At 42.4% G+C, this 56,976-nt stretch carries 59 protein-coding genes, 3 tRNA genes and 1 other annotated feature (1 of these 63 cut by a window edge); of the genes, 38 read left to right on the plus strand and 24 right to left on the minus strand.

Annotation, left to right across the window (positions count from 1 at the left end; all coding sequences use genetic code 11):
- The first annotated feature begins 70 nt into the window (after positions 1-70).
- The 7 genes from CKV74_RS05450 to galM all read left to right on the plus strand — a co-directional run bounded on the left by CKV74_RS05450 (position 71) and on the right by galM (position 7,959).
- Positions 71-1,078 (plus strand): substrate-binding domain-containing protein, encoded by a 1,008-nt coding sequence (locus CKV74_RS05450; RefSeq protein WP_007242910.1) that lies wholly within the window; start codon positions 71-73, stop codon positions 1,076-1,078.
- Between the two features lie 155 nt (positions 1,079-1,233).
- Positions 1,234-2,226: a galactose/glucose ABC transporter substrate-binding protein MglB gene (gene mglB / locus CKV74_RS05455; protein WP_007242884.1), complete on the plus strand. Its 993-nt coding sequence runs from the start codon at positions 1,234-1,236 to the stop codon at positions 2,224-2,226.
- A 60-nt stretch (positions 2,227-2,286) separates the two neighbouring features.
- Positions 2,287-3,813 (plus strand): galactose/methyl galactoside ABC transporter ATP-binding protein MglA, encoded by a 1,527-nt coding sequence (mglA, locus tag CKV74_RS05460; RefSeq protein WP_007243076.1) that lies wholly within the window; start codon positions 2,287-2,289, stop codon positions 3,811-3,813.
- 10 nt (positions 3,814-3,823) lie between these two features.
- Positions 3,824-4,834 carry a galactose/methyl galactoside ABC transporter permease MglC gene (mglC, locus tag CKV74_RS05465; protein ID WP_007243014.1) on the plus strand — a complete coding sequence of 337 codons (1,011 nt, stop codon included), beginning with the start codon at positions 3,824-3,826 and terminating at the stop codon, positions 4,832-4,834.
- Between the two features lie 153 nt (positions 4,835-4,987).
- Positions 4,988-5,746 carry a glycosyltransferase family 25 protein gene (locus tag CKV74_RS05470; protein WP_007243074.1) on the plus strand — a complete coding sequence of 253 codons (759 nt, stop codon included), beginning with the start codon at positions 4,988-4,990 and terminating at the stop codon, positions 5,744-5,746.
- A 19-nt stretch (positions 5,747-5,765) separates the two neighbouring features.
- The gene (galK, locus tag CKV74_RS05475) at positions 5,766-6,932 is read left to right on the plus strand and encodes a galactokinase (RefSeq protein ID WP_095176843.1); all 1,167 of its coding nucleotides are present in this window, start codon (positions 5,766-5,768) and stop codon (positions 6,930-6,932) included.
- Position 6,933: 1 nt separating this feature from the next.
- The gene (galM, locus tag CKV74_RS05480) at positions 6,934-7,959 is read left to right on the plus strand and encodes a galactose-1-epimerase (protein WP_007242823.1); all 1,026 of its coding nucleotides are present in this window, start codon (positions 6,934-6,936) and stop codon (positions 7,957-7,959) included.
- A gap of 91 nt (positions 7,960-8,050) precedes the next feature.
- Here the strand turns inward: galM and CKV74_RS05485 are convergent, their stop codons facing one another.
- Complete coding sequence (locus CKV74_RS05485; protein WP_095176844.1) at positions 8,051-9,415, minus strand: patatin-like phospholipase family protein; 1,365 nt, start codon at positions 9,413-9,415, stop codon at positions 8,051-8,053.
- 139 nt (positions 9,416-9,554) lie between these two features.
- Between CKV74_RS05485 and CKV74_RS05490 the strand changes: the two genes are divergently transcribed.
- From CKV74_RS05490 to murA, 10 genes are all read left to right on the plus strand, one after another.
- Positions 9,555-11,801, plus strand: a complete 2,247-nt coding sequence (locus CKV74_RS05490) for a TonB-dependent hemoglobin/transferrin/lactoferrin family receptor (protein ID WP_007242998.1) — start codon at positions 9,555-9,557, stop codon at positions 11,799-11,801.
- Positions 11,802-12,011: 210 nt separating this feature from the next.
- A complete protein-coding gene (corC, locus tag CKV74_RS05495; protein ID WP_007242935.1) occupies positions 12,012-12,908 on the plus strand; it encodes a CNNM family magnesium/cobalt transport protein CorC in 897 nt (298 codons plus the stop codon).
- Positions 12,909-12,993: 85 nt separating this feature from the next.
- A complete protein-coding gene (gene lnt, locus CKV74_RS05500) occupies positions 12,994-14,529 on the plus strand; it encodes an apolipoprotein N-acyltransferase (protein WP_095176845.1) in 1,536 nt (511 codons plus the stop codon).
- A gap of 65 nt (positions 14,530-14,594) precedes the next feature.
- Positions 14,595-15,389 (plus strand): phospholipid ABC transporter ATP-binding protein MlaF, encoded by a 795-nt coding sequence (gene mlaF / locus CKV74_RS05505; RefSeq protein ID WP_007243048.1) that lies wholly within the window; start codon positions 14,595-14,597, stop codon positions 15,387-15,389.
- Positions 15,386-16,171: a lipid asymmetry maintenance ABC transporter permease subunit MlaE gene (mlaE, locus tag CKV74_RS05510; RefSeq protein ID WP_095176846.1), complete on the plus strand. Its 786-nt coding sequence runs from the start codon at positions 15,386-15,388 to the stop codon at positions 16,169-16,171. The genes mlaF and mlaE overlap by 4 nt, the downstream gene beginning before the upstream one ends.
- 10 nt (positions 16,172-16,181) lie before the next feature.
- Positions 16,182-16,691: an outer membrane lipid asymmetry maintenance protein MlaD gene (mlaD, locus tag CKV74_RS05515; RefSeq protein WP_007242903.1), complete on the plus strand. Its 510-nt coding sequence runs from the start codon at positions 16,182-16,184 to the stop codon at positions 16,689-16,691.
- 31 nt (positions 16,692-16,722) lie between these two features.
- The gene (gene mlaC, locus CKV74_RS05520; RefSeq protein ID WP_007242969.1) at positions 16,723-17,367 is read left to right on the plus strand and encodes a phospholipid-binding protein MlaC; all 645 of its coding nucleotides are present in this window, start codon (positions 16,723-16,725) and stop codon (positions 17,365-17,367) included.
- Entirely contained in the window at positions 17,367-17,690 is a 324-nt protein-coding gene (locus CKV74_RS05525; protein WP_007243053.1) for an STAS domain-containing protein, read from the plus strand. The genes mlaC and CKV74_RS05525 overlap by 1 nt, the downstream gene beginning before the upstream one ends.
- Before the next feature lie 13 nt (positions 17,691-17,703).
- Positions 17,704-17,964, plus strand: a complete 261-nt coding sequence (locus CKV74_RS05530; protein WP_095176847.1) for a BolA family protein — start codon at positions 17,704-17,706, stop codon at positions 17,962-17,964.
- Between the two features lie 17 nt (positions 17,965-17,981).
- Positions 17,982-19,256, plus strand: a complete 1,275-nt coding sequence (gene murA / locus CKV74_RS05535; RefSeq protein WP_007242927.1) for a UDP-N-acetylglucosamine 1-carboxyvinyltransferase — start codon at positions 17,982-17,984, stop codon at positions 19,254-19,256.
- 134 nt (positions 19,257-19,390) lie between these two features.
- On the opposite strand, the gene hisIE is transcribed toward murA, so the two are convergent.
- The 16 genes from hisIE to ffh all read right to left on the minus strand — a co-directional run bounded on the left by hisIE (position 19,391) and on the right by ffh (position 35,730).
- A complete protein-coding gene (hisIE, locus tag CKV74_RS05540; protein WP_007242953.1) occupies positions 19,391-20,038 on the minus strand; it encodes a bifunctional phosphoribosyl-AMP cyclohydrolase/phosphoribosyl-ATP diphosphatase HisIE in 648 nt (215 codons plus the stop codon).
- An 8-nt stretch (positions 20,039-20,046) separates the two neighbouring features.
- Positions 20,047-20,820, minus strand: coding sequence for an imidazole glycerol phosphate synthase subunit HisF (hisF, locus tag CKV74_RS05545; RefSeq protein WP_007243059.1), 774 nt, complete (start codon positions 20,818-20,820; stop codon positions 20,047-20,049).
- Positions 20,802-21,551: a 1-(5-phosphoribosyl)-5-[(5-phosphoribosylamino)methylideneamino]imidazole-4-carboxamide isomerase gene (gene hisA, locus CKV74_RS05550; RefSeq protein ID WP_095176848.1), complete on the minus strand. Its 750-nt coding sequence runs from the start codon at positions 21,549-21,551 to the stop codon at positions 20,802-20,804. The genes hisF and hisA overlap by 19 nt, the downstream gene beginning before the upstream one ends.
- Before the next feature lie 148 nt (positions 21,552-21,699).
- Entirely contained in the window at positions 21,700-22,314 is a 615-nt protein-coding gene (hisH, locus tag CKV74_RS05555; protein ID WP_007242818.1) for an imidazole glycerol phosphate synthase subunit HisH, read from the minus strand.
- The gene (locus tag CKV74_RS10605; protein WP_231897290.1) at positions 22,315-23,430 is read right to left on the minus strand and encodes a hypothetical protein; all 1,116 of its coding nucleotides are present in this window, start codon (positions 23,428-23,430) and stop codon (positions 22,315-22,317) included.
- An 89-nt stretch (positions 23,431-23,519) separates the two neighbouring features.
- Positions 23,520-24,608 carry a bifunctional histidinol-phosphatase/imidazoleglycerol-phosphate dehydratase HisB gene (gene hisB / locus CKV74_RS05565; RefSeq protein WP_007242868.1) on the minus strand — a complete coding sequence of 363 codons (1,089 nt, stop codon included), beginning with the start codon at positions 24,606-24,608 and terminating at the stop codon, positions 23,520-23,522.
- Between the two features lie 60 nt (positions 24,609-24,668).
- Positions 24,669-25,727 carry a histidinol-phosphate transaminase gene (hisC, locus tag CKV74_RS05570; RefSeq protein WP_007243083.1) on the minus strand — a complete coding sequence of 353 codons (1,059 nt, stop codon included), beginning with the start codon at positions 25,725-25,727 and terminating at the stop codon, positions 24,669-24,671.
- Between the two features lie 11 nt (positions 25,728-25,738).
- Complete coding sequence (locus CKV74_RS05575) at positions 25,739-26,914, minus strand: hypothetical protein (protein ID WP_007242817.1); 1,176 nt, start codon at positions 26,912-26,914, stop codon at positions 25,739-25,741.
- Between the two features lie 10 nt (positions 26,915-26,924).
- Positions 26,925-28,238, minus strand: coding sequence for a histidinol dehydrogenase (hisD, locus tag CKV74_RS05580; RefSeq protein ID WP_007242936.1), 1,314 nt, complete (start codon positions 28,236-28,238; stop codon positions 26,925-26,927).
- A 54-nt stretch (positions 28,239-28,292) separates the two neighbouring features.
- Entirely contained in the window at positions 28,293-29,192 is a 900-nt protein-coding gene (gene hisG, locus CKV74_RS05585) for an ATP phosphoribosyltransferase (RefSeq protein ID WP_095176849.1), read from the minus strand.
- Between the two features lie 34 nt (positions 29,193-29,226).
- Positions 29,227-29,350, minus strand: a sequence feature (His leader region).
- A 120-nt stretch (positions 29,351-29,470) separates the two neighbouring features.
- Entirely contained in the window at positions 29,471-30,682 is a 1,212-nt protein-coding gene (locus CKV74_RS05590; RefSeq protein WP_039847888.1) for a BaiN/RdsA family NAD(P)/FAD-dependent oxidoreductase, read from the minus strand.
- 48 nt (positions 30,683-30,730) lie between these two features.
- Complete coding sequence (locus CKV74_RS05595; protein WP_007243085.1) at positions 30,731-31,402, minus strand: DUF799 domain-containing protein; 672 nt, start codon at positions 31,400-31,402, stop codon at positions 30,731-30,733.
- Positions 31,399-31,800, minus strand: coding sequence for a DUF4810 domain-containing protein (locus tag CKV74_RS05600; RefSeq protein WP_007243006.1), 402 nt, complete (start codon positions 31,798-31,800; stop codon positions 31,399-31,401). The genes CKV74_RS05595 and CKV74_RS05600 overlap by 4 nt, the downstream gene beginning before the upstream one ends.
- A 23-nt stretch (positions 31,801-31,823) precedes the next feature.
- Positions 31,824-32,495, minus strand: coding sequence for a CsgG/HfaB family protein (locus tag CKV74_RS05605; protein ID WP_007242932.1), 672 nt, complete (start codon positions 32,493-32,495; stop codon positions 31,824-31,826).
- A gap of 173 nt (positions 32,496-32,668) precedes the next feature.
- Entirely contained in the window at positions 32,669-34,093 is a 1,425-nt protein-coding gene (gene miaB, locus CKV74_RS05610) for a tRNA (N6-isopentenyl adenosine(37)-C2)-methylthiotransferase MiaB (protein ID WP_095176850.1), read from the minus strand.
- 248 nt (positions 34,094-34,341) lie between these two features.
- Positions 34,342-35,730, minus strand: a complete 1,389-nt coding sequence (gene ffh / locus CKV74_RS05615; RefSeq protein ID WP_007242941.1) for a signal recognition particle protein — start codon at positions 35,728-35,730, stop codon at positions 34,342-34,344.
- A gap of 138 nt (positions 35,731-35,868) precedes the next feature.
- Between ffh and CKV74_RS05620 the strand changes: the two genes are divergently transcribed.
- Both CKV74_RS05620 and CKV74_RS05625 read left to right on the plus strand, forming a co-directional pair.
- Positions 35,869-36,651: a cytochrome C assembly family protein gene (locus tag CKV74_RS05620; protein ID WP_095177137.1), complete on the plus strand. Its 783-nt coding sequence runs from the start codon at positions 35,869-35,871 to the stop codon at positions 36,649-36,651.
- A 100-nt stretch (positions 36,652-36,751) separates the two neighbouring features.
- The gene (locus CKV74_RS05625) at positions 36,752-38,017 is read left to right on the plus strand and encodes an HlyC/CorC family transporter (protein ID WP_039847872.1); all 1,266 of its coding nucleotides are present in this window, start codon (positions 36,752-36,754) and stop codon (positions 38,015-38,017) included.
- A 149-nt stretch (positions 38,018-38,166) separates the two neighbouring features.
- On the opposite strand, the gene CKV74_RS05630 is transcribed toward CKV74_RS05625, so the two are convergent.
- Positions 38,167-39,480, minus strand: coding sequence for a nucleobase:cation symporter-2 family protein (locus tag CKV74_RS05630; RefSeq protein WP_007242956.1), 1,314 nt, complete (start codon positions 39,478-39,480; stop codon positions 38,167-38,169).
- A 231-nt stretch (positions 39,481-39,711) separates the two neighbouring features.
- Positions 39,712-40,365, minus strand: coding sequence for a superoxide dismutase [Mn] (gene sodA, locus CKV74_RS05635; protein ID WP_007242985.1), 654 nt, complete (start codon positions 40,363-40,365; stop codon positions 39,712-39,714).
- Positions 40,366-40,649: 284 nt separating this feature from the next.
- Here sodA and ccmA point away from each other — a divergent pair, with 284 nt between their 5' ends.
- From ccmA to CKV74_RS05695, 12 genes are read left to right on the plus strand one after another with little or no spacing between them, the layout of a single operon-like run.
- On the plus strand, positions 40,650-41,294 hold the full coding sequence (gene ccmA, locus CKV74_RS05640) for a cytochrome c biogenesis heme-transporting ATPase CcmA (RefSeq protein ID WP_007242829.1): 645 nt from the start codon (positions 40,650-40,652) through the stop codon (positions 41,292-41,294).
- Positions 41,291-41,956, plus strand: coding sequence for a heme exporter protein CcmB (gene ccmB, locus CKV74_RS05645; RefSeq protein ID WP_095176851.1), 666 nt, complete (start codon positions 41,291-41,293; stop codon positions 41,954-41,956). The genes ccmA and ccmB overlap by 4 nt, the downstream gene beginning before the upstream one ends.
- A gap of 30 nt (positions 41,957-41,986) precedes the next feature.
- A complete protein-coding gene (locus CKV74_RS05650; RefSeq protein ID WP_007242944.1) occupies positions 41,987-42,727 on the plus strand; it encodes a heme ABC transporter permease in 741 nt (246 codons plus the stop codon).
- Positions 42,728-42,753: 26 nt separating this feature from the next.
- Positions 42,754-42,957 carry a heme exporter protein CcmD gene (gene ccmD / locus CKV74_RS05655; protein WP_007242995.1) on the plus strand — a complete coding sequence of 68 codons (204 nt, stop codon included), beginning with the start codon at positions 42,754-42,756 and terminating at the stop codon, positions 42,955-42,957.
- Complete coding sequence (gene ccmE, locus CKV74_RS05660; RefSeq protein WP_007242914.1) at positions 42,954-43,490, plus strand: cytochrome c maturation protein CcmE; 537 nt, start codon at positions 42,954-42,956, stop codon at positions 43,488-43,490. Before ccmD ends, ccmE begins: the two co-directional genes overlap by 4 nt.
- A complete protein-coding gene (locus tag CKV74_RS05665) occupies positions 43,487-45,436 on the plus strand; it encodes a heme lyase CcmF/NrfE family subunit (protein ID WP_095176852.1) in 1,950 nt (649 codons plus the stop codon). Before ccmE ends, CKV74_RS05665 begins: the two co-directional genes overlap by 4 nt.
- A 16-nt stretch (positions 45,437-45,452) precedes the next feature.
- Positions 45,453-45,998, plus strand: coding sequence for a DsbE family thiol:disulfide interchange protein (locus CKV74_RS05670; RefSeq protein ID WP_095176853.1), 546 nt, complete (start codon positions 45,453-45,455; stop codon positions 45,996-45,998).
- The gene (locus CKV74_RS05675) at positions 45,998-46,462 is read left to right on the plus strand and encodes a cytochrome c-type biogenesis protein (protein WP_007243023.1); all 465 of its coding nucleotides are present in this window, start codon (positions 45,998-46,000) and stop codon (positions 46,460-46,462) included. Before CKV74_RS05670 ends, CKV74_RS05675 begins: the two co-directional genes overlap by 1 nt.
- On the plus strand, positions 46,462-47,385 hold the full coding sequence (gene ccmI, locus CKV74_RS05680; protein WP_095176854.1) for a c-type cytochrome biogenesis protein CcmI: 924 nt from the start codon (positions 46,462-46,464) through the stop codon (positions 47,383-47,385). Before CKV74_RS05675 ends, ccmI begins: the two co-directional genes overlap by 1 nt.
- On the plus strand, positions 47,385-47,780 hold the full coding sequence (gene gloA2 / locus CKV74_RS05685) for an SMU1112c/YaeR family gloxylase I-like metalloprotein (RefSeq protein WP_007242839.1): 396 nt from the start codon (positions 47,385-47,387) through the stop codon (positions 47,778-47,780). The genes ccmI and gloA2 overlap by 1 nt, the downstream gene beginning before the upstream one ends.
- 16 nt (positions 47,781-47,796) lie before the next feature.
- Complete coding sequence (locus CKV74_RS05690) at positions 47,797-48,330, plus strand: DUF8095 domain-containing protein (RefSeq protein ID WP_095176855.1); 534 nt, start codon at positions 47,797-47,799, stop codon at positions 48,328-48,330.
- Between the two features lie 2 nt (positions 48,331-48,332).
- Complete coding sequence (locus CKV74_RS05695; RefSeq protein WP_007242840.1) at positions 48,333-48,629, plus strand: membrane lipoprotein lipid attachment site-containing protein; 297 nt, start codon at positions 48,333-48,335, stop codon at positions 48,627-48,629.
- Positions 48,630-48,757: 128 nt separating this feature from the next.
- Here CKV74_RS05695 and rlmM read toward each other — a convergent pair whose 3' ends face one another.
- Both rlmM and CKV74_RS05705 read right to left on the minus strand, forming a co-directional pair.
- Positions 48,758-49,846, minus strand: a complete 1,089-nt coding sequence (rlmM, locus tag CKV74_RS05700; RefSeq protein WP_007242972.1) for a 23S rRNA (cytidine(2498)-2'-O)-methyltransferase RlmM — start codon at positions 49,844-49,846, stop codon at positions 48,758-48,760.
- Positions 49,839-50,732 (minus strand): transcriptional regulator GcvA, encoded by an 894-nt coding sequence (locus CKV74_RS05705; protein ID WP_007242940.1) that lies wholly within the window; start codon positions 50,730-50,732, stop codon positions 49,839-49,841. The genes rlmM and CKV74_RS05705 overlap by 8 nt, the downstream gene beginning before the upstream one ends.
- Before the next feature lie 442 nt (positions 50,733-51,174).
- On the opposite strand from CKV74_RS05705, the gene CKV74_RS05710 reads away from it, so the two are divergent.
- Together CKV74_RS05710 and fbp are read left to right on the plus strand one after the other, a co-directional pair.
- Complete coding sequence (locus CKV74_RS05710; protein ID WP_007242848.1) at positions 51,175-52,191, plus strand: branched-chain amino acid aminotransferase; 1,017 nt, start codon at positions 51,175-51,177, stop codon at positions 52,189-52,191.
- 172 nt (positions 52,192-52,363) lie between these two features.
- A complete protein-coding gene (gene fbp, locus CKV74_RS05715; RefSeq protein ID WP_007243010.1) occupies positions 52,364-53,365 on the plus strand; it encodes a class 1 fructose-bisphosphatase in 1,002 nt (333 codons plus the stop codon).
- Positions 53,366-53,493: 128 nt separating this feature from the next.
- On the opposite strand, the gene CKV74_RS05720 is transcribed toward fbp, so the two are convergent.
- The 3 genes from CKV74_RS05720 to CKV74_RS05730 form a co-directional block, all read right to left on the minus strand.
- Positions 53,494-53,580: transfer RNA gene (locus CKV74_RS05720), tRNA-Leu, on the minus strand.
- 20 nt (positions 53,581-53,600) lie between these two features.
- Positions 53,601-53,674 (minus strand) — tRNA-Cys (locus CKV74_RS05725).
- A 3-nt stretch (positions 53,675-53,677) separates the two neighbouring features.
- Positions 53,678-53,753, minus strand: a tRNA-Gly gene (locus CKV74_RS05730).
- 387 nt (positions 53,754-54,140) lie between these two features.
- On the opposite strand from CKV74_RS05730, the gene CKV74_RS05735 reads away from it, so the two are divergent.
- The 5 genes from CKV74_RS05735 to CKV74_RS05750 all read left to right on the plus strand — a co-directional run.
- A complete protein-coding gene (locus CKV74_RS05735) occupies positions 54,141-55,250 on the plus strand; it encodes a methionine biosynthesis PLP-dependent protein (RefSeq protein ID WP_095176856.1) in 1,110 nt (369 codons plus the stop codon).
- Positions 55,251-55,271: 21 nt separating this feature from the next.
- Positions 55,272-56,267 (plus strand): 2-hydroxyacid dehydrogenase, encoded by a 996-nt coding sequence (locus CKV74_RS05740; protein ID WP_007242934.1) that lies wholly within the window; start codon positions 55,272-55,274, stop codon positions 56,265-56,267.
- A gap of 104 nt (positions 56,268-56,371) precedes the next feature.
- Positions 56,372-56,695, plus strand: coding sequence for a thioredoxin (gene trxA / locus CKV74_RS05745; protein WP_007242960.1), 324 nt, complete (start codon positions 56,372-56,374; stop codon positions 56,693-56,695).
- 27 nt (positions 56,696-56,722) lie between these two features.
- Entirely contained in the window at positions 56,723-56,845 is a 123-nt protein-coding gene (locus CKV74_RS10630) for a hypothetical protein (RefSeq protein WP_269457012.1), read from the plus strand.
- Positions 56,846-56,891: 46 nt separating this feature from the next.
- Positions 56,892-56,976, plus strand: partial view of a PM0253 family protein gene (locus CKV74_RS05750; protein WP_007243047.1) — the beginning only. It continues 254 nt past the right edge of the window; only the first 85 of its 339 coding nucleotides appear in the window; the start codon lies at positions 56,892-56,894; its stop codon lies beyond the right edge, outside the window.

Here is a 56,976-nt window from a genome sequence, read left to right on the forward strand (position 1 = left end):
TTAACGTAACCGCTTTCAATTTTGCTAGGTTTTACTATGATGAAATAAGTTCAATTACACAGGATTAGTTATGGCAACAATACGAGATGTGGCGCAACTAGCCAATGTTTCCGTGGCAACGGTTTCCCGGGTACTCAATAATTATCATTCGGTCAGTGACAAAACCCGTCTGACAGTACAGGCGGCTATGGCTCAGCTGAATTATCAGCCGAATGCTAATGCTCAAGCGCTGGCGGTACAAAATACCGATACTATCGGGGTGGTGGTAACCGATGTAACCGATGCCTTTTTTGCGATTTTGGTTAAAGCGGTAGACAAGGTGGCTGAAGAGCATCAAAAGACTATTTTGATCGGTATTGGGTATCACCAAGCAGAGAAGGAGCGTGAAGCGATTGATACCTTACTACGTAAACGCTGTAGTTGCCTGGTAGTGCATGCCAAAGCGCTTTCTGATGAGGAATTATCCGAGTATTTACGGAGTCAACCGGGAATGGTGATCATCAATCGGGTGATTCGCGGATTTGAATCGCGTTGTGTCAGTTTGGACAATCGTCAGGGAACCTATTTGGCTACAGAAATGTTGATTCGTCTTGGGCATCGGAAGATTGCTTATATCGGTTCAAATCACGAGATTTTGGATGAAAGTGAACGTTGTCAAGGTTATTTAGATGCCCTGAAAGCAAATCATTTACCGGTGACTGAACAGGCGATTGTGCATCATTCTCCGGATTTTGAGGGCGGTGAACAGGCCATGATTGATTTATTAAGTTATAACAAGGCATTAACTGCAGTTGTCGCTTATAACGATTCTATGGCAGCTGGTGCTATTTCAGTCTTAAATGAAAATAATATCAATGTGCCGAAACAATTTTCCATTGTCGGTTTTGACGATATGCCGATAGCCCGTTATTTGATTCCTAAACTCACAACAATTCGCTATCCTATTGATTTAATGGCAAGTTATGCTGCGAGATTAGCATTAAGTTTGGTTAATGAAGAGATTAAAACACCTTCTGTGGTGCAATTTAATCCAACCTTGGTTAGACGTTTTTCCGTTGGAAATGCACCAGAATTGTGATAGTGATCACATTTTATAATATTTTAATGTAATCGCTTTCATTTCTGTGAGTTTGATCACAGAACAACCAAATATTAACCGCTATGATGCGCGCCAGTTGCAGAGTTAGGCAACCTCCTCTATTTATCAACCAAGTTCCTCATTAGGAGTGCTTTATGAAAAAAATCGCATTAAGTGCAGTTGCATTAGCTATCGGCCTTGCCGCCTCCACTTCATCCTTTGCCGCCGACACGAAAATCGGGGTGACGATTTATAAATACGATGACAATTTTATGTCATTAATGCGTAAAGAAATTGCGAAAGAAGCCCAGCAGTTAAAAGGCATTGAGTTATTAATGAATGACTCACAAAACGCTCAGTCTATTCAAAATGACCAAGTTGATGGCTTGCTTTCTAAAGGGGTGAAAGCCTTAGCAATTAACTTGGTTGACCCATCCGCTGCTCCAACAGTGATTAATAAAGCAAAACAAGATGATATTCCGATTGTTTTCTTTAACAAAGATCCTGGTGCTAAGGCTATTGCCAGTTACGATAAATCTTACTATGTCGGTACCGATCCGAAAGAGTCAGGCATTATCCAAGGGGATTTAATCGCTAAACAGTGGAAAGCAAATTCAGCGTTGGATTTAAATAAAGACGGCAAAATTCAATATGTCTTATTAAAAGGCGAACCAGGTCACCCAGATGCAGAAGCTCGTACCAAATATGTGATTGAGCAGTTAAATAACAAAGGTATCCAAACCGAACAATTGTTTATCGACACCGGTATGTGGGATGCCGCAATGGCGAAAGATAAAGTAGATGCTTGGTTGTCTAGTGCTAAAGCCGGCGAAATTGAAGTGATTATCTCCAATAACGATGGTATGGCGATGGGCGCGTTAGAAGCCACAAAAGCACATGGTAAAAAATTACCAATCTTTGGTGTGGATGCATTGCCTGAAGTATTACAACTGATCAAAAAAGGCGAGATTGCTGGTACGGTATTAAATGATGGTGTAAACCAAGGTAAAGCGGTAGTACAGCTAGCAAATAATTTGGCGCAAGGCAAAGCCGCCACCGATGGTACACAATGGACATTACAAGAGCGCGTTGTGCGTATTCCTTATGTCGGTGTGGATAAAGAAAACTTAAGCGAATTTTTAAAATAATAAATATCGTATTGTTGTTAAGGGGAAGGACTCCTTCCCCTTTTTTAATGAGGTTAGCTTATGACCGCACAAACCACAGACAGCCCGCGTAATAACGATGTGCTGCTCACCATGACCAATGTCAGCAAATCCTTTCCTGGCGTAAAAGCACTAGACCATGCCAATCTTACCGTTCGTTCTCATTCCGTACATGCACTTATGGGCGAAAATGGTGCTGGAAAGTCCACATTATTGAAATGTTTATTTGGTATTTATGCTAAGGATGAAGGCGAAATTTTATTTTTAGGCCAACCAGTCAATTTCAAAACGTCCAAAGAAGCTTTAGAAAACGGGATTTCCATGGTGCACCAGGAGCTTAACTTGGTTCGTCAACGTAGTGTAATGGACAATTTATGGCTGGGGCGTTATCCCTTAAAAGGGATTTTTGTCGATCACGGTAAAATGTATCGCGATACCAAGGCTATTTTTGATGAGTTGGATATTCAAATCGATCCACGAGAAAAAGTCTCGAAATTATCGGTTTCTGAAATGCAAATGATCGAAATTGCAAAGGCCTTTTCCTATAACGCGAAAATCGTGATTATGGATGAACCAACTTCTTCCTTATCAGAAAAAGAAGTGGAACATCTGTTTAAAATTATTCAGAAATTAAAAGATCGCGGTTGTGGAATTATTTATATCTCGCACAAGATGGATGAGATTTTTAAGATTTGTGATGAGATTACAATTTTGCGCGATGGTAAATGGATCAATACCGTACCGGTGAAGGATTCAACCATGGAGCAAATTGTTTCTATGATGGTTGGCCGCGAACTGACCCAGCGTTTCCCCGAAAAAAGCAATGTGCCGAAGGAAGTGATTTTAGAGGTGGAACATTTAACTTCCCTCAATCAACCTTCTATGCAGGATGTTAGCTTTAGCTTACGGAAAGGAGAAATTTTAGGTATTGCTGGTTTGGTTGGTGCGAAGCGTACCGATGTGGTTGAAGGGATCTTCGGTGTGCGTGAGTTAAAAGAAGGAACTATCAAATTACATGGCAAGCCGGTAAAAAATCGTTCTGCCTTGGAGGCGATTAATCATGGTTTTGCCTTAGTGACCGAAGAACGCCGCTCCACAGGGATTTATTCTAATCTCAGTATTGAATTCAACTCATTGATTTCCAATATGAAGTCCTACCTTACCCCTTGGAAGTTGCTTAGCAATAAAAAAATGCGTAGCGATACCCAATGGGTGATCGATGCTATGAATGTGAAAACGCCATCCCATAAAACCAGTATTGGTTCACTTTCCGGCGGTAACCAACAAAAAGTGATTATCGGACGTTGGTTATTGACCCAACCGGAAATCTTGATGTTGGATGAGCCGACCCGTGGGATTGATATCGGTGCTAAATTTGAAATCTATCAACTGATTCAGGAATTGGCTAAAAAAGATAAGGGCATCATTATGATCTCTTCGGAAATGCCGGAATTATTAGGTGTTACCGACCGTATCCTCGTGATGAGTAACGGTAAAGTGGCGGGTATCGTTAATACCGCCGAAACCAGCCAAGAAGAAATTTTACAGCTTGCCGCTAAATATTTATAAGGAACGCATTATGTCCGCCTTAAAACAAAATACGTCTCTCGACTTTTTGAAACAAAATGCTATTTATTTTGTACTACTATTATTATTGATCGTGATTATTGTGCAGGATCCATCCTTCTTAACCCTGCGTAACTTCAGTAACATTTTGACTCAATCTTCAGTGCGTTTGATTATTGCGCTCGGGATTGCCGGTCTTATCGTAACCCAAGGGACCGACCTTTCTGCCGGTCGCCAGGTTGGTTTAGCCGCGGTAATTTCCGCCACCTTGTTACAAGGGATGGAAAATATGAATCGGGTATTCCCAAATTTGGGCGAAGTACCGATTCCGTTGGTAATATTGACCGTTTGTGTGATTGGTGCGTTGGTCGGCTTATTTAACGGTTTTGTCATCGCCTATCTTAACGTTACGCCATTTATCGCTACCATGGGAACGATGATTATCGTGTATGGGGCCAACTCTTTATATTATGATGCGGTAGGTGGTTCACCAATTGCCGGCTTCAGCGAAAGTTTCTCTACCTTTGCTCAAGGATTCTTCCGTTTTGGCGATTTCCGCTTATCCTATATCACTATTTACGCGATTATTGCGACTATTTTCATGTGGATATTGTGGAATAAAACCCGTTTTGGTAAAAACGTGTTTGCTATCGGCGGTAACCCAGAAGCGGCCAAAGTATCCGGTGTGAACGTGGCACGTAACCTGATGATGATTTATATGATTTCCGGTATTTTCTACGCCTTCGGTGGGATGCTGGAAGCAGGCCGGATCGGTAGTGCAACTAACAACCTCGGTTTTATGTATGAAATGGATGCTATTGCCGCCTGTGTGGTGGGCGGTGTTTCCTTCGCCGGTGGTGTTGGTACGATTATCGGTGTCGTTACCGGGGTGTTGATTTTTACCGTTATCAACTATGGTTTGACCTATATCGGTGTGAACCCATATTGGCAATATATCATCAAAGGTAGCATCATCATCGTTGCAGTGGCGATTGACTCCTTGAAATACGCCAAGAAAAAATAATGAGATGCCCCGTTTGGGGCATCTTTATTGGCAAACGCCCCCTCGAAAATAAAAGTTTTGCCTAAAAGATGCGCTAACCCATTGATTTTATTAGGGTTGCCATAAAAAGTAATAAACCCTTATCAATCAATTAGTTGGATATTAAGCAATACTATGACTCAACATAATTTTGTAATCAGCCTCACTTCGGCGCTTGAACGTCGCCAGCATATTCGTCAGGAATTTGGCCGACACGGTGTGGATTTTGAATTTTTTGATGCGATAACGCCGTCCAATTTGGCTGAAACCGCAGCGCGATTAGAAATCGATATTTCGCAAAGTCCATTAACCCCTGGCGAATTAGCCTGTGCACTGAGTCATTTGGCTCTGTTGCAGTTAGCCAAGGAGCGGGATTTGGATTATATCTGTATTTTTGAGGATGACATTTATCTTGGGGGTAACGCGGCCGCATTCCTATCCGCCGACTATTTGAATGCGGATGTAATGGTGGTGAAATTAGAGAAGAATTTTGAACGCATTGTGACCCAACGCCAGCCAAGTAAAACTTATTTCGGTCGCCAGTTTTATCGTTTAACTCAAGTTAATTCTGGTGCGGCCGGTTACTTAGTGACCCGGCGAGGCATTGATTATTTACTGAAACGGATTCGAGCCATTGGCGACATTGAAATCGATAATTTGCTGTTTAATTTCTTTTTACGAGACAAGAATTATGTGGTTTGGCAAATCCAACCGGCACTCTGTATTCAGGAGGCGATTTTTAAACCGCAACAAACCCATTTTGTCAGTACGATTGGCGAACGAGAACGCAAACGGCCGAAAGCGCCATTGTTGATTCGACTTTATAAGGAATTAAAACGTCCGTTTATTCGCCTAAGAAAGAAACTTTTTGGTCGGATTTCCACTTTCCAATGATTATTAGCGAGGGTTGAGTATGACTCCAGTTCAACGAGCACAACAGATTTTTCAACAACAATATCAAAAAAATGCCGAATTGACGGTGTACGCCCCAGGGCGCGTCAATATCATTGGTGAACATACCGATTATAATGATGGTTTTGTGATGCCCTGTGCGATTAATTATGGTACAGCAGTTGCCGGCGTGAAACGCGATGATCATTGTTGGCGAGTATATGCAGCGGATTTGCAATTGAAAGATGAGTTTTCACTTGACCAACCATTGGCACGTAGCGAGCAAAAATGGGCCAATTATGTGCGTGGAGTGATCGCTTTTATTCAGGAGCGCTATCCGCAATTCACTCAAGGCGCAGATTTAGTGATTGCAGGAGATGTACCACATTCCTCAGGATTAAGCTCTTCCGCTTCATTAGAGGTTGCCGTTGGGAAATTCTGTCAGCAATTGGGGGCGTTAGCGCTTTCCCATACGGATATTGCTTTAATCGGGCAAAAAGCGGAAAACCAATTTGTTGGCGCCAATTGTGGCAATATGGATCAGTTGATTTCCGCATTGGGTGAGAAGGATCATTTATTAATGATTGATTGTCGCAGTTTGGCGACGGAGGCTACACCGGTACCGCAGGATGTTGCTGTGATTATTGTGAATTCTAATGTTCCGCATGATTTGGTGACCGGTGAATACAATGCCCGTCGTCGTCAGTGTGAGCAGGCAGCAGAGTTTTTTGGTGTAAAAGCATTACGCGATGTTTCTGTAGCTCAATTTCAACAACGGGAAAGTGAATTGCAGGCACTTGATCCTTTGGTGGCTAAACGGGCGAAACATGTGGTTATGGAAAATCAACGGGTATTGGATGCCGTTATTGCATTAAAAAATAACGATTTGGTGAAATTAGGGGAATTAATGGGGCAATCCCATGATTCCATGCGTGATGATTTTGCTATTACCGTACCGCAAATCGATTATTTGGTAGAGTTGGCCCAGGTCGCTATTGGTAAAAATGGCGGTGTACGCATGACAGGTGGTGGCTTTGGCGGCTGTATTGTGGCTTTGGCACCACGAGATAAGGTGGATGCAGTACGCAAAATTATTGCCGACAACTATCAAAAAGTAACCGGTCTAAAAGAGGATTTTTACGTATGTACCGCCTCACAGGGCGTACACGTGGTTAATCCAGAGGCGTAATATGTTGTGGCAAACGGAATTTAACGCCCCCGACAATGAGCCGTATAACATTGTAGAATTAAGCAATACCAATGGCATGCGGGTGCAATTCATGGATTGGGGGGCTACTTGGCTTTCTTGTAAAGTGCCGGTAAGTGGCGGGCTACGCGAAGTCTTGTTGGGTTGCAAAGTAGCAGATTATCCCCATCAGACAGCTTACTTAGGCGCAAGTGTAGGGCGTTATGCAAATCGTATTGCCAATGCACAATTTGTTATGGGGCAACGAATGCTCCAACTTGTAGCGAACCAAGGCAAACATCAACTACATGGTGGAAAAGAGGGGTTTGATAAACGTCGCTGGAAAGTGGATTATTATGGCCGTAATTTTGTGCGTTTTTCACTAGCATCCCCGGATGGTGACCAAGGTTTTGAAGGCAATGTGAGCGCTGAGGTAGTTTATACACTTACCGATGAAAATAGTGTAAAAATTGAATATGGGGCAGAAAGCGATAAAGATACGGCGCTTAATTTAACCAATCACGCCTATTTCAATTTAGAAAATGCAGTACAAGGTTGTGATGTACGCAAGCATATTTTGCGCCTTAATGCAGACTTCTATTTGCCGGTCGATGCCGAGGGAATTCCTAATTCTTCGCTGAAATCAGTTGTCGACACGAGCTTTGATTTTCGTGCGGAAAAATTAATAGCTGAAGATTTCCAGCTGGGCGATCAAGTTATCACTAAAGGTTATGATCATTCTTTTATGGTTAATCAAGCAGGGCACGGCCCTTGTGTATTACTGACTTCGCCAAATAAGGATTTGTGTCTGGAGGTTTATACTTCTCAAGCTGCATTGCAGGTTTACACCGGAAACTATCTTGCCGGTACGCCAAACCGAGAGGAAAATCTCTATCAAGATTATCATGGCATAGCCTTGGAAACTCAATGTCTTCCTGATGCCCCAAATCATCCCGAATGGCAACATTATGGGGGGATGCAAAAAGCCGGAGAGCGTTATTATCAGTGGACAGAATTTCGATTTAAATAATTTAGTCAAAGAAAAAAGAGCGAGACTCACACTCACATAAAATGTTTTAAACATTATAGAAATTGGGTCAGCGCTCTTTAGATGAATCGGACTATTGTAACGCTTTCAAGGCTGCGTGGTATTCTTTCGATTGTTCCAATAAGATTCTAGCTGCTTCACGCAGTTTATCAACATCGGATTCCGGCAAATAGAAAGACGTGCCAATGTTGAGTACATCATTTTTTAGTTGTCCTTCCGGTAGGTTTTTCAAGCTCAAATTCACAAAATAGATTTTAATTTTTGTGCCTTTTTTACGTTTGGCATAGGCGTTCCATTGATCGGCAAATTTTTGTGAACGTAGCACGGTTGATTCCGTCGCTTTATCAATTGGTACATTGATCACCGTGTTCACGACATCTTTAATTCCCGGTATATCAGCAGACTTATCAATATCGCTGGTTCGTTCATTTTGAGCATTGACATTTACCACGATAATATTGCGTAAATTGTAGTTTTTCAGATCGGCATACAGTTTGCGCATACTAAGTAAATTCGACATGTCCAGCAAACTTGCTAATCCCGAATTATCAGTTAGTCCACCGTCAACTAAATGTAAATAAGGTCTTTCAGTACTCTTTTGATAATGTTCCATGCGTTTTTGCATCGCTACAAAATTGTTCAGCAACAAATGATTTTTTTGTTGCGCTTGCATCAATACTTCTTTCTTGTTTTCTGCATGGCAAGTCCCCCCATGATTATTTTGAGTGATTGGTGAGAAAATCAACGGCACAGCACTGGACGCAGCTACTGCTCGGGCGATTTCAATATCATTTAAATCTATACAAAGCCAATCAAAAAAATCTTGTGTGAAGGATACTTTTTGTCCAACCGTCATATCGGTGGCATTAATTACGGCAAATGGTCCTTTACGTTGCTCAAGAGAAGCAAATGTTCTTCCGCCATACAAAGCAAGATTCAGCTGTTCTTGCAATAAATCACTACGACCGAATTGTGGTGATGTGAGACGTGGAATATTGCCAACGGAAAATACCTCGTTAATCACTTTTTTTTGGAAATTCTTTTTCAAAAAGGACTCATTAAATTTCGGAATAGTGTCAGATCCTTCCAAGGCAAAATATGCCGCTAATACAGAACCTCCTGACACGCCATACACAATATCAATGTTTTGCAATAAGGTGTCACCTTTTTCTGTTGGGCGTACTGCCGCATTTTGGAACTGTTCTAGCACGCCATATCCCAGAGAGGCAGCTCGAGAGCCGCCACCGGAAAAGGTCATAATTACAAGGTTTTCTTTTTGTAAAGCCTGTTGCATAGCTTTTTCCAAGCGATAACCTTTTTGCGGGTCAATTTGCTCGATATTCTTTGTTGGCTGATAAGTAATGGAATGACAAGCGGTAAGTAAGGCCATACTGCTAGCAAGTAGGGTACTTCTGAAAGAAAAATAAGTTTGTTTCATAACTATTCCATTCGCAATGATTTAACAACTTTCATTATATCTTGCCAGAGAAATAAAAGGATAAACACATCATATCTATCGCAATTTTGAGTGCAATTAAATATAATAAAAATCATTATTAATTACATTTGGTTTATTTATGAAGAAAACAAATCAACAAACAACACTCGCAGCCCTAGTTGCCCTTTTTTGCTCATCTCCAATGATCTTTGCACAAGATAAAATGTCGGTTTCAGGGACACCAACAACAGAAAAATTAGATGAAATTGTGGTGACTGATACCAATATTAGTGATGCATTAGTTAATACATCGGTAAATCGTCAGCAAATTTTCTTAAAACAATCTCATGATGTGAAAGATATTTTTGTGGGCAAAATGGATGTTAATGTTAGTCAATTACAAGGAGCTCGTTCCGGAGGGGAGGGGGTTAATATTCGTGGTTTGCAAGCGAATCGGGTAACTACAACTATTGATGATATTCCTTTGCCGGAAGCTCAGGAGGCGAAGCATTTTATTTCTTATGGCTCGGAGTTTGGGCGTACGGATTATATGGATGTAAGTGCCTTACGTAGTGCGGATGTTAGTTATGCCGGTTCGGCTAATAGCCTTTCTGGAAGTGTCAATTTTACAACACTAGAACCGCAAGATTTATTAAAAGGCCATAATTTGGGTGGGGTTGTTGGAACTGGCTATAACAGTGTAGATCATTCTGTTTATGGCTCTATTGGTGGTGCAGCAAAAGCTGGAGCGTACCAAGGTATGGTGATGTTAACCCAACGCAAGGGGCATGAGACGCAAAATCAAGGCAAAAATAGTGGAGTGGGAGCAACGCGTACAGAGCCTAATCCGGCAGATACTAAAAACACCTATGTATTAACTAAGCATTATTACCAACTGGATGATAAAAATAAGTTAGGTTTTGTTTTTGAACATCAGCATAAGAAGATTAGTACAGATTTACTTTCCCTCAATAATACGAATATTGATATGCGCACAGGAATGCAGATAGCGGGTTATACGCAGGATAAAGTAAATCGAGATCGTTTTTCGTTAAGCCATGAATACAACAGCGAAAAAGGCTGGTTGCAATATGCAAAAACACAAATTTTTTACCAAGATGCCCAAACTGAGAACTATCGTTATCGATTAGGTACTCGAAGCTATCGTCAAGAAAACAGTGAATTTAGCGATAAAAGTTATGGCCTGGTGAGCAATTTAATTTCCGGAATTGATGGGGATATTCCACAAGTATTACGCTACGGTTTATCTTATGTGCATAATACTTCTCACTCAGATATTCATCTGGTTAGACCCGCGTACAATCAAGCAACCAACATGTATCCAATGGCGAAAATGAAACAGGATAAATTTACCGGCTATTTGGAGGATGAAATTGTTTTTGGTAATGTGGCGGTGACCCCACAAATTGGATTTGTACATTATCGGATAAAGCCTACCTCCAACGATAATCGGGTAGCTGCACTGAAAGCACATAAACAATCAGAGACTGAATTTACTCCGAAAATTAGTTTGGAATATCGGTTATCCGATGGTTTTGTTCCTTATGCTCAATATTCTCGTGGCGTTAGAACTCCATCACCACAGCAGTTAAGTTCATATTTTTTTGAAAGTGTCAGCTATTACATTCCAGGACGTGGTATGCAAACTGCGAATGTTGCTGTGGTTGGTAATCCAAATCTAAAATCCGAGACTGCGGATAATTTTGAAATTGGTATAAAAGGTAAAACCTCAGAGATAAATTATTTAGTCACAGCTTATTATAACCGCTATCACAACTTTATTGATTGGGTTGTAAAACCAACAAATGGCTACACCAGTTTTATTCAATACGATAATCTTGATAAAGCTAAGGTATATGGAGTGACTGCTGATGCGAAATGGAATTTTTACAATGATTTTTACACTACGGCCGGTTTTTCATATTCTCGTGGTAAAGCGGAAAATAACGGTGTAAAAACGCCAATTAATAGTATTCAACCAATGAAAACAAAGTTAGGTGTTGGATATGAGGGGGAAACGTTTGGCGCGAATATTCAATGGACGTATAGCCGGGGTAAATCAGATAAAGATATAGAACAATCTTCTGCCTATCTTTATAACCCGACGGGCGGTTATTCTTTATTTGATTTAGGGGGTTATTGGAAGCCAACAGCAAGCCTCACATTTACGGCGAATGTGAATAATATCTTTGATAAAAAATATTGGAATTGGAATGATATTTCTTATCTTGCCTTACTAAGTAAAGCAACACAGGATCAAGGTCGTGCGCCGTCAAGTATTCCAATGGCAATTACTTCAGCCAACGCGGATCGTTATAGTGCTCCAGGACGTCATTTTAATATTGGGGTTCGCTACGAGTTTTAAGTAGGAATCCAGTAAATTAAACCGAACCTTGGATATAAAATCTAACGTGCAGTTATTTTTTATTAGAACGATAATATTTAATAGGAGTAAATGCTAAAGGGGATGCATCAATCTATTTGTTTTCAGGTGTTTTAGCGCAACTTCTTTGCGATTTTTGTCAGAATATGCTACTTTTCTCACCGTCAATCCGACAGTAACAAATTTAATTTTATGAACGAAGAAAATTCAGCCCATCAGGCGGAATCCAACAAAAAATCCTTTTTCCATTCCTTATTTGGTCGCTTTTTTCAAGGCGAATTAAAAAATCGTGAAGAGCTGGTCGAAGTTATTCGCGATTCCGAACAAAATGATCTTATCGATCAAAATACCCGTGAAATGATTGAAGGCGTGATGGAAATTGCCGAATTACGGGTACGCGATATTATGATCCCGCGCTCGCAGATTATTTTCATTGAAGCTGAACAGGATTTACCGGCTTGTTTGGATGTGATTATTGATTCAGCGCATTCTCGTTTTCCTGTAATTGCTTCTGGCGATTCGCGCGATAATATAGCCGGAATCTTGCACGCTAAGGATCTATTAAAATTTTTGCGCACAGATGCGGAACAATTTGATTTGAACGCGCTACTACGCCCTGCGGTGGTTGTGCCAGAAAGTAAACGAGTGGATCGGATGCTTAAAGATTTCCGTTCTGAACGTTTTCATATGGCCATTGTTGTGGATGAATTTGGTGCGGTTTCGGGATTAGTAACTATTGAAGATGTCTTGGAGCAAATTGTTGGCGATATCGAAGATGAGTTCGATGAAGAAGATGTTGCCGATATTCGCCAATTATCACGTCATGCTTATGCTGTACGGGCATTGACAGACATCGATGATTTTAATACGCAATTTAATACCGATTTCGATGATGAAGAGGTTGATACCGTCGGTGGATTGGTTATGCAGGCGTTTGGTTATTTACCAAAACGTGGTGAAGAGATTACACTAAATAATATTCAGTTTAAGGTTACCTCAGCGGACAGTCGTCGTTTAATTCAGTTACGGGTAACTGTGCCTGATGAGCATTTATCCTCTATGGAAAATGTGGAAGAGCAGGCAGAATAACCATTATTTTATTGTGCGGGGGCGTACTATATACGCCCTTTTTGTATTTTAAACGTTTATCGTTAGGGATACTTAAAACTGGTTTATGAATAAATATTTGATTTTTTTAATCGCTTTTTTCTCTGGCTTGTTAGGTGTATTTGCGTTTGCACCTTTTGATTGTTGGCCGTTAGCTTATGTATCTTTGCTAGGATTACTTTGGGTTACGAAACAAACACAAAAATCCGTTGCTTTTATAGGCGCTTTTGTGTGGTCAATGGGATTTTTTTGTTTTGGTGTTAGTTGGTTAAATGTCAGTATTCATCAATTTGGTGGCGCATCTTTAATAGTGAGTTACTTATTGGTGGGATTGCTTTCTGCCTATTTAAGCCTTTATCCCTTGTTATTCGTTTATTTAATTCGACGTTTTCGGATTCGTAGTGCGGTTATTTTTGCTGTTTGTTGGACGATTACGGAATTTTTCCGTGGTTGGTTATTTACTGGTTTCCCTTGGCTGCAATTTGGTTATACACAGCTCGATAGTCCTTTTTCCGGTTTAGCCCCCTTCTTTGGGGTTACTGGTTTAACCTTTTTTACGGTGTGGGGGGCAGCAACGCTATATAACTTATTGATGGCATTACGTAAGAAGCAATCTAATGTGGTTGGCTTTTCTTTATTATTACTGCTGGTTATTGGTGGATTAAGTGCATACAGTGAACAGTTCCATTTTGTGACCAAGGAACAGGATAAAGCATTAAAAATTACCTTGGCACAGGGCAATATTGAACAAAATTTAAAGTGGGATCCTGAATATTTCTATGCCACTTTGGATATTTATCAACACTTAATTGCTGAAAATCTGGGAAAAACCGATTTAATTATTTTACCGGAATCAGCGCTACCAACCATGGAAAATAATATAGTGCCGTTTTTTAGTTCATTAGACGAATCGGCGAGTCAGGTGAATACGGAAGTGATGATTGGTTCAGTGTATCAGTCACCTGAGAGTGGAAAGTTATTTAATTCTATTGTGACTCTAGGAAATCCACTGCAATCTTACCGCCTTGATACGGATAATCGTTATGAAAAGCATCATTTAGTGCCTTTTGGTGAATATGTGCCATTGGAGGATTTACTTCGTCCATTGAATTCGGTGTTTAATTTACCAATGTCGGCCTTCCAAAGTGGTGCGGAAATACAACCGGCACTGTTGAGTAAGGGACGTAGTTTTGCTCCAGCGATCTGTTATGAAATCATTTTTGGCGAGCAGGTACGGAAAAACCTAAAAAAAGAGACTGATTTTTTATTAACTATTTCAAATGATGCTTGGTTTGGGGATTCCATCGGACCTTGGCAGCATTTACAAATGGCACGTATGCGTGCATTAGAATTAGGAAAACCATTGATTCGGGCGACGAATACGGGGATTTCGGTGTTTATTGATGAAAAAGGCAAAATTATTGCCGAGGCACCACAATTTATTGAAACCGTTTTAACTGAAACTGTTGCTCCGACAAAAGGAAATACACCTTATGCCTTACTGGGGAATTGGCCTTTATATGGTTTATCGCTGCTCTTTATTTTGATGCATGGGGCAATGGCCTTATTACGGCGACGTTTGAACCATTTACCTCAAGCGTAGTCAAAATGGCTCGTCTATTGCCTAAGCAATGGAATCGACCGATTATTAAAAATTATAGGATTTTAATGAGCAAAAACCTCATCGAAGTTAATCACTTAACCTTTAAACGAGGGGAACGTGTGATTTATGATGATCTCAATTTGGCGGTTCAGCGCGGTAAGATTACTGCAATCATGGGACCATCAGGGATCGGTAAAACCACATTGTTAAAATTGATTGGCGGACAGTTACAGCCTGAACGAGGTGAAATTTTATTTGACGGACAGGATATTTGCAGTCTTTCTCATCGTGAGCTTTACGAAGTGCGTAAACGGATGGGGATGCTATTCCAGTCGGGAGCCTTGTTCACAGACATTTCAACCTTTGATAATGTCGCTTTTGCTATCCGCGAGCATACTCGTTTACCGGAAGAATTGATTCGTCAAATTGTATTAATGAAATTAGAAGCTGTTGGTTTGCGTGGTGCGGCTGAATTAATGCCGGCTGAGCTATCCGGTGGAATGGCACGCCGTGCAGCATTGGCACGTGCGATTGCGTTAGATCCAGATTTGATTATGTTTGATGAACCTTTTACCGGGCAAGATCCAATTAGTATGGGCGTGATCGTTAGCCTAATTAAACGCTTGAATGAAGCACTGAATTTGACTTCTATCGTGGTTTCTCACGATGTGCAGGAAGTCTTAAGTATTGCAGATTATGCTTATATTATCGCGGATAAACATGTGATTGCCGAAGGCACATCTGAGCAATTGCTGGCAAGTCAAGATCCGCAAGTGCTACAGTTCTTAAAAGGCGAAGCGGACGGGCCGGTAAAATTCCATTACCCGGCAAAAGATTATGTGGAGGAATTATTTAAATGATCGTTGATATGATTTCTTCACTTGGCCGCACGACGATTAATTTTTTCCGTGCGTTAGGGCGTGCCGGTTTTATGCTATTCGGTGCGCTAGTCGGAAAACCGCAAGTAGGTAAACATTTTCCGCTACTCGTGAAGCAATTACACGTATTAGGTGTGCAGTCATTATTAATTATTCTGCTGTCAGGCTTATTTATCGGGATGGTGTTGGGCTTACAGGGCTATGTGGTATTGGTAGATTTTTCAGCGGAAACCAGCCTTGGACAACTTGTGGCCCTTTCCCTATTACGGGAGTTAGGTCCGGTCGTTACCGCTCTTTTATTTGCTGGTCGAGCCGGCTCAGCATTAACCGCTGAAATTGGTTTAATGAAAGCGACAGAGCAGCTTTCCAGTCTAGAAATGATGGCAGTGGATCCATTACGTCGAGTGATTGCACCTCGTTTTTGGGCGGGCGTGATTGCTATGCCGATTCTTGCCATTCTGTTTACCGCCATTGGTATTTGGGGCGGTGCGCTCGTTGGCGTAGATTGGAAAGGTGTGGATGCCGGTAGTTTCTGGTCAGTGATGCAAAATTCCGTTAGCTGGAGCTATGACATTTTAAATGGATTTATTAAAAGTGTATTTTTTGCCATAGCAGTTGTCTGGATTGCTTTATTTAACGGCTATGACTGTATTCCTACCTCAGAAGGAATTAGTCAGGCTACGACTCGAACCGTTGTACACGCATCTTTAGTGGTATTGGGTTTGGATTTTATTTTAACCGCAATTATGTTTGGTGCGGGGTAAAGGGGATATTATGCGACAAACAATCAAGTATGAATTTTGGGTCGGCCTGTTTATGTTATTAGGGATTGCAGCGTTAGTCTTTTTAGGACTACGGGTTGCCAATGTTCAGGGATTTGGAGAAACAAAATCCTATAGTGTGACTGCAACTTTTGATAATATCGGCGGACTAAAAGTTCGCGCTCCACTCAAGGTGGGGGGTGTAGTTATCGGGAGAGTGAGTAATATTAGCTTAGATGAAAAAACTTATTTACCGCAGGTGACTATTGCGATTAACGAAGAATATAACGAAATTCCGGAAAATAGCTCGTTATCTATTAAAACCTCTGGATTATTAGGAGAGCAATATATTGCTTTGAGTATGGGGTTTGATGATGGTGAAACCGCCATGTTAAAAAATGGCAGCCAAATTCAAGACACCAAATCCGCAATGGTCTTGGAAGATTTAATCGGTCAATTCCTCTATGGTGATAAAAAATCCGAGGGAAGTGACGAAAAAGCGGCTGAGCCTGCCGCTAAATAAGGCTTAACTTTATTTATTTAGGAGATTTATGATGAAATTGCTTCATATCAAAAAATATTTCAGTGTGATTTTATTGGCATTAAGCACTTTATTGGTTAGCCAAACCGTGCGTGCCGAAAACAATCCTTATACCTTAATGCAGCAGGCATCAGATAAATTGTTTGCCGACATTAAAGCTAATCAGGCAAAAATTAAACAGGATCCGAACTATCTGCGTACTATCGTACGTAATGATTTACTGCCTTATGTGCAGGTGAACTATGCTGGTTCCTTAGTGTTGGGTTCTTATTTCAAATCTACGACTCCGGAACAACGGGAAAAATTCTTTAAAGCTTTCGGTGATTTTATCGAACAAGCCTATGCCCAAGTGTTAACCGCTTATACGGATCAACAGGTTCAAATTGAGCCGGCTAAAGATGTTGGCGATAAAAATCTGATCAGCATTCGCGTTAATTTACTCCAAAGTGGTGGTAAACCACCGGTCAAATTGGATTTTAAATGGCGTAAAAATAGTAAAACAGGCGAATGGCAGGCTTATGATATGGTGGCAGAAGGTGTCAGCATGGTCGTAACCAAACAAAACGAGTGGAGTGGCATTCTACGTCAACAAGGGATCGATGCTTTAACTGCTCAAATCCAAAAATCTGCCGCTATACCGGTAACCTTGAGCAAATAATGACACAGCCGCTAAATTGGGATTTAACCCGAAATGATGATAAGATAGCCCTCCGTTTAACGGGGGAGCTATCCCGCAACACGTTGCTACCGCTTTGGCAGCAACGTGATTTTTTGTTTAAGACGGAAGGTCAGCGTTTAGAGATCGATTTAGCCGATGTCGAGCGTTTAGATTCTGCCGGTTTTGCCTTGTTATGTGATTTTCTGCACGATGGCTCGGCACGTTATGCCGAAGTCCGTTTGCTGAACCCGCCTCAACAATTATTAACTCTTGCGGATTTAGTGAATTTAACTCACTTTATTGCCGCGTTTACCGACAATTAATACGGAACCTTTTATGGAACTGCATGAAATCGAACGAATTTTAAAAGAAACCCTAAACCCAGATGAAGTTTATGCTCAAGGTGAAAACGCCCATTTCGGCGTGATCGTGGTGAGTGATGAAATCGCAGCACTATCCAAACTAAAACAGCAACAAACTATTTATGCGCCTTTGATGTCTTATTTCCAAACCGGTGAGATCCATGCGTTAACCATTAAAACCTTTAGCAAGGAAAAATGGAAAATGGATCGTCTATTACATCAAACTGCTAAATAAATAATAAGGATTTTACTATGGAAAAATTTCGCGTTTACGGTCAATCCCGCCTTAGCGGTACCGTCACGATCTCCGGGGCTAAAAATGCCGCATTACCGATTTTATTTGCGGCCATTTTAGCCACCGAACCGGTAAAATTGACCAATGTTCCTGAGTTAAAAGACATTGAAACAACCCTCAAAATTCTTCGTCAATTAGGCGTAGTAGCGGAACGTGATGGAACTGGTGCTGTATTACTTGATGCTTCTAAAATTGATCATTTCGTTGCCCCTTATGACTTAGTAAAAACTATGCGAGCCTCCATTTGGGCATTAGCGCCGTTAGTCGCACGTTTTAATCAAGGTCAGGTTTCTTTGCCTGGTGGTTGCTCTATTGGTGCTCGTCCGGTTGATTTGCACATTAGTGGTTTAGAGCGTTTAGGGGCGGAGATCGTCTTAGAAGAAGGCTACGTGAAAGCGCTAGTGGCTCATCGTCTAGTGGGCACACGTATTGTGATGGAAAAAGTCAGCGTGGGTGCAACGCTTTCCATTATGATGGCTGCGACCTTAGCTAAAGGTACCACGGTTATTGAAAATGCCGCTCGTGAACCGGAAATTGTCGATACAGCTGATTTCCTCAATAAAATGGGCGCCCGTATCAGCGGAGCCGGTACCGATCATATCACCATCGAAGGAGTGGAGCGTTTGACTGGTTGTGAACATAGCATTGTTCCGGATCGTATTGAAACCGGTACTTTCTTGATTGCAGGAGCCATTTCAGGTGGGCGTGTGGTATGTAAAAACACCAAAGCCGATACCTTGGATGTGGTGATTGATAAATTACGTGAAGCAGGTGCTCAAGTGGATGTTACCGAAGACACCATTACCTTGGATATGTTTGGTAATCGTCCGAAAGCAGTAAATATTCGTACTGCGCCACATCCGGGTTTTCCAACCGATATGCAGGCACAATTTACCTTGTTAAATATGGTCGCAGAAGGTACCAGCATCATTACCGAGACTATTTTTGAAAACCGTTTTATGCATATTCCGGAATTGATTCGGATGGGCGGTAAAGCGGAAATCGAAGGGAATACCGCAGTTTGTCATGGCGTAGCTACCTTGTCCGGAGCTGAAGTAATGGCAACCGATTTACGTGCTTCAATTAGCTTAGTGTTGGCCGGTTGTATTGCTAATGGTGAAACGATCGTTGATCGTATTTATCATATCGATCGTGGTTATGAACATGTGGAAGAGAAATTGCGTGCTTTAGGTGCACGTATTGAGCGTTTTTCTGACAGTAAAGAAGCCTAAGGGCTGCTTAAATAAGTGAAGGCGGGAGAAATCCCGCCTTTCTGCTTTGTAAAATCAGGTTTTAAAACTAAATATAATAAAATCAATGACTTACACTTGTTTTTTCGTGAAAGCTTTGATTTTCTAGGGGGCGTTTATTTATTCGAACCCTCTGGGTGCAGGCCAATTCCCTGATGGCGTTCTTGTAATTTTGCAATCACATTCGCCCATGTTAGTCCTTGATGGTGCAATAACACGGTTAAGTGATAAACCAAATCAGCCGCTTCACTAAGGGTTTCCGGTTTATCTTGCGAAACGGCAGCTAGCGCCGTTTCTACCGCTTCTTCCCCTACTTTTTGGGCTATTTTCTTAATGCCTTTACTGTGCAGCGTTGCGGTGTAAGAGCTAGCCGGATCAGCGTTTTTCTTTTCTGCTAATTGCTGCTCCAGTTGGGCGAACCATGTCCAATGGCTGGAGGCTTGTTGGGTAAATTGATGAAAGCAGCTGTCTTCTCCGGTATGGCAGGTCGCGCCGATAGGGTTGGCTAAAATTAACAAGGTGTCATTGTCGCAGTCCAAGCTCATATCCACGATATTTAAAAAATGCCCCGAGGTTTCCCCTTTTGTCCAGAGGCGTTGCTTGGTACGTGAATAGAAGGTCACTTTGCCTTCATTAATGGTTTTGGCTAAGGCTTCGTCATTCATATATCCCAACATCAACACCTGACCGGTTTGGGCATGTTGGACAATGACAGGCAGTAAACCATCGACTTTTTGCCAGTTGATAAGGCTAGTATTAAGCATCATTTTCCTTACTCTCTGATTTCAATATTGTGTTGACGCAAATAGCGTTTGAGTTCTCCAATCTGAATAATCTGCTTGTGGAACACGCTTGCGGCTAATGCGCCGTCTACATTGGCTTCAATAAAGGCATCGCGAAAATGCACCATTTCTCCTGCACCGCCTGAGGCAATAAGCGGTACACGGCATACTTGGCGTACCATTTTTAGCTGGGCGAGATCATAGCCTTGGCGTACGCCATCTTGGTTCATCATATTGAGCACGATTTCACCCGCACCACGGCTTTGTACTTCTTGCACCCAATCAAGTAACTGCCAATGGGTTTGGCGGGTACGGCTTTCATCACCGGTATATTGGTTGACCCAATATTTACCGGTTGATTGCTCAAACCAGCTATCGATGCCGACCACTACCGCCTGCACGCCAAAGCGTTCGGAAAGTTGGTTAATCAAATCGGGATTAGCTAACGCAGGAGAGTTGATCGAGATTTTATCCGCGCCAAAAGCAAATAACTGCTCGGCATCGGCGACAGATTTAATCCCGCCGGCTACGCAGAAAGGAATGTCGATTACCTGCGCTACCCGTTGCACCCAGCTTTTATCCACGGTGCGACCATCCGATGAAGCGGTAATATCATAAAATACCAGTTCATCGGCACCTTCGGCAGCATAGCGTTGTGCCAATGGGACAATATCGCCAATAATTTCGTGATTGCGGAATTGCACGCCCTTAACGACTTGCCCATCACGCACGTCTAAACAAGGAATTATCCGTTTTGCCAACATTCGATTGCCTCCGCTACATTAAATTTTCCTTCCAATAAGGCACGCCCGACAATAACACCTGCCACGCCGGTATTTTTAAGTGCCTCAATATCTGCCAGGCTACCAATGCCGCCCGATGATTGGAATTGAATATCGGGATATTGCGCGCAGATTTCACGATATAAATCGACGTTTGAACCTGCCAAGGTGCCATCGCGTGAAATGTCGGTGCATAACACATGGCGTAAGCCGACACTTTGATAGTCTTCGATTACCTCTTCCAACAACACACCGCTAGCTTCTTGCCAGCCGCTGATTGCCACGATTTTTTGACCGCTTGCATTGATGTTGATGTCCAATGCCAACACGAATTTCTCCGCGCCATATTGAGCAAACCATTGTTTTACGGTGGCGCGTTCTTTAATCGCTGTTGAACCGATCACCACGCGGTTTGCGCCTGCCGCCAATAAATCGGCAACATCTTGTTCGCGACGAATCCCACCACCGACTTGCACAGGGCAAGGTGTTGCAGCAATGATTTGGCGAATTAACGCAGTTTGGCGGGCATGTGGGTTTTTTGCTCCGGTTAAATCTACTAGGTGTAATTGCTGTGCCCCTTGGCGAACGTAATTGGCAAATTGCGCAATAGGATCGCCGCAATAAGTGGTTTGTTTGGCGTAGTCGCCTTGGTGTAGCCGTACAACTTGACCATCAATTAAGTCAAGGGCGGGAATGATTTGTGATGTTTGCATAGGTTTTCCTGTGTAATGTAATCAGTTCCCCTCTTTAGTAAAGAGGGGTTAGGGGAGATTTAGCAGAAGTCATTTTCAACCTCGTGAGAGATTAGACATCCTAATCAAATCTCCCCCTGCCCCTCTTTTCTAAAGAGGGGGGCGTGCGTTATTTTAGCTCTGTAGTCTCTTTCACTTTCTCCACAAAATTTTTCAACAGTAACGCACCATTTTCGCCTGAACGCTCAGGATGGAATTGCACGCCGTAGAAGTTATCGCGAGCGATAGCGGCGGAGAAATCCACACCATATTGGCTAGTCGCAATGGTATTTTCATTAGGCAATACCGCATAGCTATGCACAAAATAGAAATGGCTGTCCTGCGCAATGCCATCAAATAGCGGGCAATTTTCATCAAAATGCATGCGATTCCAGCCCATATGTGGCAATGGCAAGCCGGTATCCGGAATCAGTTCGGTTTGCCCACTCATTAAACCAAGGGTGGAGACATTGCCTTCGGTAGAGAATTCCGTCATTAGTTGCATGCCTAAGCAAATGCCTAGCACAGGCTGTGTGAGATTTTGGATTACTTCAATCAACCCTAAGTGTTGCAAATTCAACATTGCTGCCTTAGCGGTTCCTACACCGGGTAAAATTAATTTATCGGCGGATTTAATTTTATTGAGATCATTGGTGATCTCCGCGTTATACCCTAATCGTTCAAAAGCAAATTTGACGGAGGAGAGGTTAGCGCATTTGGTGTCGATGATGGTGATGTTAGTCATTTAGTTTCCTGATTTTAGATTTTTTATTAAATTGGATAATTGTTCTAGCCCATCAAAAGTGCTTGGTACTTTATCAGGTGTTGAAAGAATGCTACTGAAAATTAAATTTTCAAATTTTTCTAGTGAAGCACCATCTTTTTCTTTTATCTCTTTTGCATAATCACCATAACTTTGAATAAACTGGCAAAGCGATTGACGTAATTCAATTTGCATTATTTGAGTTTGAATTGAATTATAATGAGTTAACACAACTCTAAAAAAATAAATCAATACAAATTCCAATCCAAATATAGGCAGGGTATGCTCCCAACCAATATCATTCCAATTGATATTATATTCAGAGAGCCAATTTAGGAATCGTCCACCAATAAAAACTATTGGTACTGTGATTAAAAGAATGCAAAATATAGTCATAATAGAAAAAGAAGTCCATTTTGATATTCTTTTTTTAGATAATAGATTTTCAAATCCTTTAGATAAGCCAACAAAGTTAAAACCAATTTTTTGCTCCTCTAATTTACTTGCCAAAGTTTTTACTTTTTCTTCTTTTTCAAATAAAAGACTTTTTAAATTTTCCGTTTCTAATTTTATCTTACCATCAATATTATTTAATTTTTCTTCAGCTTCTTTAACTTTATCCTCATAATTTGAAAATGCTTGGGGAAATATATGTCCAAGATAGTTATTTATCACATCTATATCGAATCCACCAGTAATTAAATTGTTCAGCCTATGAGGATAATTATCTTCACTAATAAATTCCTTAGCCTCATTCTTAAAACGATACCAAATTTCATTAAGTAAACGATCACTTTTTCCTGCTCTTTCCTCTGTTAGAATATATTCTCTTAAAAATCTACCGCAGGCTAAATATAATGCATTAGAAATACCATCAGGACTAATATTTTCTTCAGATATATGACTTATAACCTTGTCTGTACTAAACGGACAATTATTAATCCATTTATCTAAATTTTCTTTTATATTTTCTAAGATAGATAAACAAAACTTTAATTTCTTATTATTTTTTCTATCTTGCTCAGATAGTGATTTATTAAGTTCCTGTAATCTTTGATAGGTTAAGTCAATCTGTCTTCTTGTTATATCGGTTAGCATAATCCAGCCTTATATAAAAATTAATTTTATTACATAAAATATCTCCGTGAACTAACGACAAACTCAGCAACAGTTCACGGCAACTGCTATTATAATATGCCCTTACTACTCGGCAATTCATTCCCCTCAATCCTCACCGCCTGTCTCAACGTACGTCCAAACACCTTAAACAGGCTTTCAATTTTGTGGTGGTCGTTGTCGCCGGTGGCTTTGAGGTGGAGCGTAGCGAGCAGCGAGAATGCCAGAGATTGGAAAAAATGCTCGGTGAGTTCGGTGCTGAAATCGCCGACTTTATCGCGTTTGAAGCGGGCAGAGAATTTGATCCACGGGCGACCGGATAAATCTAAGGCACATTCGGCGCGGCATTCATCCATCGGGAGCACAAAGCCAAAGCGGGCGATGCCGCGTTTGTCGCCAAGGGCTTGTTTTAATGCTTGACCGAGGGCTAGGGCGGTATCTTCCACGGTGTGATGTTCATCGATCCACAAATCGCCGTTGCATTGTACGTTCATGCGGAATCCACCGTGAGTGGCGATTTGGTCAAGCATATGGTCGAAGAAACCAACGCCGGTTTTGATATCGTTAACCCCAGTTTCATCCAGCCATACTTGCACTTTAATATCGGTTTCTTTGGTTTTACGCACCACTTCAGCAAAACGAGGTGGACGGTTGCCGATGTTACTTACCGCTTCGCCCAATAATTTTTCAGCAATCAATTCCCAAGGCATTTGTTGCGGATGGTATTGAATGGCGCGAATGCCTAAATTTTCGGCTAATTGCACATCGGTTGCCCGATCGCCAATGACAAAAGAACGCGCAGGATCGAATAATTTCTTCTCAATATATTTTTTAAGCAGCTTGGTTTGCGGTTTGCGGCATTGGCAATGATCTTCCGGTTTGTGTGGGCAAATCAGCACATCATCAAACTCAATCCCCTGTGATTTGAATAACGCCATCATCGCATTATGTGGTTTATCAAAATCTGCTTGTGGAAAAGAGTCCGTTCCCAAGCCATCTTGGTTTGAGACCATCACAAAACGGTATTTTTCTTTCAGTTTCAGCATTGCCGGAATGACGTTCGGCTCGAATTTAAGTTTTTCAAGGCTATCAATTTGAAAATCAGTTTTCGGCTCATCAATCAAGGTACCGTCGCGATCAATGAAAAGAATAGGTTGCATGGGCTGTTCTCCTGTTTATTTGCTATCTTGGGCTTCCCCGCCGGCAGCGGGAGCCATGTATTAGTTGATTTGTTTGATGGCTTCAACCACTCGTTCACATTCTTCTTTTGTGCCAACGGTGATACGAATGCAGTCTTGTAAATTTAACGCTTTATTTTGGTCGCGCAGAATAATTCCCAAATCCCACAAGGCTTTAAATACTTTTTCGCCATCTTGGCATTTAAATAGCAAATAATTGGCTTCACTTGGGAAGACTTGTTCTACTTGCGGTAATGCAGCTAGCTGGTCGGCAAGCCATTGACGATTATCCAGAGTGGTTTGCACGCGTTCCTTAACCACGGTTAGATTTGCATTGGTAAGCGCTTGGGCGGCAATATCCGCGCTTGGAACAGGAATTGGATAAGGCGCAATCACCTTGCTCAGAATTTGAATCAATTCCGCATTAGCCAAGACAAAACCACAACGTAATCCGGCCAAGGCAAAGGCCTTAGAAAGGGTGCGGATGATGGCTAAATTCGGGTAGTTTTGCAGTTCGTTGGCGAAGCTCGCTTCAGGACAAAATTCAATATAGGCTTCATCAACCACCACAATCGCCTTGCCGGCGGTCATTTGCAATAATTTGATTAAATCAGACCGCTTGAGCAGATTTCCGGTCGGATTGTTCGGGCTACAAACAAATACCGCTTTCACGCCATCTAATTGCGCTTCAATGGCTTCCAAGTTGAGCTGAAAATCGGCATCAAGTGGCACAGTTTTGCAGGTAACATTGGCGGTTTCGGCGCTGACTGCATACATGCCGTAGGTGGGTGGGCAGAATAAAATGGCGTCCTGTGCAGGTTCACAAAAGGCGCGAATAATCAGTTCAATGCCTTCATCGCCGCCACGGGTGACTAAAACGTTCTCGGCGTTGACTCCGGCATAGGCAGCATAGCCTTCAACCACTGCCTGTGGCTGAGGCTCTGGATAGCGGTTTAAGTCTTTACCGGAAAGTTGAAAATTCGGTGAAAGCGGTGATTCGTTTGCATTGAGCCAAATCGTACCGTTGCCGCCGAGTTTGCGGGCGGATTGATAGGGCGTAAGCGCTTGCACGTTTTGTCGAGAAAGTTGTGATACTAACATAATAAGATCCTTTAATTTTTATCCAAAATACATAATTCATTAAATAAAATTAAGCTAGAAAGCACAGATATTATTTTATGACAAAGAAGCAAATACTCTTGTATAGTTAAAGACTCGCAATAATTTTCATCCTTAAAAAGGATAACATTATTTACCACATCAATTTCGACATCATTATGATTACATGAGTTTCTAATTTTATTTATATATATGCCTGTAAAAAAACCAAAAACCTTACTGTTTTTAAAAGGATTTAGTTTACTGCCATTATCTAACTTTTGATAATCATTCAATCCGTTAATTCTTTCAAACTTTGACACATCACCACGCTCTTTATAATTGTTAATACCTGCAATAATAAATAAGTAATCTGATAATATCTCGTAACAATCCGCATAGACATTTTTCACACTGGAAAAACTAAAAACCAATTGATTTTCATCAACCAAATCTAGACCTTGTCTTTCTCTTCTAAAAACACTCCAAAATAAATCCAAATTTGATATATAGTTATCAAACACAGGTATTAATTTCTTATTCATTGACAGAGAATTGATTTTACTAAAAACCTTTAATTTATCTTTCTCAACTTCAGGAATAGTATTCCACTCTCTAGAAAGAATATCATAAAGAGCATTTCCAATATTAGCAGATTGCAAACTCAAATAATCAAATACATAATGTAATGGTTCCTTGTTTCTCTTATATGCAATACTATTCTTATTTTTCTGAGCTATTTTATCTAAAACATCATATTTATTTAACAAGAACAACTTGAACAAATGGAATGATATCTCTAGTGTTTTTCGTCTTAAAGGTTCAATCTCAAGGTAATTTTTACCATTAAATTCTTGATGAATTCTTGATAATCTAGATAAAAGTGCTTCTGGTGAAAATGGCTCATTTATACACTTTGGTGCTATAAAATCCACATCAAAAAATAAAGAATAAGAAACATTTATTTCCGTAAAATCTTTATCAATAAGTTGACAATTAACAAAGCGGAAATTTTCATTCCTTGGTAATTCATTACAATTCCCTCCAATAGCATCAAAACTAAATTCATTTATAGTGCTACATTCTTTACATTCCCATTTTTGATTATGGGTCAGCTGATATCCAATCCCAACTTTAATTAATGCGATAGTTTCACAGACATCACATTTAATAGGAAAATTTATAATCATATAGACAACCTCAACTATCTATTTTAGAAGGAACTTTCTCATATTGAATAATATTCGCCAAACGAATCGATACTGCCATTTTGTGCGCATCCAGCTGCTCTGCTTGTGCCATCAATTCCACGGTTTCGGCTAAGTCTTTGAAACCTTGTGGGGTGAGTTCCTGCACGGTCATCCGTTTGCTGAAATCTGCTAAACCAAGACTAGAGTAGGTTTTGGTATAGCCATAGGTCGGCAATACGTGGTTGGTACCGCTGGCGTAATCGCCCATGCTTTCCGGGCTGAACGCCCCTAAGAAGATCGAACCGGCATTATCCAATTCGGGCAAGAGTGCGCGGGCGTTTTGGGTTTGTACGATTAAGTGTTCCGGTGCGTATTCATTGCTGATTGCTACGGCTTGCGCCAAGCTTTCGGCAATAAAAATACGGCTGTGCCCAAGGGCTTTGCTGGCGGTTTCAGCACGTGGTAAACGCGCTAGTTGGCGGGTAATAGCCTGTTTGGTTTGCGCAGCTAATTGCGCATTGGTGGTGACTAAGATCACTTGGCTGTCAGCGCCATGTTCGGCTTGGGAAAGCAGATCGCTGGCGACAAATTCTGGATCTGCCGTTTCATCAGCAATAACTAATACTTCCGATGGCCCAGCTGGCATATCAATAGCAGTACCATTTTGCACCACTTGGCGTTTGGCCTCAGTCACAAAGGCATTACCCGGGCCAAAAATTTTATCGACCTTAGCCACTGTTTCGGTGCCTTGTGCCATGGCAAAAATGGCTTGTGCACCGCCCACCGCATAAATGGTTTCCACGCCACATAGTTGTGCGGTGTAAAGAATTTCATCGGCAATTGGTGGTGGGGAGCACAACACAATTTTTTTACAGCCGGCAATTTTTGCCGGAATCGCTAACATCAAAACAGTCGAGAATAATGGTGCTGAACCGCCCGGAATGTATAGTCCCACGCGGGAAATCGGACGGGTAACGACTTGGCAGCGCACGCCGGCTAGGGTTTCGATGTCGATTTCTTGATTTTGTTGTGCCTTGTGGAAGGCTTCAATATTGGCTTTTGCCAGTTGAATCGCTTGCGCGAGCGCTGGGGAAATTCGAGCGCTAGCTGCGGCAATTTCCTCAGGAGAGACAACAAGGCTTGTCAGTTTTACTTTGTCGAATTTTTCGCACAATTCAAACAATGCGTTATCGCCGTTTTGCGTAACGTTTTCACGAATGGCATCCACCGCCTGTTTAATGCTTTCACCAACTTTTTGTGCCGGACGGGCAAGCGCTTGGCGTTTTTCTTCTTGAGTTAAGTTATTCCAGATTAAAGTTTGCATTGCCTATTTCCTCTTATTTAATTTTCCTTTCCCGTAAATGGAAGCAAGATTGGGTTATTCCATCATCTTCTCTATTGGTAACACCAAAATTGAACTAGCTCCGATGGCTTTTAGTTGCTCCATGGTTTCCCAGAACAGATTTTCTTGGCTGACAACGTGCATCGCAACTTTCGTGCTATCACTCGCTAATGGCAAAATGGTTGGATTTTCAACTCCAGGGAGTAGCGCTGTAATTTGTGTCAGTTTATCCTTTGGTGCATGCAGCATAATGTATTTGGATTCAGAGGCTTGTTGCACACCTTGGATGCGGGTTAGCAAGCGGTCAACTAGTGCTTGTTTTTCTGCATCAAGTGGTTCGGCACGTTGAATTAAGCAGGCTTTAGAACGATAAATCACTTCGACTTCTTTTAAACCGTTGGCTTCTAAGGTTGCGCCAGACGAGACTAAATCGCAAATTGCCGCGGCTAGTCCGGCACTTGGGGCAACTTCTACCGAGCCATTCAGTAAACAATTTTTAAAAGGAACGCCTTGTTGTTGCATATAGCGGCGTAAAAGGTGTGGATAGGAAGTGGCGATGCGTTGATTAGCAAGGGTTTGTACGCCGTTGTAAGTTTGGTCACGGTCAATGGCGAGGGAAAGGCGACAGCCTCCGAAGTCTAATTGGCGTAGTTTTTTGTAGGCGATGGTTTCGCCAGCTGCCAAGCGACCAAGCTCTTCTTCTTCCAAGACATTTTCACCGATGATACCTAAGTCTACGACTCCGTCAAAAATCAACCCAGGGATATCGTCATCACGCACACGCAGGATTTCAATCGGTAGGTTTTCCGAATAGGCGATAAGTCGTTGTTCATTCCAATTGATTTTTATCCCGCATTGTTTGAGTAGGGCTGCGCAATCTTGGCTTAAACGGCCTTTTTTCTGTAAGGCGATTTTGAGTCGGTTTTGTGTTTGCATATAAATATCCTCTGTAAAAATTATTGATGTGAAATAGAAAAAGCCCTCGAAGGTGCGAACCTTCGAGGGCTTTACGAGATTTTTTTCTCAGCGACTCTTATCTGTTTTTCAGGTAGCACCAAACGCTTGAATGTGAATTCAAGTGGTGGTGATGATAGCGACGGTTACCTAAAAAAATCATTTTTGAGCCTTATCTAAAAATAGAACTGGGCTTGACTATACTGAAGGATAAGTGTTGGCGCAAGCCCAAAAAGAAAAAAATTTAATTGATGTATTTTTTATTGATCAAGATCATGAATTGCTTGGGCGCAGGCAAAAGCCGAACTCCAGGCCCATTGGAAATTGTAACCGCCGAGCCAGCCGGTTACATCCAATACTTCACCGATAAAGAACAATCCCTCGATATCCTTTGCTTGCATGGTTTTAGAGGACAGCGCATGAGTGTCCACACCGCCTGCAGTGACTTCAGCGGTACGATATCCTTCGGTTCCATTTGGCGTGAAGTGCCATTGATGAATTAATTGGGCGATATTTTCCATACGCGTATTGCTGAGATTCGCTAAGGTTTCATCTTGTAATAGACCGACTTCCAGCCAGAGTTCGACTAATTTTTTTGGCAACAAACGTCCCAGTAGGGTCTTCAATTGGAGTTTTGGTGTGTTGCTTTTGCCTTGTTTTATTTCTTCAATAATCGAATGATGCGGCAGGAGATCGATTACAAGGTGTTGATTCGGCTGCCAATAATTGGAAATTTGCAAAACAGCCGGGCCGGAAATGCCACGGTGGGTAAAAAGCATTTGGTTGGTAAAGGATTGGTCGCATTGGGCTTGAATCGTTACAGGTAAACTAATTCCGGCTAAGCAGACCAGAAATTTATCGGCTTCTCGATAGGTAAAGGGAACTAAGGCAGCGCGCGGTGGAATAACCTTTATGGCAAATTGTTCCGCTAATTGATACCCCAAGGGAGTCGCACCTAACCCCGGCATGGAAAGTCCACCGCTGGCAACAACTAAATTACGGCAATACCAAGATTGTCCATTGATTTGTAATTGAAAACGGGCATTTTCGTGCCCCACTAGCCGCTGGACGGATTCAACGCTTGAGCGTAATTGAATATGTACGCCATTTGCAGCACATTCCTGTTGTAGCATAGCGACGATATCTTGAGCGCCATTATCGCAGAAGAGTTGCCCCAGTTCTTTTTCATGGTAAGGAATGCCATGCTCTGCCACCTTCGCGATAAAATCCCACTGATTAAAGCGGCTTAACGCCGATTTGACAAAATGTGGGTTTTGGCTGAGGTAATTTGCGGCGGAAACATCTAAATTGGTGAAATTGCAAAAACCGCCGCCGGACATCAGAATTTTACGGCCGATTTTTTTGCCGTTATCAAAAACACTAACTTGTTGCCCAAGTTTGCCCAATTGTGCGGCACAGAACAAACCTGCTGCACCGGCGCCAATAATAATGGTTGGAATAAAGTTCGTCATAGCAATGTGATAACGGTATCCCATTGGGATACCGTGTGTTTGGAAAGATTATTTTTTATTGAATTGTGGATCTTGCCCATAATTCGGGTGATATGGCCCGTAAAGCAGGTCGCCTTGCTGACCCGAAGCATCCAACATACGGCCGGTGGCAATGGCGGAGACCTTAAAGCCTTTATCGGAAATATTGTTAGCAATCTGTTTTACTACCGCCGCAATCATAGCAAAAATAGCACCGTTATTGTTGTTACGGTTGGAATCATCCGCGTATGCTGCACCTTCCCATAAGGTTTTTTGGCTGCGTAAGTCCACCAATTTTCCCCGTACTTTAACTTTAGTCACACTATCAAAGATTTGGTAGTTAACGCCATATTCTTCCACATTGATGTATAACACCGCATCAGCACCGAAAATTTGTTGCAATTTTTGTGGGTTAACATTGTGGATTTCTTGCGCTTGGGTTAAGCCGTTATGTTTAAAGGTTTCACTTACCAGCGCTGGAGGGAACACGTAGTAACCGCTTTCCGCCAATGGGTAAATCGTATTCGCTAATACCGCTGAGGATGCTTTGACTTCATTTGTGGTATCGGTTGGCGGTAATACCAAAATTGAACGCGGTTTGCTTTCTAAATAATTGGTATAGTCATAAGCCGTTTTCTTACCTGCACAAGCAGATAGCAACATTGCCCCTAAAATGATGCATAAAGAGGAATATTTTTTCATTTTGAGGCTCCTTTGGCGTTGTTAGTTTTCGTGCTTTGTACAGGAGCGTTTTTTGTTCCCTTATTCAGCAAAAAGTTAATGAACTGGGCCGATTCTGGGTAAAGTTGGCTTTCTTTTTGATAGGCTTCGTGCATTTTGCCTAAGTCACCGGTTTGTCCATAAAGCAGACCTAGCTGTGCATACAAACCCGGAGGAACTTTGCTGTTACCGGCGGTTTGGATAATTTTTTGTAATTGCTGAATTTGTTCTTGTGGATCGCCTTCTTGGTTAATCGATTGATAAACCGATTCCGTATAAGCGCCTTCCGTTCCCCAAGCATAAATATTTTGGCGGGGAGAGGAACAGGCGCAAAGGATTAGCGCTGTAGCCGTAATGGCAAACAGTTGTAATTTTTTCATATTGGTTCCTTAGTTTTATTTTATTAATTTGCAGGTTTCCATTGTCCGGATTCCACACCGGCCACTAAGTGATTGACCGCTTCACGAATGGCCAAGTCGAGTACTTTCCCATTGAGTGTGGAGTCGTAACCGGAAGTACCGCCAAAGCCCAATACTTCACGATTCGACAGCGCGAATTCTCCGGCACCTTGAACGGCATAAACGACTTCGGAGGTTTGTACATTCACTACGTTTAATGTCACTTTGGCGTAGGCAACTTGTTGCTTACCTTTACCTAGGATGCCGAATAATTGTTGGTCGCCAACGGTTTTTCGGCCAAATTCCGTAACATCCCCGGTAATGATGTAGTTTGCGCCTTTAATCGTTTGTTTTTTCCCTTTGATTTTGGACTCGGTTGCCGTTTCGCTCATATTGGTACGATCTAGCACGGTAAAGCGACCGGATTGTTGTAAGTTGGCAACAAGGATGGTTTTAGCCTGATTACCTAACTGATTGTTGTTATCTGAAAATACACCATTTTGGTAGCTGGAACGATTATCAAATTTGCCTACGGAGATAGGGGATTTGACACCGTTATAAACGGTGTTGTAAGAGTTCACTTTAGGGCTTTCTAACACTTTAGAACTTTCAGTTGCACAACCGGTTAAGCCTAATGAAAGAAGAGTCGCTGCGGCGATAGGAAGTAGTTTTTTCATAATGTACCTTTTTGCAATAATAAAAATCGGCCAATTCTAAATTCTTTTTTTATAAAAATCATCTAAGTGATTAAAAAATATTATTTTTTTGTCATTAATTAATTTTTTAATTGGTATCTCTTCAATAAAAAAATGCCGCTAAAACGAGCAGTTTTAGCGGCATTTATTTTTTCTTAGCCGTGGTAACGTCCGACGCCGAGTTCGTCTTCCTTACGGGTTCGGTTCATTACCTCTTGTGGGGATTGGGCAATCCGTAATCCCATTTGGTCTTCGGTGCGTACCACATCGCCACGTAAAGAATTGGTGTAAACATCAGTGATTTTAATATCCACGAATTTACCAATCATATCCGGTGAGCCTTGGAAGTTCACAATGCGGTTATTTTCGGTACGGCCGGTCAATTCCATAATGTCTTTCTTCGATGGGCCTTCCACCAAAACACGTTGTTCTGTACCCAGCATACGGCGACTATATTGCGCGGCTTGTTGGTTGATGCGCTCCTGCAATAGATAAAGACGTTGTTTCTTCTCTTCTTCGCTTACATCATCGGGCATATCGGCAGCCGGTGTGCCTGGGCGCGCAGAATAGATGAAACTAAAGCTCATATCAAAATTCACTTGTGCGATCAGGTTCATGGTTTGTTCGAATTCTTCATTGGTTTCCCCCGGGAAGCCGACAATGAAATCTGAGCTGATTTGGATATTTGGACGCACTGCACGTAATTTACGAATGATCGATTTATATTCCAATGCGGTATGGCCGCGTTTCATCATCGTTAAAATGCGATCCGAACCCGCCTGCACCGGTAAATGTACGAAATCCACGAGTTCCGGTGTATCGCGATACACTTCGATAATATCATCGGTAAATTCAATGGGGTGACTAGTGGTAAAACGCAGACGATCGATACCATCAATGGAAGCGACCAGGCGCAATAATTCAGCAAAGGTACAAATGCCACCATCAAAGGTTGGGCCGCGATAGGCGTTGACATTTTGGCCTAATAAATTAATTTCACGTACCCCTTGCTCGGCAAGTTGGGCAATTTCAAATAACACATCATCTACCGGGCGGCTGACTTCTTCACCTCGGGTGTAAGGGACGACGCAATAGGTACAATATTTATTGCAACCTTCCATAATTGAAACGAAGGCAGTTGGGCCTTCGGCACGCGGTTCCGGTAGACGGTCAAATTTCTCAATTTCCGGGAAACTGACATCTACCACAGAGCTTTTGCCACCGCGAATTTGATTAATCATTTCCGGTAAGCGGTGTAAGGTTTGTGGGCCAAATACGATATCCACATAAGGCGCACGTTGACGAATATGTTCACCTTCCTGAGAGGCTACACAGCCCCCCACACCAATGACTAAATCGGGATTACGTTTTTTTAATTCTTTCCAGCGACCTAATTGATGGAATACTTTTTCCTGCGCTTTTTCGCGAATGGAGCAGGTATTCAGAAGCAACACATCCGCTTCTTCCGGAACTTCGGTTAATTCCAAGCCGTGGGTATTTAACAACAGATCCGCCATCTTGGATGAATCGTATTCGTTCATCTGGCAGCCCCAGGTTTTGATATGTAATTTTTGCGTCATTTGCTTGTCACTATAATTGAGTCTAAAAAATGGTCGGCTATTGTACAGATTTGCGCTCCCTCTGGCCAGTAGCAATGCGGGATTTACCTCTTTCTGAGCAGAAATCTGATTTTTAAATCAATCCTAATAAAATCAATGGGTTACGTGCTATTTTTCAGAAAACTCTGGAAACTGACCGGGCGTTTAGTTAAAAAATTTTGCCCGCGTCAGAGTGGGCGCGGGCAAAAGTATTTTCCGTCAGCACAGGGTTAGCGTTTAAACATCCCGCCAAGACCGCCTAATCCGCCCATGCCACCGCCCATCAGGCCTTGCATACCGCGCATCATTTTGGCCATGCCACCTTTGCGCATTTTTTTCATCATGCGTTGCATTTCATCGAACTGTTTCAACAATTTGTTGACATCCTGCACTTGCGTACCGGAGCCCAAGGCAATACGACGACGGCGAGAGCCTTTGATAATTTCCGGACGGGCACGTTCTTTTAGGGTCATGGAGTTGATGATTGCTTCCATTTTCAGGAACATTTTATCATCCACTTGATTTTTAACGTGATCCGGCAGATTTTTCGCCCCCGGCAATTTTTCCAACATGGACATCATACCGCCCATTTTTTTCATTTCACGCAGCTGGTCGCGGAAATCCTCTAAGGTGAAATCATCGCCTTTTTTGAATTTCTGCGCCATTTTTTCGGCTTTTTCTCTATCGACAGAACGTTCCAAGTCTTCGATCAAGGAAAGTACATCGCCCATACCTAAAATACGGGAAGCAACGCGATCCGGATGGAATGGTTCAAGGGCATCGGTTTTTTCACCTACCCCAAGGAATTTGATCGGTTTCCCGGTGATTTGACGAATTGACAAGGCCGCACCACCACGAGCATCACCATCGACTTTGGTTAAGATAACCCCGGTAAGCGGTAAGGCTTCATTGAAAGCTTTGGCCGTATTGGCGGCATCCTGACCGGTCATCGCATCCACGGTAAACAGGGTTTCGATTGGATTTAATGCAGCATGTACCTGCTTGATTTCCTCCATCATTTCGCCATCGACATGTAAACGACCCGCGGTATCGACGATAAGCACATCATAGAATTTTAGTTTTGCATTGGCCAATGCGGCTTTGACGATATCAACCGGTTTTTGCTGAACATCAGATGGGAAGAAATCCGCACCTACTGATTGGGCGAGGGTTTCTAATTGTTTAATCGCCGCCGGGCGGTAAACGTCGGCGGAAACAACCAAGACTTTCTTCTTTTGGCGTTCGCGTAGGAATTTGGCTAATTTCCCGACACTAGTGGTTTTACCCGCCCCTTGCAAACCGGCCATTAAAATGACTGCCGGTGGTTGAGTGGCCAGATTCAAGGTTTCATTGGCTTCACCCATCGCATGTTCTAATTGTTGGCGGACAATTTTTAGAAATTCCTGACCCGGTGTTAGGCTTTTGTTTACCTCTTCACCAAGTGCGCTTTCCTTCACTTTGGCGATAAAGTCGCGCACCACCGGCAAAGCAACGTCTGCTTCTAATAAAGCCATACGCACTTCGCGTAGGGTTTCTTTAATATTATCTTCCGTTAAGCGACCTTTCCCACTGATGTTGCGCAGGGTTTTAGAGAGGCGATCCGATAAATTTTCAAACATATTTATTCCGTTTTGAGCTCAAAATTGCGCTGATTATACCGAAATTCCGTCATTTTTCATCAATTCCAAGAAAATTATGGCAGGCCTTGGAAAAGATAGGCTAGAATGGGCGAACCTTTATTCCTGAGATTGCTTATTATGTGGTTTGCTATTCTTTCGATTATTTTTTATGTGGCGGCATTGTTATGGATCGTGCCGTTTTTATTGTATGGTGGAAATGCTTCCAAGCATAAAACCGGACTGTTTCTTACTGCGTTTGCGGCCTTATTATGTCATTTGATTAGCATTATGCCGGTATTGGAAAATTTAGCGGAAGGACAGTCTTTCACCTTGTTGCAAATCGGTTCGTTAATGAGCGTAATCATTGCGCTGTTAGCTACGTTAGCCATGTTTTATGTATCGACCATGTGGCTGGTGTTGCCGATTGTGTATGCCTTTACCATAGTTAATTTAATTGCTGCAACCTTTGTGCCGGGGCATATCATTTCATTATTAAGCCAAGACAGTTCTATGCTATTTCATATTGGCTTATCCATTTTTACCTATGCGGTGTGTTTTATTGCCACATTGTATGCGGTGCAGTTTGTATGGCTAGATCGTCGTTTGAAGGCGCGTAAGCTGTCATTTTCTAATGCGGTACCGCCGTTGATGTTGGTGGAGCGACATTTCTTTTGTTTATTTGCCGCCGGTGAAGTCTTATTGACCTGTACCCTGATTTCCGGCACCTATCATTTGCTACAAGCGGTGACTCTGGAAAATCTGCATAAAGCGATTTTTTCTTTTTTAGCTTGGATTCTATTCGGCGTGGCTTGTTTTGGCCGCTGGCGCTTGGGCTGGCGAGGAAAAAAGATGATTATTTATGCAATTTCAGGTATCATCTTGCTCACTATTGGCTATTTCGGTAGTCGTTTAATTGATTAAACATCAGTTGTAAGCATAAGGCGAACCAGGGTTCGCCTTTTGTTATCGGGGCAATGCCCTAGTGCATTTGCCGATTATTTACCAACAAAAGGATTTCCTCTTGGACAGTATCCCCCTTAGTACGTTATTTATCATTCTTATTGCCTGTTTGGTGATTTCTGCTTATTTCTCCGGTTCCGAAACGGGACTGCTTTCCCTCAATAAATACCGCTTGCGCTTTCTCAGTGGGCAGGGGAATCGTGGTGCGCAAAAAGCCGAAAAATTGTTGGAAAAACCCGATACCTTGTTAAGCTTTATCTTAATTTTCAATAACTTGGTAAATATTATGGCCTCCTCCTTGGCCACCATTATCGGGATGCGCCTATATGGTGATGCAGGGGTGGCGATTGCTACCGGTGCGCTGACTTTTGTGATGTTGCTATTTTCTGAAATTTTCCCGAAAACCGTTGCCGCGATGCATCCGGAAAAGGTGTCATTTATTTCCAGCCATGTGTTGACGGTAGTGATTAAGATTTTCTATCCGATCGTTTTAGCAATGAATATTTTAACCAAATCCCTAATGCGGATGGTCGGGCTGAAGCCGGAAATGCAACAGCAGGTAATTAGTAGCGAAGAGTTGCGTTCTATCGTAACCGAAGCCGGTGCAGCGACGCCGGATGAACAGCATCCGCAAATGTTGCTATCCATTTTGGATATGGAAAATGTGACGGTGGACGATATTATGGTGCCGCGCAACGAAATCGGTGGGATCGATATTGATGATGATTGGAAGGCCATTATGCGCCAGCTCAATCATGCCGCCCACAACCGTATTGTGCTTTATAAGGGCAGCATGGATGAAAATGTACTTGGGATTTTACGCGTGCGGGAAGCATTCCGTTTGCTATTGGAAAAAAATGAATTTACCAAGGAAACCTTAATCCGCGCTGCCGATGAAGTCTATTTCGTCCCTGAAGGCACGGCGTTAAAAACACAATTGGCTAATTTCCGAGCCAATAAAGAGCGTTTAGGGTTAGTCGTAGATGAGTATGGTGACATCAAAGGTCTGATTACGCTTGAAGATATTTTGGAGGAAATTGTTGGTGATTTCACCACATCAAACGCACCGACTATTGAGGAGGAAGTTACCCAACAATCGGACGGTTCCATGATTATTGAAGGTTCTACCAATCTACGTGATTTGAACAAAATGTTCGGTTGGAATTTGGATACGGAAGATGCTCGTACTTTTAATGGTTATATTTTGGAACATTTGGAAGATATTCCAAACGAAGGCACCGTATGCGAAATTGACGGATTACAAATTACCATTTTAGAAGTGGCCGATAATATGATTAAACAGGCAAAAGTGGTAAAAATAGCCTGATTTTTGGGTTTTTAAATCAACTCCTTATAAATCAATAGGTTAGCTGTTAAAATTTAAAAAACTCTGAAAAACAAAGCCGCGTTTGGAGACAAACACGGCTTTTATTTTGGTTAAAATAAAAACGCCCTAATGGGCGTTTTATGCTTGCTTTAGTCGTTTTCTACCGATTCGGTCTTATCTTGTGGCAGAACCAAATTGAGGATTAAGGCCAACAAGGAACCAACGGTGATACCCGAACCTAATACTTCCTTAAAGAAATGTGGCAGTTTGTCGAGTAATTCCGGACGGGTAGTGACCGCTAAACCACAGCCGATGGAGATCGCAATAATCAAGCCATTACGTTTGCTGCGAGCCACCTTATCCAACATTTGAATACCCGCGGCAATGATCATAGCGAACATCATTAGTCCTGCACCGCCCAATACCGGCAACGGAATTGAGACGATCAATGCACCGAATACCGGGAAGAGTCCGGCTAAGGCGAGAAGTACGCCGGTTAATGCCACCACATGACGGCTGGCAACGCCGGTGAGGGAAATCACGCCGATATTTTGTGAGAAAGATGAGAATGGTGTGGTCGACATAATGGCCGCCAAGGCAGACCCCAAACCATCGGCTAATACGCCGCCGCGTAAGTGTTTACCGGTGATTTCCGTTTGTGTGGCATTCCCCAGCGCCAAGAAGTTACCGCTAGATTCCACGATAGTCACTAAATAGGCAATCGACATTCCGATAATCCCGGAAATTGGGAAGGATAGGCCAAAATGTAATGGTTGAGGGATAGCGAAGACTTGTGCCGCATGTACACCTTCAAAACTTACCCAACCCATAGCTAGGCACACCACATAGCCAGTCATCATTCCAATGACGATGGCGGCAGCGGAGAAAATGCCTTTTCCCCATTGCACTAATGTCACCACAATGATTAAAACAAAGCTGGCCATCATCAGGTTTTCCGGGGTGGCGTAGTTGGCATCTCCGCGTTGACCACCGGCAAACCAGTCAACAGCAACCGGAATTAGGCTGAGACCAATCATCATGACTACGGTACCGGTGACGATGGGTGGGAATAGTTTACGAATGTAAGGCATAAAGAAGCTACCGATAATCATCACTAAGGAGCCGACTAAGGAGGCGCCTAAAATACCGGAAATGCCATATTCACTAAAACCGATGGCTAATGCCGCGGCAACGAAGGTAAAGCTGGTTCCCATCACGCTTGGTAGGCGAATTCCAACAGGCCCCAAGCCTTTACATTGAATGATGGTGACTACGCCGGAAATCAGGAGGGCGGCGTTGACGAGAGTAACCGTATCGGCGGTGGGGAGTTTGAGTACGTTACCGATAACCAAGGGCACAGCGATGATACCGCCGAGGGCAGCCAGGAGGTGTTGAGCGGCTAAAAGTAGGCTTAAACCGAAGGGTGGTTTGTCTTCCACCGTATAAAGCAGGTTGTTGTTCATGAAGGTTCCTCATTTTTAAAGTGGGCGGATTATACGCATTTGTCCGCCTTTAGGCAAACGATTGCTAAAAAGTTTGTTTTTAAGTCAATGTCAATAAAATCAATGGGTTATATTCTATTTTCGGAAAAACTTTTATTTTCGAGGGGGCATTTTTATGGGGGAAGGAGGGGAATGGGAACTACAAGTAAAAGAAAAGGCGGTCGAAACCGCCTTTAGCATGTATATTGGAGCTTATTTTGCCGGGCAGCTGCAATCAGCTACTTTTTTGGCGGCAAAACGTTCTGCCACGAAATCCCAGTTCACCACGTTCCAGAACTCTTTGATGTAGTCTGGACGACGGTTTTGGAATTTCAAGTAGTAAGCGTGTTCCCAAACGTCTAAACCAAGTAGTGGGAAACCTGCACAGCCAGCGATTTCTACGCCCATTAATGGGGAATCTTGGTTTGCTGTAGAAACAACGGATAATTTGCCGTCTTTATTGATCACTAACCAAGCCCAACCTGAACCGAAACGGGTTGCTGCTGCTTTTTCAAATTCTGCTTTGAAGGCATCAACGGAACCAAAATCACGTTCGATAGCTGCTTTTAGTTCGCCTTGTAATTGGGTGCCTTTTTTCAAGGATTTCCAAAATAGGCTGTGGTTGGCATGGCCACCTGCATTGTTGCGCAATGCAGTACGTTTGTCGGCCGGGATTTTATCCAATTGGGAAATCAATTGGCCTGAACACATTTCAGAAAATTCTGCCGGTAAGGTTTCTAACACCGCATTAGCGTTATTAACATAAGCTTGATGGTGTTTAGTATGGTGAATTTCCATGGTTAACGCATCGAAATGCGGTTCAAGTGCATCGTAGGCGTAGCCTAATTCCGGGAGAGTGTAAGCCATAATATTCGTTCCTCTATTTTATGAGTGAAGCTCCATGGAAAGTCCGTGGAGCGCTAAAGCGGAGCCATAGTAACAAAAAAGCAAATACTTGATCAGTCTATCTTGCGCTTTTTTGTTAATTTCTGTAATAGGGGAAACTTTGTCTTAAATCAAAAAAACGACCTTTCTATATATTTTCTACGCCTAAATAGTTACGCCTAAATTGCCTGAAAAGGTCGCCAAAATTTTCCCTTATGCTAGAATACCGCCCGTTTTTTGTTCTGTAATTTTGCCCCTTATTTACTATGACCTATCAATTAAATCTGCAGGAACTGGCTTGCCAACGGGGCGAGCAACCATTATTTTCTGGACTCTCTTGGGAGTTTGGCGTGGAGTCACTGACGCAAATTGAAGGACATAATGGGATTGGTAAAACCAGCTTGTTGCGGATTATGGCGGGGCTGGCTCAACCTGTGACAGGACAAGTGAATTGGAATGGTCGGGATATTCGTCGCCAACGCGAAGAGTATGCGGCCAATTTGTTGTATTTAGGGCACTATTCTGGGATTAAACCGGAACTGACGCCTTGGGAGAATTTGCGTTTTTATCAGCAGGTGAGCGCTGCCCGCCAAGGTGATGAAGTGCTGTGGGATGTTTTGGAAAAGGTCGGTTTGTTAGGCCGGGAAGATTTACCAGCCGGGCAATTGTCTGCTGGACAACAAAAGCGCATTGCGTTGGCGCGTCTTTGGTTATCGCAAGCACCATTATGGATTTTAGACGAGCCCTTTACTGCGATTGATAAGCATGGGGTGCAAATATTGACCCGATTGTTTGAGGCTCATGCCGAACAAGGTGGAATAGTGATTTTGACCAGCCACCAGGATATTCCAAGCGAGAAATTGGAAAAATTAAACTTAGCCCATTTTAAAAGCCGCACGGAGAGCCAATGATTTTTAGGCAGATTATTCGACGGGAGCTGCTTATAGCCACCCGTAAACAGGCGGAGATTTTAAATCCGTTGTGGTTTTTCTTGATCGTTATTACCCTATTCCCTTTAGTGATTGGTCCAGATCCGAAACTGCTTTCACGCATTGCACCGGGGGTGGCTTGGGTGGCGGCGTTATTGTCGGCGTTGCTTTCCTTTGAACGATTATTTCGCGACGATTATATCGATGGTTCGTTGGAACAGTTGATGTTAACCGCTCAACCTTTGGCGCTGACAGCCTTGGCGAAAGTCATTGCACATTGGTTGTTAACCGGGTTGCCATTGATTTTGCTTTCACCGATTGCCGCCTTGTTGCTTTCCTTGGAGATCAATATTTGGTGGGCTTTAGTGCTGACTTTATTACTGGGAACACCAATTTTAAGTTGCCTGGGGGCAATCGGCGTGGCGTTAACCGTCGGTTTACGTAAAGGCGGCGTGTTATTGAGTTTGTTGGTATTGCCGTTATTTATTCCGGTATTGATTTTTGCTTCGGCGATTTTAGATGCGGCCGCGTTAAATTTATCCTATGCCGGCCAATTGGCAATTTTGGCTGCGATGACTGTTGCTGCCGTGACTTTTACCCCGTTTGCAATTGCCGCTGCATTGCGGATTAGCGTAGATAATTAGTTTTTTTATTTTTGTGTGAAGGACCTTTTTATGTGGAAGTGGTTACACCCTTATGCCAAACATGAAACCCAGTATCATTTATGTGGGAAATTAAGTCCGTGGTTTGCGGGCATTTCCTTGTTACTGTTAGCCGTTGGGATTGTGTGGGGCTTGGCCTACGCACCAGCGGATTACCAACAGGGCAATAGTTTCCGTATCATGTATGTGCATGTACCGGCGGCTATTTGGTCGATGGGGGTTTATGGTTCGATGGCAGTAGCGGCGATCATTGCCTTAGTATGGCAAATTAAAGCGGCTCATCTTTCCATGATTGCAATGGCTCCAGTTGGTGCGATGTTTACCTTCTTGGCACTGGTTACCGGTGCTATTTGGGGAAAACCAATGTGGGGGACTTGGTGGGTTTGGGATGCCCGTTTAACCGCTGAATTGATTTTATTTTTCCTGTATATCGGTGTATTGGCACTTTATTCAGCCTTTGCAGACCGTTCCGTTGGTGCAAAAGCCGCGGGGATTTTATGTATCGTTGGGGTGATTAATTTACCGATCATTCATTTCTCTGTGGAATGGTGGAATACCCTGCATCAAGGCGCCAGTATCACTAAGTTTGAGAAACCTTCTATCGCAACACCGATGTTAATTCCATTGATTTTATGTATTTTCGGTTTCTTATTCTTATCCATTTGGTTCACCTTGGTACGTTATCGTGTTGAATTGCTAAAAGAAGACAGTAGACGTCCTTGGGTGAAAGAGTTAGCCGCAAAATTGCAATAGTTTGATTATTTTTGAGGGAGTGGAAAATGTTTTTCCAGAGTTGGAGTGATTTTATCAATATGGGCGGCTACGGCTTTTATGTCTGGCTTAGTTATGGAATTAGCTTGGTCGCATTAGTGATTTTGGCCGTACAAAGCAAACGAGCTCGTCAGGCCGTATTACGTAATGTGTTACGTGAAACCCAACGGGAAGTTCGTCTACAGCAGTCAAATAAGGGACAAACACTATGAATCCAAGACGTAAATCCCGCTTATCTTTAATTGTTTTTGTGCTGCTCGGTATTTCAATTGCAACCGGCCTGGTTCTTTTTGCGCTACGCCAAAATATCGACTTATTTTATACGCCATCAGAAATTGTTAATGGTAAAAACGATGACCCTACACAAAAACCGGAAGTCGGTCAGCGTATTCGGGTCGGTGGCATGGTAGTTGAAGGTTCGGTAGTGCGTGATCCGAAAAGTTTAAAAGTAAAATTTGATCTAGATGATATTGGGCCGTCAATTACTGTGGAATACGAAGGTATTTTGCCGGATCTATTCCGTGAAGGGCAGGGGATTGTGGCACAAGGTGTATTAAAAGAGCCTACGTTACTTGAAGCATCGGAAGTGTTGGCTAAGCACGATGAAAATTATGTTCCACCTGAATTGGGTGAGAAAATGCAAAAAGTGCATAACCCGATGGGAGTGGATCTAAAAAATGAAAGCGCACAGGATAAACAATACAAACAAATGCAGCAAAATAACCCACAAGGCGGCGCGCAATGATGGCTGAATTGGGTAATTACGCCTTAGCGTTGGGCTTGGGCGTTTCGTTATTTTTAGGCGTTTTGCCATTATGGGGCGCAGCTAAGGGCAATAATCAATTAATGACATTAGCCCGCCCGTTAACAATGGCGCTTTTTCTTTGCTTATCCATTGCGTTTGGTGCGCTATTTTACCTGTTTGCGGTGAATGATTTCTCCGTGCAATACGTGGTTAATAACTCCAATACCCAATTACCATTGTATTACCGCTTATCGGCTGTTTGGGGCTCCCATGAAGGTTCCTTATTATTATGGATTTGGTTACTTTCCCTATGGAGTGCAGCAGTCGCTCTATTAAGTCGTCATTTGCCACAAGAAGCGGTTGCTCGAGTATTAGGTATTATGGGCTTGATTAGCATCGGTTTCATACTGTTTGTGCTATTTACCTCTAATCCGTTTAATCGTACTTTCCCAGATTTTCCTGTGGACGGTCGAGAACTAAATCCAATGTTGCAGGATATTGGTTTAATTTTCCATCCACCGTTATTGTATATGGGCTATGTGGGATTTTCCGTGGCTTTTGCATTTGCAATTGCTTCGTTAATGACCGGTAAATTGGATTCAGCTTGGGCTCGTTGGTCACGCCCTTGGACGATGGCTGCTTGGGTCTTTTTAACTATCGGTATTGTGTTAGGGTCTTGGTGGGCTTATTACGAGCTTGGCTGGGGCGGCTGGTGGTTCTGGGATCCGGTAGAAAATTCTTCCTTTATGCCATGGTTGGCCGGTACTGCTTTAATTCACTCCTTAGCGGTTACTGAAAAACGGGGATCATTTAAAGCCTGGACGGTCCTTCTTGCGATCTTGGCATTTTCCCTTTCCTTGTTAGGTACGTTCTTAGTTCGTTCCGGTATTTTGGTGTCGGTGCATGCTTTTGCGGCAGATCCAACCCGAGGGCTGTATATTTTAGCCTATTTAGTTATCGTTATCGGCGGTTCTTTGGCTCTTTATGCCTACAAAGGTAACCAAATTCGTTCGCGCGATAATGCGGAAAAATATTCCCGTGAAAGTATGCTGTTATTGAATAATATTTTGCTCATGACAGCACTGAGTGTGGTGTTTTTAGGCACCTTATTGCCACTGGTACACAAGCAGTTGGGTTTAGGGACTATTTCAATAGGTGCACCTTTTTTTGATCAAATGTTCCTGATTATCATGACACCTTTTGCTTTGTTATTGGGCATTGGGCCATTAGTAAAATGGCGTCGTGATCAATTTTCAGCAATCCGTACGCCGGTTGTAGTCAGTGTGATTTTAATGGCTATTGGTGGTTTTGCTTTACCTTATTGGCTACAAGATAGAATCACCTTAAGTGCGGTGCTGGGCACCATGATGACGCTGATTATTGTGTTGCTCAGTCTTTATGAAATGCAGCAGCGGGCAACTCATCGTGAAGGTTTTTTTAAGGGGATAACGAAACTTTCCCGTTCCCATTGGGGCATGATTTTGGCTCACCTCGGTATTGCGATGACTGTATGGGGCATAGCATTTAGTCAGAATTACAGCGTGGAACGCGATGTGCGTATGAAAGTCGGGGATAGTGTTGAGATCGCTGATTACACCTTCACTTTTAGTGGAGTACATGATGCCAATGGACCAAATTACTTGGGAGGGCTGGCGCAGATTGATGTTACTCACGATGGGCAACTGGAAGCTACCCTTAAGGCAGAAAAACGTTTTTATACGGTAAGTAAAATGTCGATGACGGAAGCCGCTATTGATTGGGGATTAACCCGTGACCTGTATGTGGCTCTTGGGGAAAAACTCGATGATAATTCCTGGGCATTGCGGCTATATTATAAGCCGTTCATTCGCTGGATTTGGTTGGGCGGACTGTTTATGGCATTAGGTGGCTTGTTGTGTATGTTTGACCGTCGTTATCGTTTTAGTAAATTGGTTCGTCAATCCTAATTAAGATTTGAATACTATGAATAAAAAACTGCTTATCCCTTTAATTGTTTTTCTAGCAATTGCGTTGACATTTTTAGTGCAATTAGGCCGTAACGCGCAAGGCGAAGATCCTAAAGCATTGGAATCGGCGCTGGTTGGTCAACCGGTACCAATGAAAACCTTAAACGATTTGTTAGAAAATAAAAGCTACGGGAATGAAATTTTCAAACAGGGCAAACCGATTCTATTGAATGTTTGGGCAACTTGGTGCCCAACCTGCTATGCAGAGCATCAATATTTAAATCAATTAGCCCAACAAGGCGTAACCATCATAGGTTTGGATTACAAAGATGAATCTGTAAAAGCAGTGAAATGGCTACGTGATTTAGGTAATCCTTATAAACTGGTTTTAAAAGATGAAAAGGGTTCTTTCGGCTTGGATTTAGGCGTTTATGGCGCACCGGAAACTTTTGTTATTGATGGCAATGGGATTATTCATTATCGCTTGGCCGGAGATGTGAATGAAAAGGTATGGAATGAAACCCTTAAACCTTTATATGACAAACTGGCGGAGGTGAAATAATGATAAAAGCCGCTATTTTTGCCACCGTGTTATTAGCTTCTTCCGTTGCTGGTGCAGCAATTGATGCATTGAGCTTTAGCTCCCCCCAACAGGAAGCAGATTATCACAGCCTTACCGAAGGATTACGTTGCCCACAATGTCAAAACAATAACATTGCTGATTCGAATGCGACTGTTGCTGTAGATATGCGCGGTAAAGTATTTGAATTGTTACAGGAAGGAAAATCCAAAGAGCAAGTTGTGGATTATATGGTGCAACGCTATGGCCATTTCGTTACTTACGATCCACCGATTACTGCGGCAACCTGGGTGTTATGGGCGGCTCCGATAGTATTGCTATTAGGCGGTGTGGCATGGTTATTCAGAAGTAAAAAACGATCACCGACAGAGTCTGAACTCCAAACGGTTTTAGATGATTCGGAACAAAGCCGATTAAATGAATTATTAAAGGAAAAGGATAAGTAATGAATTTGCCATTAATTGCGGTGCTGTTGACCATCATCGTTGCTGTCATTGGTTTTTATCCACTATTAGGTAAGGGCAAGAAAAAAGCCCAAACACAACGTGATGAATTAAATAAGGCTTTGTATTTTTCCCGTTTAAAAGAAATTGATGAGGATGATGCGCAAGGCTTGGTTGAGAATGCCACAACACTGAAAAGTGAATTACAAAAAACCTTATTGGAAGATATTCCACAGAGCCAAGCGCCTGCGGTAATTGAAGATAAACGTTATGGTAAACTTTGGTTTATTGCCGGGTTACTGTCCTTGTTTATTATTGGGGGCTTGGCATATTTTCCAGTCGGTGCTTGGCAGGCGGAAAGTATGATGGATAAGACCTATCAAAAATTGCCTTATTTCCTCGAACGCATGAAGGAAGAAGATACCAAACCAATGACTGAGGCTGAAATGGAACAATTTGCCGTTGCCTTACGTATGGATTTACAAAAAGATCCGAAAAATGCCAAAAATTGGTGGTTATTAGGACAACTGGGGATGAATTTAGGCAATGGTCGTTTGGCTTATGATAGCTATCAACAGGCGGCTAAGCGGGAACCTGAGAATTTGCAGTATAAATTGTCGTATGCAAAGGTCCTAATGTATTCCGAAGATCCAACGGATAAAGCTCAGGGTAGTGATTTATTGCGTGAAGTGATTCGCCAGGATCATACGAATTTCGATGCGCTAAGTTTATTGGCTTTCCGTTATTTTGAGACGGAGGACTATAAAATGGCCGCAGTCACTTGGGCTATGATGTTACGTTTGATTCCTGCTGATGATGAACGAGTGCCGCTGATTGAAAAAAGTATTCGGGCGGCTCGTGATGCCTTGGCTTTACAGGAAGAAGAAAAGGCGAGAAGCATCACTCCGGAAAAAGCACAGCAATAATGGCAACACCGCTTCAAGGATTCCATCATATTGCGATTATCGCTTCTGATTATGCGCGTTCTAAATCTTTTTATGTAGATATTTTAGGGGCGCAGATCTTGACGGAAACCTATCGCGCTGAGCGGCAAAGTTATAAATTAGACTTACGTTTTGCCGACGGTTCTCAGCTTGAGCTTTTTTCTTTTCCAAATCCGCCTCCGCGAGCGAGTTATCCTGAGGCTTGCGGGTTACGGCATTTGGCATTTAAGACCACAGATATTGGGCAGGCAGTGGCTTATTTTACAACTCGCGGAATTGTCTGCGAGCCGTTACAGGTTGATGAATTAACGGGAATGCAGTACACTTTTCTGCGTGATCCTGACGATCTTCCCATTGAACTTTATCAGGTAGATTGATACTTAAGGAATAATTATGGTTCAGTCCTTCTATCGTCATTGGCTTTCAGCCTTTGCCGTTTCATGCTTTTCCGTATCGGTATTAGCAGTGAATAACGGGACCAGCTATGTGGTCGATGGGGCCAAAAAACAAGTAAACCAGGCCGGATTGTCTCAAAAAGACATTCGCGAATTGGCAAATAGTGTTGAGTTTGAAGTTTACAATTTGAGCGAGGAAGGTTCCTCTCGCTCTATTTTTATTTCCGGAGCTGGCGTTTGTCATGGTTTCGTGAGTAGAAATGGCGTAGATCTAACTAATACCACTAATTATTATGTTACGCCGGATAATGAGGACGAGTATTACGGCGGGATTGTCGGTGCAACGATTTATCAAAAAGGAAAATCGCGTAACGTTCAATATGTTCCGGTGTATTCTGTCAGTGACCCGAAAAAAATGAAAGAAATTCGGGAACAGGAAGCCAGAGAGGGTAAAAATACGCACGAACGGGCACAGCCTCAACTGGATGAAGCAAAAGATACGCTTAATCGTATTATTTGTATTAAGGAGTAAGTATGAAAAAAATACTTTGTGCTATTGTCGCGACCTTCTACCTAAGCGCTTGTACTGCACCGCAACCAGCCACACCGAGCCAACCGGTATATGACATGCGCGCAGTACAGCGCTATCAAAACCAAGTTGCCAGTGGCCATACGGTTTCAGCCAAGGATAAAGCCCGTGTAGCACAGCAAGGTGAAGATCCGATGCCAATGAATCGTAGTGACAATCGAACCAAATATTCACGTGGCGGTGTGTATACGCCGGTAGTCGTACCAACCATTGGACTCGGATACCATCGTCATCGTTGGTAAATCAAGCCAGCTATTAAAAACGGCAGCGCTAATAAATTGCGCTGCCGTTTTTGTTTTTTACTTAATGCTAATAAAATCAATGATTTACGCGCTGTTTTGGTAAAAGCTTTGAAATCCGATAGGGCGTTTTAAGAATTCAACAAGCGAATATGCACAGTGATTTCTTCGCGATCGTGATAAAGCTGCTTGGCCTGTAAACGGAAGGGAATTTCCGCATTTTGCAGACGGTCGCGTAGTAAATCAAAACAACGTTGCACTTCCAAGTAGCGTTTTTTCATCGGTAGTTTCAAGTTAAAAATAGTTTCCCGACACCAACCATTGACTAACCATTTGGCAATTAGCTCGGCAATGCGAATTGGTTGTTCCACCATATCGCAAACCAACCAATCAATTTGCTGACGTTTGGGCGGTTGAAACTTAAAACCATCCTCAGGGCAATGTTCAATACGCCCGGTTTCATGCAAACTATCCGCCATTTTGCCGTGATCTACCGCATAAACAAATAGCCCACGTTTTACCAACTGATAGGTCCAGCCGCCTGGACAGGCTCCTAAATCCACACCACGCATATTTTCATTAAGCCGTTTGGCTTCTTCTTGGCGAGGGATAAAGGTTAAAATTGCTTCTTCCAATTTTAAGGTAGAGCGGCTTGGCGCTTCGGCCGGGAACTTCAGACGCGGAATGCCCATAAAGTAAGGTGCATGATTATCAGCATAGGAATAACCCACATAGCAGGCATTGGATGCGATAAAGAAAACATGCAGAACCATACCTTGGTGCGGTAGGCCTTTTAACCAACCTTGATTCTTTAAGCGTTGGCGCAACGGCACCGTGAGTTTACGGCAGAGAGTAGATAGCTCTTTAGCCTCATTGGTATCGGCGGTTTCCAACCAAAGCTCGCTGGCTTTTTGCAGATTGAGGCGTTGATGGAGCACTTGATACTGCGCCAAAATTGGACTGATGCGATCCGTTGGATCGAGATTTTGTAGCAAATCACTGACGACAATCAGTTGGCGGATAAAAATCAATTCGTTAAAAGGTAATTGACGGGCCAATTGATCGGCCTCGCCGGGTTGATAGCATTCAAAAATCACATAAGCGCTATTATCGATTACGCGAGCAAAACCAAAAACACCTAGTTCGGCGGCTTTAGCGTTAATTTCTGCTGCGGCTTCTTTTTCAAAACCACTGCGGCAATAAAGGGCTAATTTATTCATTTTCTTTATATTTTATTGAGTTAATGATCCAACTGCGAAAAGCCTGGATAGGTTTGTCATCTAAGCGATCTAAGTGATTGACCACATAAAAGGTTTTAGGATCGCGTAGTTGGGTTTGGTAGGCAATTTGCAGATGGCCTTGATCGATTTCCTGCTGCGCCAATAATTGGTTAGCCAGCACAATGCCTTGACCATGTATCGCCGCCTGCAGCGCCATAAACGTATGGCTAAATAGTGGTCCTTGTTGGATATTCAGTTCATCCAAGCCTAAATGCGAGGTCATTGCTCGCCAGTTATCACGGGTATGGGTGTGAATGAGCGTATGTTTAGTCAAATCGGAAGGTTGTTCGATAGGACTCTCTTGGAGTAATTTGGGGGAAGCTAAGATGAGAAGATTTTCTTCACCAAGACGATCAACCTGCAGATTCTCCCAGTGACCTTTTCCATAATAGATTGCAATATCAATTTCTTTGCCGAGTAGGCCTTCATCCTGATCCATTCCTTCAATACGAACTTCTATTTCCGGATGCAGTTGGTTAAATTCACTTAAATGTGGGATAAGCCATTGGCTGCCAAAGGTTTGTGGTACGCTAATAGTAAGGTGCGGATTACTTTTTAGGCTCAATAAGCGTTCTGTCGCTTCATTCAGACGGCGTAGAATCTTATTGATATCGGCAAAATAAACTTTGCCAAATTCGGTTAGCTCTAGGGAACGATTTTTACGAATAAAAAGAGTAACGCCTAAGAAATCTTCTAATAATTTAATTTGATGGCTGACTGCAGCCTGGGTAACAAAGAGTTCATCAGCCGCTTTTGTAAAACTCAAATGACGTGCAGCAGATTCGAAGGATTTCAGTGAATTCAAGGGAGGCAATCGTTTATACATAAATTTATTTTGGCCAATTAACCGTTTTTCCAGGGGGTTATGGGGTTTTCGGATTAGTTTTTTTTATATCTAGAATAAGAAATCGTCACTTGTCGGAGCACTTCCTTATCCCTACAATGCGCGCATACTTTAGGTTGATTCTTATGTGTTAATGAATTTCAGACTTAAGTATGATGTTGTGTTTGCATATAGTTCGGGCAACCGAACGGGAGTAACCTCTTGTTACTCTTCTTACTTCCTGTATATTATTTTAAACCTTTTGGTTAAACGTCACATTTTCACGAATGTGGCGTTTTTTTTTCGCCTGCCATTCTAACATAGAGATTTCTTAATTGAGCTCAAATTTTACCGGATTAATAGATTTTTCGGTTTTCATCCCGTCTTGAATGGTGTAGATTAAACCCCGTTTTATTTCATCTCATTCAGTATTAAAGGAAGCAAAATGAAAGACTTAGACTGGAAAAACCTCGGCTTTGGATATATTAAAACCGATTTTCGTTTCATCGCCCATTGGAAAGATGGTAAATGGGATGAGGGAAGCCTCACCACAGATAGCACCTTGCATATTCACGAAGGCTCAACCGCATTACATTATGGTCAACAGTGTTTTGAAGGTCTAAAAGCCTACCGTTGCAAAGACGGTTCAATCAATCTTTTCCGTCCGGATCAAAATGCTAAACGTATGCAGCATACTTGTGATCGTTTGTTAATGCCACAAGTGCCGACGGAAATGTTTATTAGAGCTTGTAAGGAAGTAGTTAAAGCCAATGAACAATGGCTTGCACCTTATGGTTCAGGAGCAACGTTATATCTTCGTCCGTTTGTTATCGGGGTTGGTGAAAATATTGGTGTTCGTCCAGCACCGGAATACATTTTCAGTGTATTTGCTTGCCCGGTGGGGGCCTATTTTAAAGGTGGTTTGAAACCGTCTAATTTCTTGGTTACCGATTATGACCGTGCTGCACCACAAGGCACTGGTGGCGTAAAAGTTGGTGGAAACTATGCTGCTAGCTTATTGCCACATGAATTGGCTGCTGAGCGTAAATTCGCCGATGCGATTTATCTTGATCCCAAAACGCATACTAAAATTGAAGAAGTGGGAGCGGCGAATTTCTTCGGAATTACCAAAGATAACCAATTTATCACACCACTTTCACCGTCAATTTTACCGAGTATCACTAAATATTCTTTATTGTATTTAGCAAAAGAGCGTTTAGGCATGGAAACTATTGAGGGCGATATTTATATCAATGAATTGGATAAATTTACCGAGGCGGGCGCTTGTGGTACAGCCGCGGTAATTTCACCAATTGGAGGTATTCAATATGGTGATGATTTCCATGTGTTCTACTCTGAAACCGAAGTCGGGCCGGTAACGAAACGTCTCTATGATGAACTTACTGGAATTCAATTTGGCGATGTTGAAGCACCAGAAGGCTGGATTGTTAAAGTTGCCTAGTTTTTAAACTAAATTTTCTATAAAAATCAATGCGGGACAGAATTTAGGTTTTGTTCCGTATTTTTTCTCTTGGAAGTGTGATGGAGATCTCATTCTTGAAAATCGGTTTTTCAGAGATTGACTAAAATCCCCTATAATCCCAGCAATTTTTACAATTGAAAAAGAGGAATTTATGAAAACATTGAGTGAGTTTATTGTTGAACGTCAAGCGGAATATCCGAATGCCAAAGGGGAATTGAGTGGCATTTTGTCTTCGCTTCAGTTATTAGCAAAAATTATTCATCGTGACATTAATAAAGCTGGATTAACCAACATTTTAGGCCAATCTGGTGTTGAAAACGTACAGGGCGAAAGCCAAATGAAATTGGATTTATTTGCCCACAATACTATGAAAGCCGCCTTGATGGCGCGTGAGGAAGTGGCCGGTTTTGCTTCCGAAGAGGAGGAAAGCTTTATTGCCTTCGATACGGAACGCGGTCGCAATGCTAAATATGTAATTCTTACCGATCCGCTTGATGGTTCTTCAAATATCGATGTGAATGTTTCCGTCGGTACCATTTTCTCTATTTACCGCCGTATTTCTCCAATTGGAACACCGGTTGTGTTAGAAGATTTTATGCAACCGGGCAATAAACAGGTTGCCGCCGGTTATATCGTTTATGGTTCTTCCACAATGTTGGTGTATACCACGGGTAACGGTGTGAACGGTTTTACTTATGATCCGTCAATTGGTACTTTCTGTCTTTCCCATGAAAATATGCAAATGCCGAAGGAAGGTAAGATTTATTCGATTAACGAAGGACAATATTTAAAATTCCCAATGGGGGTTAAAAAATACATTAAATATTGCCAAGAAGAAGATAAAGCGACTCAACGTCCTTATGTTTCCCGTTATATCGGTTCATTGGTAGCAGATTTTCATCGTAATCTATTGAAAGGTGGGATTTATATTTATCCGAGCGCAACAACCTATCCTGAAGGCAAATTACGACTATTATATGAAGGTAATCCGATGGCCTTCTTAGCTGAACAGGCTGGTGGTATTGCTTCTGATGGTTATCGTCGTATTTTAGACATCCAACCTTCCGCGCTACATCAACGCATACCGTTATTTGTCGGTTCGGAAAAAATGGTACAAAAAGCCCAAGAAATGATGGAACAATTCAAAGAATAATTCCTCATGGCAAAAACCTCCGCATGCGGAGGTTTTTTTATACGCCAAAGATTGATGATAAAGACTAAATTTTAGATATAAAAAAAGCCGCTTATTGCGACTATTCTTTGAATTTGTGGATATTTAAATGGTGCCCGAAGCCAGACTTGAACTGGCACGCCTCGAAAGGCGAGGGATTTTAAATCCCTTGTGTCTACCGATTCCACCACTCGGGCAGTAACAACTTATGTTGTAATGGAGGCGTGTCCCGGAGTCGAACCGAGCTACATGGATTTGCAATCCAGTGCATAACCGCTTTGCTAACACGCCATTTGGAGCGGGAAACGAGGCTCGAACTCGCGACCCCGACCTTGGCAAGGTCGTGCTCTACCAACTGAGCTATTCCCGCAAAAAAGTAGTGCGCATTTTACGGATATTTAAATGGCTGTCAATTAGCATTTCCGCAAAAAAAGTGCGACTGTCGAAAAAACCTCCGTTTCCCGATTTTCCCTACGCATAAATGCCTTGTTGAGGGGGAAATGGCAAATTCCCCTTTGCACCCCGAACGCTTTGTGCCAAAATTGTGGCGTTTTTATAAAATGCCCGGTAGCGTTAGGGGCACTTCTTGAACGCGTTGTAGTGAATTCGGCGATTTCTTCGTTTTTAAACAACTTCTAATAAAATCAATGACTTAGCTCTTATTTTTGATAAAACTCGAAAAAATGCGATGGCGTTTTCGTGTGCGTGGAAGTGTGGCCCAGCCAGACGAGGCAGACAAATATTTCTTGAGGTAAACATGACAACAACATATCAAATCGATACTTTACTTGCTCAAGCGGGCAATCGTAGTGATGCTCCGACCGGTGCAGTTTCTGCGCCGATTTATTTATCGACCGCCTACGGCCATCATGGCATCGGTGAAAGCACCGGTTATGATTATACCCGTACTAAGAATCCGACCCGTACGGTATTGGAAGACACTATTGCTAAATTAGAAAATGGCGATCGTGGTTTTGCTTTTTCTTCCGGTATGGCAGCTATTCAAGTTCTGATGACACTATTTACTGCACCCGATGAGTGGATTGTTGGTAGTGATGTATACGGTGGGACTTATCGTTTGTTGGATTTTGCCTATAAAAATAATAATGGCGTTAAACCGGTTTATGTAAATACCGCCGATTTAGCGGCAATTGAAGGCGCGATTAATGCCAATACCAAAGCGATCTTTATTGAAACACCATCCAATCCATTGATGGAAGAATGCGATTTACAAGCGATTGCCACTTTAGCTAAAAAACATCAATTGTTATTAATTGCCGATAATACATTTTTAACACCGGTGTTGTCCCGTCCATTGGATTTAGGGGCCGATTTGGTGATTCACAGCGGTACCAAATACATTGCCGGCCACAATGATGCATTGGTTGGTCTGATTGTGGCTAAAGGTCAAGCGTTATGCGATCGAATTGCCTATATTCAAAATGGGGCAGGGGCGGTACTTTCGCCATTTGATTCGTGGCTAACGATTCGTGGGATGAAGACCTTGGCGTTGCGTATGGAACGTCATCAATCGAATGCCCGTCAAGTGGCCGAGTTTTTGGCGGCGCAACCACAAGTCGATAGCGTACTTTATCCAAATAAGGGGGGAATGTTGTCTTTCCGTTTGAAGGATGAAGCTTGGGTTAACACATTTTTGAAAGCGATTAAATTGATCACCTTTGCTGAGAGCTTGGGGGGAACGGAAAGTTTTATTACTTATCCGGCTACCCAAACCCATATGGATATTCCAGAGGCTGAACGGGTTGCACGCGGTATTACCAATAATCTGTTACGTTTTTCTGTCGGATTGGAAAATATTGAAGATATCAAAGCGGATTTAGCACAGGCATTGGCTCAGTTGAAATAACGTTAAATTTCGGAGGTCAGGATGAAAGTCGCGGTTTACAGTACGAAAAGTTACGATCGTAAATATTTAGAATTAATCAATGCAAAATATGCATTGGATTTGGAATTCTTCGATTTTATGTTGAGCGAAAGGACGGCCAAAATGGCTGAGCATTGCCAAGCTGTGTGTATTTTTGTTAACGATGATGGTAGTCGTAAGGTATTGGAAAAACTGGCGGCGATGGGGGTAAAAATTATTGCGCTGCGTTGCGCCGGTTTTAATAATGTTGATTTGCAAGCAGCTGAGGAATTGGGGCTAACCGTAGTGCGTGTGCCCGCTTATTCTCCAGAAGCCGTTGCCGAGCATACAGTAGCCTTAATGATGACGTTAAATCGCCGTATTCACCGCGCTTATCAACGCACCCGTGAAGCCAATTTTTCGTTAGAAGGATTGATTGGATTTAATATGCACGGGCGTACCGTTGGGGTGATTGGAACCGGTAAAATTGGCGTGGCGGTAATGCGTATTTTACGTGGCTTTGGCATGCATATTCTGGCCTATGATCCATTTAAAAATCCGCTAGCTGAGGAATTGGGAGCACAATATGTGGAACTGGATGAACTATATCATCGTTCCCATGTTATCAGTTTGCATTGCCCGGCAACTCCGGAAAACTACCATTTGTTGAATCGAGATGCTTTCTCCAAAATGAAAGATGGTGTAATGATCATCAATACCAGCCGTGGTAGTTTAATTGATACTCAAGCAGCGATCGATGCCTTAAAACAACGGAAAATTGGTGCCTTGGGGATGGATGTTTATGAAAATGAACGGGATTTATTTTTTGAGGATAAATCCAACGAGGTGGTGCAAGATGATGTATTCCGCCGCCTTTCCTCTTGCCATAACGTGTTGATTACCGGCCATCAAGCCTTTTTAACGGAAGAGGCATTGACCGCAATTGCAGATGTGACATTGGCTAATATCTACCAAGTTGCACAGGGTAAGGATTGTCAAAATAAGGTAAAAGCCGTTTAAGATTTTAACAATCAAACCAATTTGTGGCGGGGCACAATCCTTGTGATATGATGTGCCCCGTTTATTCACAGGCGATAAGCCGAAAGCAAAATAAGGAAAAAAACATGAGTGAAGTATTACATATCAATGATGCTGAATTTGATGCACAGGTCATTAAGTCCGATATTCCCGTTTTAGTCGATTTCTGGGCGCCTTGGTGTGGTCCTTGTAAAATGATTGCCCCGGTATTAGATGAATTGGCACCGGCTTATGCGGGTAAAGTGAAAATCGTTAAAGTTAATGTGGATGAGAACCAAGTGACTCCGGCACAATTCGGCGTTCGTAGTATCCCAACTTTATTATTATTCAAAGATGGTCAATTGGTGGCAACTCAAGTTGGTGCATTACCAAAAGGTCAATTGGCTGCATTTATTAATCAGCACATCTAATCAATAATAAAACGGCTGCCGGATAAAATGGCAGCCGTTGTTCTTTTCTGGCAAGTGGCAGAATTGCTTTTTACCATTGATATTCCAGCCAAAATCCGTCTTATTGGGCGGGCGATTTACCCTCTATTTAGTATGGTGATAGCTTCTTAAAGGACTATACTAAAAATATTCATCTCTCTTTTTCTTTTTTGTTGTCATGACTGAAAATCCTTTCTATGCCCGTTGGTCAACTCAGGGTAATACTCTTTGTTTAGGCCATTGGATTATCAACTATAAAGGCC

It is taken from the genome of Haemophilus pittmaniae (genome assembly GCF_900186995.1).
GTDB classification, from domain to species: domain Bacteria; phylum Pseudomonadota; class Gammaproteobacteria; order Enterobacterales; family Pasteurellaceae; genus Haemophilus_D; species Haemophilus_D pittmaniae.

Coding starts and splice junctions, on each gene's coding strand:
- CKV74_RS05450 (WP_007242910.1), top strand. CDS start 71: ATGGCAACAATACGAGATGTGGCGCAACTAGCCAATGTTTCCGTGGCA.
- mglB (WP_007242884.1), top strand. CDS start 1,234: ATGAAAAAAATCGCATTAAGTGCAGTTGCATTAGCTATCGGCCTTGCC.
- mglA (WP_007243076.1), top strand. CDS start 2,287: ATGACCGCACAAACCACAGACAGCCCGCGTAATAACGATGTGCTGCTC.
- mglC (WP_007243014.1), top strand. CDS start 3,824: ATGTCCGCCTTAAAACAAAATACGTCTCTCGACTTTTTGAAACAAAAT.
- CKV74_RS05470 (WP_007243074.1), top strand. CDS start 4,988: ATGACTCAACATAATTTTGTAATCAGCCTCACTTCGGCGCTTGAACGT.
- galK (WP_095176843.1), top strand. CDS start 5,766: ATGACTCCAGTTCAACGAGCACAACAGATTTTTCAACAACAATATCAA.
- galM (WP_007242823.1), top strand. CDS start 6,934: ATGTTGTGGCAAACGGAATTTAACGCCCCCGACAATGAGCCGTATAAC.
- CKV74_RS05485 (WP_095176844.1), bottom strand. CDS start 9,415: ATGAAACAAACTTATTTTTCTTTCAGAAGTACCCTACTTGCTAGCAGT.
- CKV74_RS05490 (WP_007242998.1), top strand. CDS start 9,555: ATGAAGAAAACAAATCAACAAACAACACTCGCAGCCCTAGTTGCCCTT.
- corC (WP_007242935.1), top strand. CDS start 12,012: ATGAACGAAGAAAATTCAGCCCATCAGGCGGAATCCAACAAAAAATCC.
- lnt (WP_095176845.1), top strand. CDS start 12,994: ATGAATAAATATTTGATTTTTTTAATCGCTTTTTTCTCTGGCTTGTTA.
- mlaF (WP_007243048.1), top strand. CDS start 14,595: ATGAGCAAAAACCTCATCGAAGTTAATCACTTAACCTTTAAACGAGGG.
- mlaE (WP_095176846.1), top strand. CDS start 15,386: ATGATCGTTGATATGATTTCTTCACTTGGCCGCACGACGATTAATTTT.
- mlaD (WP_007242903.1), top strand. CDS start 16,182: ATGCGACAAACAATCAAGTATGAATTTTGGGTCGGCCTGTTTATGTTA.
- mlaC (WP_007242969.1), top strand. CDS start 16,723: ATGAAATTGCTTCATATCAAAAAATATTTCAGTGTGATTTTATTGGCA.
- CKV74_RS05525 (WP_007243053.1), top strand. CDS start 17,367: ATGACACAGCCGCTAAATTGGGATTTAACCCGAAATGATGATAAGATA.
- CKV74_RS05530 (WP_095176847.1), top strand. CDS start 17,704: ATGGAACTGCATGAAATCGAACGAATTTTAAAAGAAACCCTAAACCCA.
- murA (WP_007242927.1), top strand. CDS start 17,982: ATGGAAAAATTTCGCGTTTACGGTCAATCCCGCCTTAGCGGTACCGTC.
- hisIE (WP_007242953.1), bottom strand. CDS start 20,038: ATGCTTAATACTAGCCTTATCAACTGGCAAAAAGTCGATGGTTTACTG.
- hisF (WP_007243059.1), bottom strand. CDS start 20,820: ATGTTGGCAAAACGGATAATTCCTTGTTTAGACGTGCGTGATGGGCAA.
- hisA (WP_095176848.1), bottom strand. CDS start 21,551: ATGCAAACATCACAAATCATTCCCGCCCTTGACTTAATTGATGGTCAA.
- hisH (WP_007242818.1), bottom strand. CDS start 22,314: ATGACTAACATCACCATCATCGACACCAAATGCGCTAACCTCTCCTCC.
- CKV74_RS10605 (WP_231897290.1), bottom strand. CDS start 23,430: ATGCTAACCGATATAACAAGAAGACAGATTGACTTAACCTATCAAAGA.
- hisB (WP_007242868.1), bottom strand. CDS start 24,608: ATGCAACCTATTCTTTTCATTGATCGCGACGGTACCTTGATTGATGAG.
- hisC (WP_007243083.1), bottom strand. CDS start 25,727: ATGTTAGTATCACAACTTTCTCGACAAAACGTGCAAGCGCTTACGCCC.
- CKV74_RS05575 (WP_007242817.1), bottom strand. CDS start 26,914: ATGATTATAAATTTTCCTATTAAATGTGATGTCTGTGAAACTATCGCA.
- hisD (WP_007242936.1), bottom strand. CDS start 28,238: ATGCAAACTTTAATCTGGAATAACTTAACTCAAGAAGAAAAACGCCAA.
- hisG (WP_095176849.1), bottom strand. CDS start 29,192: ATGCAAACACAAAACCGACTCAAAATCGCCTTACAGAAAAAAGGCCGT.
- CKV74_RS05590 (WP_039847888.1), bottom strand. CDS start 30,682: ATGACGAACTTTATTCCAACCATTATTATTGGCGCCGGTGCAGCAGGT.
- CKV74_RS05595 (WP_007243085.1), bottom strand. CDS start 31,402: ATGAAAAAATATTCCTCTTTATGCATCATTTTAGGGGCAATGTTGCTA.
- CKV74_RS05600 (WP_007243006.1), bottom strand. CDS start 31,800: ATGAAAAAATTACAACTGTTTGCCATTACGGCTACAGCGCTAATCCTT.
- CKV74_RS05605 (WP_007242932.1), bottom strand. CDS start 32,495: ATGAAAAAACTACTTCCTATCGCCGCAGCGACTCTTCTTTCATTAGGC.
- miaB (WP_095176850.1), bottom strand. CDS start 34,093: ATGACGCAAAAATTACATATCAAAACCTGGGGCTGCCAGATGAACGAA.
- ffh (WP_007242941.1), bottom strand. CDS start 35,730: ATGTTTGAAAATTTATCGGATCGCCTCTCTAAAACCCTGCGCAACATC.
- CKV74_RS05620 (WP_095177137.1), top strand. CDS start 35,869: ATGTGGTTTGCTATTCTTTCGATTATTTTTTATGTGGCGGCATTGTTA.
- CKV74_RS05630 (WP_007242956.1), bottom strand. CDS start 39,480: ATGAACAACAACCTGCTTTATACGGTGGAAGACAAACCACCCTTCGGT.
- sodA (WP_007242985.1), bottom strand. CDS start 40,365: ATGGCTTACACTCTCCCGGAATTAGGCTACGCCTACGATGCACTTGAA.
- ccmA (WP_007242829.1), top strand. CDS start 40,650: ATGACCTATCAATTAAATCTGCAGGAACTGGCTTGCCAACGGGGCGAG.
- ccmB (WP_095176851.1), top strand. CDS start 41,291: ATGATTTTTAGGCAGATTATTCGACGGGAGCTGCTTATAGCCACCCGT.
- CKV74_RS05650 (WP_007242944.1), top strand. CDS start 41,987: ATGTGGAAGTGGTTACACCCTTATGCCAAACATGAAACCCAGTATCAT.
- ccmD (WP_007242995.1), top strand. CDS start 42,754: ATGTTTTTCCAGAGTTGGAGTGATTTTATCAATATGGGCGGCTACGGC.
- ccmE (WP_007242914.1), top strand. CDS start 42,954: ATGAATCCAAGACGTAAATCCCGCTTATCTTTAATTGTTTTTGTGCTG.
- CKV74_RS05665 (WP_095176852.1), top strand. CDS start 43,487: ATGATGGCTGAATTGGGTAATTACGCCTTAGCGTTGGGCTTGGGCGTT.
- CKV74_RS05670 (WP_095176853.1), top strand. CDS start 45,453: ATGAATAAAAAACTGCTTATCCCTTTAATTGTTTTTCTAGCAATTGCG.
- CKV74_RS05675 (WP_007243023.1), top strand. CDS start 45,998: ATGATAAAAGCCGCTATTTTTGCCACCGTGTTATTAGCTTCTTCCGTT.
- ccmI (WP_095176854.1), top strand. CDS start 46,462: ATGAATTTGCCATTAATTGCGGTGCTGTTGACCATCATCGTTGCTGTC.
- gloA2 (WP_007242839.1), top strand. CDS start 47,385: ATGGCAACACCGCTTCAAGGATTCCATCATATTGCGATTATCGCTTCT.
- CKV74_RS05690 (WP_095176855.1), top strand. CDS start 47,797: ATGGTTCAGTCCTTCTATCGTCATTGGCTTTCAGCCTTTGCCGTTTCA.
- CKV74_RS05695 (WP_007242840.1), top strand. CDS start 48,333: ATGAAAAAAATACTTTGTGCTATTGTCGCGACCTTCTACCTAAGCGCT.
- rlmM (WP_007242972.1), bottom strand. CDS start 49,846: ATGAATAAATTAGCCCTTTATTGCCGCAGTGGTTTTGAAAAAGAAGCC.
- CKV74_RS05705 (WP_007242940.1), bottom strand. CDS start 50,732: ATGTATAAACGATTGCCTCCCTTGAATTCACTGAAATCCTTCGAATCT.
- CKV74_RS05710 (WP_007242848.1), top strand. CDS start 51,175: ATGAAAGACTTAGACTGGAAAAACCTCGGCTTTGGATATATTAAAACC.
- fbp (WP_007243010.1), top strand. CDS start 52,364: ATGAAAACATTGAGTGAGTTTATTGTTGAACGTCAAGCGGAATATCCG.
- CKV74_RS05735 (WP_095176856.1), top strand. CDS start 54,141: ATGACAACAACATATCAAATCGATACTTTACTTGCTCAAGCGGGCAAT.
- CKV74_RS05740 (WP_007242934.1), top strand. CDS start 55,272: ATGAAAGTCGCGGTTTACAGTACGAAAAGTTACGATCGTAAATATTTA.
- trxA (WP_007242960.1), top strand. CDS start 56,372: ATGAGTGAAGTATTACATATCAATGATGCTGAATTTGATGCACAGGTC.
- CKV74_RS10630 (WP_269457012.1), top strand. CDS start 56,723: ATGGCAGCCGTTGTTCTTTTCTGGCAAGTGGCAGAATTGCTTTTTACC.